This is a genomic window from Pseudomonas sp. GM18, assembly GCF_000282195.1.
GTDB lineage: Bacteria > Pseudomonadota > Gammaproteobacteria > Pseudomonadales > Pseudomonadaceae > Aquipseudomonas.
In genome coordinates this window covers 1-57,671 of the sequence record NZ_AKJT01000049.1, presented here as the reverse complement: position 1 = coordinate 57,671, position 57,671 = coordinate 1, and the positions used below count along the sequence as shown (strand labels likewise).

The following is a 57,671-nucleotide window of genomic DNA, read 5'->3' as shown; positions in this document are numbered from 1 at the left end:
GAAGGCCTGGACGCGAAACAAGACAGCGCCGTGGCGTTGCCGAGCGACGATTTCAGCGCCCGTTTGCGCCGCGAACCGTGCGGTGTGGTGGGGCTGATCGTGCCGTGGAATTTCCCGATGGTCACCACCGCCTGGAAACTCGCCCCGGCCCTGGCCGCTGGTTGCTGCGTGGTGCTCAAACCGTCGGAAGTGACGCCGCTGCCGGAGCTGGAACTGGCGACGATCATTGCCGAAGCGGGCCTGCCGAACGGTGTGTTCAACCTGGTCTGCGGCACTGGCCTGGCCGTCGGCGCGCCGCTATCGGCTGATCCGCGCATCGCCAAGATCTCCTTCACCGGCAGCAATGCGGTGGGCGTGCAGGTGATGCAGCGGGCGGCGGAAACCGTGAAAGGCGTGAGCCTGGAACTGGGCGGCAAATCCTCGCTGCTGGTGCTCAAAGATGCAGACGTAGAGCTGGCCGTGGAAGTGGCGTGCGGCGGTGGTTTTTTCAACGCAGGGCAGATGTGTTCCGCCACCAGCCGGGTGCTGGTCGCCGATGAGCTGGCGGATAAATTTGTCGCGCGATTGAAGGCCCGCGCCGAAGCCATTCGCGTGGCCGACCCGTTCGACCCGAACGTGGAAATGGGCGCACTGGTCAATCAGGCGCAATACCAGCGGGTGCTGGGTCACATCGATCGCGGTTTGAGCGCTGGCGCGAAGCTGATCTGCGGCGGCAATCGTCCGGCGGACCTGTCGCGCGGTTATTTTTTGCAGCCAACCATTTTCATCGACGCGCCCCTCGACAGTGCGTTGTGGTGCGAAGAGATTTTCGGCCCGGTGATCTGTGTGCGCAGTTTCACCTCCGAAGACGAGGCGATTGCCCTGGCCAACGACAGTCAGTTTGGTCTCGTCGCCAGTGTGGTCACGCGTAATGCAGAAGCTGCGGATCGGGTCGCCAACGCTTTGCAGGCGGGGCTTGTGTGGATCAACGCGCCGCAAGTGATCTTCCCGCAGACCGCTTGGGGTGGCTACAAACAGAGCAGCATCGGCCGCGAATTGGGGCCGTGGGGTTTGCAGGCGTTCCAGGAAATCAAGCACGTGGTCCGGGCCGTCTGATAGCACGAAAACAGTGAGCGCATGCCTCGAAAGGAGGCATGCGCCAACGTCATGGCTTCAATGAGTTTTTATCGATAGTCAGGTGTTTAGCACGACCTCAGGATGAACCCGCCGGTACAGCTCAAGTCCTTTGAAACCGGGGACTTCAAGCCGATCTGGCCGCGCGGATGCAACGGTTGCGACCAACCTCATACTTAAAAAAACAAAGGGAGTCCTTCATGGGCGAGCACGATCTGAACAGACGTCAATTCATCAAAACCGTGGGCGTGGCCTCGGTTGCCGCGGCAGCCATGAGCATGCCGTTCATCCGGGCCAATGCCAGCGACACGCGCTTTGCGGGCAAGACCCTGCGCCTGCTGACCTGGTCCGATGACACTGGCCTGGCAGCACTGCGCAATATCGCGGCCACCTTCGAAGACAAGTACGGCTGCAAGGTCATCGCTGATCGCACCGGCAGCACCTCGGAAATGGTCGCTAAACTCAAGGCCGGCGGTGATCGTCCGCAGTACGACATCATCACCCTGGCCGGCGTCGGCGCCGAAGGCCTGGCCGCCGCCGGGCTGCTGGAAAAACCCGACCTCAACCGCATCCCCAACCTGGTGGATGTACCGGAGAAATACCGCACCGGCGCCAACGGTCACGGCATTGGTTATCTGTTGTGGTGCAACAGCCTCGTCTACAGCACCCGCACCCTCAAAGAAGCACCGGACAGCTACGCCGCGATGTGGGACGCCGACCTGGCCCCGAACATTTTCCTGCCGCCGCCGAACTGGACCGAGGCCATGGACCTGATCATCATCGCCGCCAAACTGGCCGGTGGTGACGAACACAACATCGAACCGGGCTTCAAGAAACTCGCCGAACTCAAGAGCCGCGTAGTGACCCTGGGCGAAAACCCGAACCAGATCGCCGAGCTGTTCCGCACCGGTTCCCTGGACATGGGCGGCTTGTACGCACCGGCGTTTTTCCCGAAACAGATTCGCGACCCAGCCTACGGTCTGGGCGCCACCTTCGGCATGAAGGAAGGTTTCTACACCGACCTGATGCTCTCGGTGATGCCGAAAAATCGTCCAGGCGATACCGACCTGGCCTATGCCTTCATCAACCACTCTCTGGACCCGCTGGTGCAGGGCAAGATGGCCGAAGACATCTACAACGGCCCGGTCAACGCCAAGGCGATCATCTCCGCCGAAGCCCGCAAGAGCCCGTACATCCTCACGCCGGAGCAGATTGCCGAGAAGGCGATCATGCACGACAACGCCTTCCTGGCCACCGTGCATGACCAATGGATTCGTCGCTACACGGAAATCTTTTCTTCCTGATTTCTGCGGTTTGAAGATTCATTGTGGCGAGGGAGCTAGCTCCCGCTCGGCTGCGTAGCAGCCGCAAAACCAGACACCGCGTTCTATCCGAAAGGGCGCGGTGATTGATTGGGGTCGCTGCGCGACCCAGCGGGACGGTGCGGCGATCCGACAAGCTCCCTCGCCACAGGTTTTGCCGAATCTCAGTCTTGCTGCTTTCCATTGACGAGACCCTTGCTATGGAACACCAACCTTTGACCCATCCGGTAAGCGCCGCGCCAACGCGCGCCGATCGGGGTGTCTCACCGACGGCGCGCGCGTGGTTTTTTCTCTCGCCGTCGATGCTGTTTCTCGGCGTGCTGATTGCCGCGAGCCTCCTGGTGCTGCGCATGAGCGTCGGCACCAAAGGCGCGGAGTGGTCCGGCTTCAGCCTGGCCAGTTACGCGCAATTGCTGGAACCGTACTACCTCAAATCCTTGTTGCTGACCCTGCGCCTGGCGCTGATCAGCGCGGTGATCGCGGTGCTGCTGGCGATCCCGGTGGCCTACACCATGTCGCGCCTGACCTCACCGTTTGTGCGGCGGATCTTCCTTGCGGCGGTGCTGCTGCCGTTGCTGGTCAACCTGCTGCTGCAAAGCTATGGCTGGCTGGTGATTCTCGGCCCGGGCGGGATGCTCAATCAGGCGCTGATGGGCCTGGGCCTGATCAAGCGGCCGATCATGCTGCTGTACAACCAGAACGGCGTATTGATGGGCCTGGTGCAAACCGCGTTCCCGCTGGCGGTGCTGCCGATTGCCAGCGCCATGCGCGGTGTCGCCCGCTCTTACGAAGAAGCCGCTGCCACCCTGGGCGCCAGTCGCTTTCAGGTGTTTCGCCAAGTGGTGTTGCCGATGAGTTTTCCGGGGATCATCACCGGCGCAACGCTGGTGTTCGCCTACAACGCCAGCAGCTTCGTGGTGCCTTTGCTGCTCGGCGGTCGGCGCGTGCCGATGCTGGCGGTGATGGTCCATGACCAGATCGCCCCGCTGATGAACTGGCCTGCCGCCTCCGCTGCCGGTGTGGTGCTGATCGTCACCACCCTGGCGATCATGACCTTATCCGAATACATCACTGGCCGTCGTCGGCGCATGCTGGAGGCTTCGCAATGAGCTCTATGATCAAGAAGCGCCAGTCGCTGTTGCCGGGCGATACCGGCAAGTTCGCCGGCATTCTGTCGGGCTTCATTTTGCTGCTGGCGGTATTGCCGATTCTGACCATGATTGTCATGTCGTTCAGCGGCGCGTCGAACCTCGACTTTCCGCCCAGCAGCTACAGCCTGCAATGGTACAAGGCCGCCTGGCACACCTTCGTCTCGCCGGATGCCAGCGATGTGCTGAGCCTGGGCAAAGCCATGAGCACCAGCCTGATGGTGGCCTGCCTGACCATGATCTTCGCCACGATCATCGCGGTGCCGGCCGCTTACGCGCTGACCCGTTGTGAGTTCCGTGGCAAGGCCGTGGCGCTGCAATTGATGTCGCTGCCACTGGTGTTCCCGATGGTGGTGTTGGGCCTGGCCTTGCTGCTGGTGTTCGACAGCCTGCCATTCCAGATCACCACTTCGCGGCTGGTGATTGCCCATGTGATTCTGGCGCTGCCGTTCGTGGTGAAAAACTGCACCGCGGCGATGCTCTCCATCGGCAGCGAAGTCGAAGAGGCCGCGCAAATGCTCGGTGCTTCACCGCTGCGGGCGATTGTCGATGTGGTGGTGCCGATGATGAAGTCGGGGATTCTGGCGGGCATGCTGCTGGCGTTCATCGTCTCGTTCAACGAATTCACCGTGACCTATTTCCTCTACACCATCGACGTCATGACCGTGCCGATCTGGATGTACAGCCGCACCGTGTCTTCGCTCGACCCTACCGTTTTCTCGTTTGCCGTGCTGATCGTGCTGATCGACTTCGTGCTCATTTGGGCGCTGGAAAAGTTGGTTGGCGAAGGCGGCGTTTCGTTCTGATTTCTTGAGGTGATTCAAATGACTGGTCTGATTCTGGAAAACGTCGAGAAACATTACGGCTCGGCCTGCGCGGTAAAGGATGTGAACCTGCATTTGCCCGAGGGCAAACTGGTGTGTTTCCTCGGCCCGTCGGGCTGCGGTAAAACCACCTTGCTGCGGATGATCGCCGGGCTCGAAACCCTGACCGGCGGCGAGATTCGCCTGGACGGTGAAGACATCGGCCATACGCCTGCGCATCAGCGCAATTTCGGCATGGTGTTTCAATCCCTGGCGCTGTTTCCGCACATGACGGTGGGGGAGAACATTGCTTATCCGCTGAAGCTGCGTGGGGTCAGCAAGGCTGACCAGCAGGCGCGGGTGGTGGAGTTGCTTGAGCTGATTCAACTGCAGGAAATGATTGATCGCCCGGTGGCAAAACTCTCCGGTGGTCAGCGTCAGCGGGTGGCGATAGCCCGGGCGATTGCCAACCACCCGAAAATCCTCCTGCTCGATGAACCGCTGTCGGCACTGGATGCCAAGCTGCGCGAGTCGATGCAGGTAGAAATCCGTCAGCTGCAACAGCGTTTGAACATCACCACCATCATGGTTACCCACGACCAGCGCGAAGCCATGACCATGGCCGATATCGTTGTAGTGCTGGGTGAACATCGGGTGCAGCAGGTGGGCACGCCGATTGAGATTTATCGGCACCCGGCCAATGAATTCGTCGCGGACTTTATCGGTTCGGGGAATATTTTCCCGGCCACGGCGTTGGGCAATGGCAAGGTCAGCCTGCCCGGCGGTGATGCGCTGCAAGTGCCGATCTGCAGCAGCATTGTGGCGGGGGAGAAGGTGAAAATGCTGATTCGCCCCGAAGACCTGCAACTGTCGCAACCGCAGGCCACGGCGGGGAATCGCTTGCTCGGCAAGGTGACGTTTGTGCGGGATATCGGCGCGACCATCGAAACCACCGTTGAGTGTTCCGGGGTGTCGTTTACCGCATTGAGCACGCCGTGCCAGGGCGTTGGGTTGAGCATTGGCAATCCGGTGTCGGTGACCTTGCCGGCTGAGGCGTGCCGAGTACTGAGCGCCTGAGAAAACACCACCACCCCCGCACCGCTCCCTCCACAGGGGCGGTGTGAGTCTGATTACACAGTCAACCGCAACCGCGCCAAATCCCGCAGCGGCGGTGCCCCGAACAATCGGCTGTACTCCCGGCTGAACTGCGAAGGGCTTTCATACCCCACCCGATAACCCGCCGCCGACGCTTCCAGTCCTTCGGCCAGCATCAACCGCCGCGCTTCTTGCAGGCGCAGCTGTTTCTGATACTGCAGCGGACTCATCGCCGTCATCGCCTTGAAGCGGTGATGCAACGTCGACACGCTCAGGTTCACTTCCTTGGCCAGATCATCGATGCGCAGCGGTTGTTCATAATTGCCGTTGAGCCATTTGATCGCCTGGCTGATGCGATGGCTCTGGCTGTTGGCGATGGCAATCTCATACAGCCGATGCCCCTGCTGGCTGCGCAACAACCGATACAGAATTTCCCGACGAATCAGCGGCGCCAGCATGGCGATGTCTTTCGGTGTGTCCAGTAAACGCACCAGGCGCAGCACGGCGTCGAGCATGGCCGCGTCGATCTGCTCGACATACAGACCGCGACCGGTGGGCCGTGTGGGCACGCCGATGGGGCCGGCGTCGGCAATCAGCGCGGTGATTTCCGCCGGGTCGATGTCCAGCCGCACCGCGAGGATCGGTTCTTCGGGCGAGGCATTCACCACCCGTCCGCTCAAGGGCATCGAGACCGACACCACCAGGTAATTCAGCGGGTCGTAATTGAAGTATTCGTCCGCCAGACGAACTTCCTTGCGCCCCTGGGCCATGATGCACAGGGCCGGTTGGGCCAGTCCCGGGGCGAACTCATGGGATTGGCTGTGACGCGACATGAACAGCGAACCGACGGCGGTGGCATAGGAGCCATCGTCCAGCGTGTTGCGACGGATGAGCTCGGCCAGTTCCGCGCGCTGTTTTTCCATGTCGGCGGGAAGCGGAGCCTGAAGGTAATCGAGCGACGACATGCAGGGAATCCTCCGTGAAGTGTTGGTCATGGGCTGAGCTTAAATTTGTGCAAGGGACAACGGTAGACACATCCTGCCAAAAGCTTGCCTGATTCTGCACGGGGTGACTATGCGGCGCTGTTATGGCAGGGCAACGCCGGTGAAACTTGCTTGAAAGTCATGTGGCAGCGGTGTGACAGTGTTTTACACGCTGTTACAGGCGTTTGCTGCAGCCGCGCAGGATTGTGCAATAAGCCGGCAGAAATCGACTAACGGTGACTGGGTTACGCCGCCTAATCTTGGATCCTGTCGCAGCCCGTCCCACGGCTGCCACTCGACTCCCTGGGAGGGTTGAACATGTCTACGCAGATCCCCGTCAGTCATATGGCCTTCGTTCGCGCCCGCGCCGGGCGTTCGGCAGAACTCGGTGCGCGCCTGAGCGCGCTGATCGAGCCGTCGCGCAACGCACCGGGTTGCCTGAGCTTCGCCCTGCAGCACTCGCAATGTGATCCCGAGCTGTGGCTGGTGTCCGGTTTCTGGGCCAGCCAACAGGCGATGACCGCTTACTTCGGCAGCCCGGCCATGCAGATTTTTGCCGAGCTGGTGCAGGATATGGTGGTCAACAGCCTGGATTTCCATACCTTCAAGGATGTCTCAGAAGCCCAGGCCCTCGGCCAGTCCCAGGCAGCGGTACACAAACTGGCCGGTTGAGGGTTTAATGGCGCAACTCTCCATTAGCCAGGATCCGCGACATGGCACGTAAAGCCTTTGAACACTTCGAAGCCGTTTCAGCAGTAGTACCGGGCGAGGGCGGTTACCACGCCGCGATTGCCGTCAAAGCCCTCGGTGGTTCCGGTGCCCCGGTTTTTCACAAAGTGCTGGAAGGCCAGACTTTCAAGACCGCTCATGAAGCCGACGAGGCCGCAGCCAAAGAGCTGACCCGCCTCAAAGACGTCAAAGAAGACGCCGACCTGCTCTGGTAATCACTTGACCGCCCCCGGGCGGAACATCTTGAACAGTGCCTCTGGCCCCAGCTGAAAATAATCCGCTGGCCCGCCGCCGCGCAGAATCGGTTCTGCCGCGGCGGTGTCGTACACCCCATCCTTCAATAGCCATTTGGCGATGTGTACGGCGACCACTTCGCCGAGTATCAGCCAGCTCGGCACCACTTCCTTGTTGGCGCGCTGCAACTGAATGATCTGCGTGACCTTGCACTCGAAGGACACCGGGCTTTCGGCGACCCGTGGCACCTGGATGATTTTCGATGCAGCGGTGGTCAGCCCGGACAGTTCGAACTCGTCGACATCCGGCCCGACCATGGCGCAGCTCTGGTTCATTTGCTCGGCCAGCGGACGCGTCGCCAGGTTCCAGGCGAACTCGCCGGTCTGCTCGATGTTGTTCAGGCTGTCTTTGCGCCCGACACTGGAAAACCCGATGATCGGCGGAATGTAGTTGAAGGCGTTGAAGAAGCTGTAAGGCGCCAGGTTCAGGCGACCGTTGGCGTCCTGGGAGGAAATCCAGCCGATGGGACGCGGGCCGACGATGGCGTTGAACGGGTCGTGCGGCAGGCCGTGGCCGTTGGCGGGTTCGTAGAAATGGATGTCGTCGGGCATGGAGTGAATTCCTGGGGGCTCGGAAGGCAGTCATGGTGCAAGGGTCTGCGGCATATTTCCAGTCCACCCGCTCCCACAGGGTTTTGTGTCGATCCGGTATTTTTGCTTTCCCCAGAAATGACTAAGCCCGACCAAAGCCGGGCTGTGTGGTGGTTCAGGGATCAGTTGGTGCGTGCTGCGTCGGTGCGATCGACGCTGTCGGTAGCGACTTTGGCCGCGTCGGTGCGGCTGTCGTCAGCGGCGCTGCTTTGCGCGGTGAAGACGGCGGAACCGGTGCGGTCGTAACCGTCGGCGGCGAAGGTATTGGCGGCCAGCACGGAGAGGGTCAGGGCGAGCATCAGTTTGGTTTTCATGGTGGTAACTCCAGTTTGCACATCGCAGTGAATTGATCAGACGGGAGGCAGGATGAGCACCGGGCATTAACCACCGATTAATCGCGCTCTTTTGCCCGAGTGACAGAATTTTCATCCTGCACTTACCTATTTTTCACCGCTCCAACGCCAGTCTGCGCACCGGTCAATAACCCGAAGAAACGACCGTCACGAATACTGGAGCTCTCCTTGAATGAATAAACTTCCTCAGATCACCCTGGCGTTCTGGGTGATGAAAATCTGCGCGACGACCCTGGGTGAAACCGCGGGGGATTTGTTGTCGATGACCCTCAATGTCGGTTACGCCATCAGCTCGCTGATCCTGATCAGCGTCTTTGTGCTGACGCTGGTCACGCAGTTGATCTCCAAAACCTACAAGCCGGTGCTGTACTGGATCGTGATTCTGTCGACCAGCACGGCCGGCACCACCATGTCGGACTTCATGGACCGTACCCTTGAATTGGGCTACGCCACGGGTTCGATGATCCTGATTGCGATTCTGCTGGGGATTTTCGCGGCCTGGCGCTTGAGCGGCGATTCGCTGAACGTCACCAAGGTCCAGACCTTCCGTGGCGAGATGTTCTATTGGATGGCGATTCTGTTTTCCAACACCTTGGGTACGGCACTCGGCGATTACCTGGCCGACGACTCGGGCCTGGGTTTTGCCGGCGGCGCACTGCTGATCGGCTCGACCATTGCGCTGGTGGTGCTGTTGAAATACTTCACGAAGATTTCGTCGGTGCTGCTGTTCTGGGTGGCGTTCGTGCTGACGCGGCCATTCGGCGCAACCTTGGGCGACTTCCTGACCAAACCCCATGCAAAGGGTGGCCTGGATTTCGGCACCATCGGCTCGTCGCTGGTGTTGGCGGGGATTCTGGTGGTGATGATTGCAGGGGCGTCTTACGTGCAGGGCAAGTACGCGAAGCAGACGGCGGCCGAGTTGTCTTGAGACCGAGGCGTCCTTATCGCGGGCAAGCCCGCGATAAGGACGGTACAGCCGTCATCAATGTTGCTATTAGTCGGTCTCGATCCGCGAATGCTTGCGGGTGTCTTTCATGGTCACGTACACCAGCAACGACACCGCGATGCACGCCGTGACATACCAGTAGTAACCGGTTTCCATGCCGATGCTCTTGAACCACAGCGCGATGTATTCAGCGGTGCCGCCGAAGATCGACACGGTCAGTGCGTACGGCAGGCCAACGCCCAGGGCGCGGATTTCGGTGGGGAACAGTTCGGCTTTGACCACCGCGTTGATCGAGGTGTAGCCGCTGACGATGATCAGCGCCGCCATGATCAGGAAGAACGCGCCCCACCAGGTCTGGATGGTGTGCAGGGTGGTCAGGATCGGTACGGTGAACAGTGTCCCGAGAATGCCGAAGGCAATCAGGATCGGCCGACGACCGACTTTATCCGACAGCCCGCCGATGATCGGTTGCAGGCACATGAACAGGAACAGCGTGGCTGCGGAAATCGTGGTGGAGTCGGAAATGCTCATGCCGACGGTGTTCACCAGGTATTTCTGCATGTACGTGGTGTAGGTGTAGAACGCCAGCGTGCCGCCCATGGTCAGGCCGACCACGGTCAGCAGTTCCTTGGGATGGCGCAGCAAGGTGCGCATGGCGCTTTCCTTGGCTTTCTCTTTTTTGCTGAACGATTCGGTTTCTTCCATGCCACGACGCAGATACAGCGCGACCACGGCACACAGCGCGCCGATGGCGAACGGAATGCGCCAGCCCCAGGCGTACAGCTCATCGGTGGTCAGGAAGTTTTGCAGCACGATCAGTACACCCAGGGCGATGAGCTGGCCGGAGATCAGCGTCACGTACTGGAAACTGGAGTAGAAGCCGCGACGTTCCTTGGTCGCCATCTCACTGAGGTACGTGGCCGAGGTGCCGTACTCGCCACCCACCGACAAACCTTGCAGCAGGCGGGCGAACACCAGCAGGATCGGCGCGCCGATACCGATGGTTTCATAGCCCGGGCTCAGGGCAATCAGCAGCGAGCCGAAGCACATCAGGTAAACCGAGGCCATCAACGCACGTTTGCGACCGGCCTTGTCGGCGTAGAGGCCCATCAGCCAGCCACCGATCGGGCGCATCAGGAAACCCACGGCGAAGATCGCGGCGGTGTTGAGCAGTTGGGCGGTGGTGTCGCCTTTGGGGAAGAAGGCTTTGGCGAAGTACAGGGAGAAGGCGGCATAGACGTACCAGTCGTACCACTCGACCATGTTGCCGACAGAGCCGCTGAAGATCGATTTGATCCGGCCGGCAGTGGTTTTTTCTTTGACCGGCACGGCAGCCGACCCAAGAGGCAGGGCGTTGGAGTTATCCATTGAAGGATCCTTCGTTTAATTGTTTTTGTGGAGCGCGCTTAAACGCAGCCTGCAGGGGCTATAGCAGGAGCTGTGCCAAGGGGAGGAGGGGCGGTTTAGAGGGGGTGGCGGATTTTGTTGAGCGGATTGTTGCTCAAGGTGTGCGTAAGTATGAGCGGATTTCCGCCGATCACTTGCTTGATCGTTCCCACGCTCCGCGTGGGAATGCAGCCCGGGACGCTCTGCGTCCCAAAGCCGAACGCGGAGCGTCCGTAGAGGCATTCCTTTGCTGCGCGTGGGAACGATCATCCGATCATGACTCGCTGATGAACATCTCCCGATTCAACCCATGCCGCTGCATCTTTTCATTGAAGGTACGGCGCGGCAGTTGCAGTTCTTCAAGCACCGCTTTCACATCGCCTTTATGCCGGGTCAGTGCCGCGCGCAAGCAATGCGCTTCGAAGGCTTCCTGCTGCGCCGCCAGTGACTGGCCGGGATCGATCCCCACCGGCTCAGGTTCGCCGAGGCCCAGCACTTGCCGTTCGGCGACGTTCGCCAGTTCGCGCACATTGCCCGGCCAGTCATGGCTCAGCAGGTGGCTCAACTGCGGCCCGCTCAACGGTGGAAAGGTACGGCCAAGACGTTCGGCGGCACTCTGTGCGAAGAACTCGAACAGCAGCGGAATGTCCTCACGCCGATCACGCAACGGCGGCAGACGCAGCTCGGCGACGTTCAAGCGATAGGCCAAATCCTCGCGAAAACGCCCGGCCCGGGCTTCATCCAGCAAGTCGGGCTTGGTCGCGGCGATGATCCGCAAGTCCACGCGGATGCTCTGATTGGAGCCCAATCGCTCAAGCTTCTGCTCCTGCAACACCCGCAGCAGTTTCACCTGCTGAGCCAGGGGCATACTTTCGATTTCATCGAGAAACAGCGTGCCGCCATCGGCGTATTCGAGCTTGCCGATGCGCTTGCCTTGAGCACCCGTGAACGCGCCGCTCTCATGGCCGAACAGCTCGGCCTCGAACAACTGCTCGGGAATCGCCGCGCAGTTCAGCGCGACGAAGGGTTTATCGGCGCGAGGGCCGAAGTCGTGCAGGCAACGGGCGACCAGTTCCTTGCCGCTGCCGGTTTCGCCACGGATCAGCACATTGACCGGCAGCGTCGCCAGATCCAGCACCTGCCGACGCAGCGTCTGCAAACCACGGGACACCCCCAGCAAGGTGGCATCGAGTTTGGCGCGATTGTCCGCCTGTTCATGCAGGGCACGGTTTTCCAGCACCAACCGGCGCTTGTCCAGCGCGCGGCGCAGGCTGCTCAGCAAGGTTTCCGGGCTGAAGGGCTTTTCAAGGAAATCGTAAGCGCCATCGCGCATCGCTTCGACGGCCATCGGCACATCGCCGTGACCGGTCAGCAAGATCACCGGCAAATCGGCATCGCGGCGCTGCACTTCGGCCAGCAGCTCCAGCCCGGTCATGCCGGGCATGCGCACATCGCTGAGAATCACCCCGGGGAAGTGTTTCGGCAGTTGCGCCAGGCATTCATCGGCGCGGCTGAACAGTTTCACCTCGAACCCCGACAGGCTCAGCCACTGTTCGACGGCGCTGCGGATGCTGCTTTCGTCATCGACCACCATCACCGAATTGAGCATCAGGCAGCTACCTCCAGATCAATGGGCAGCGTCAGGGTGAATACCGCGCCTTTTTCGCCATTATCGGCGCTCAGGCGTCCGCCCGCTTCGTGGACGATGGCAAAGGACACGGCCAGCCCCAGGCCCAGGCCATCACCCACCGGTTTAGTGGTGAAGAACGGGTCGAACACCTGGCTCAAGTGTTCTTCGGCAATGCCGCCGCCATTGTCGATGACACTCAGGCGCCACAGCTGTTCATCGGCTTCGAGGCGAATCTCCAGACGCTTGCAGGGTTTTCCCTGCATGGCGTCCAGGGCGTTGCGCAGCAGGTTGATCAGCACCTGTTCCAGACGAATCGCATCGCCACGTACCCACGCCGGGCGGGTCAGGTGCAGCACCAGGCTGACCTGTTCGTCGCGCAGCCGGGTGTCGAGCAATTGCAGGGCCTGATCCACCACAGACGCCAGATCCAGCCGTTCACGCAAACCGCTGGGGCTTTTGCGCGCGAAGGTTTTCAAGTGGCCGGTGAGGGCGGCCATGCGCGTGAGCATGTCGTCCACCGGTTTGAGCGCCTTGTAAGCCTCGTCGACCCGGCCGTGATCGAGTAGCAGCCTCAGCGTAGCAAGCTGCATGCGCTGGGCGGTCAATGGTTGGTTGATTTCATGGGCCAGCGCCGCCGACATTTGCCCAAGGGCCGCGAGTTTGGCCGATTGCACCAGTCCGTCCTGGGCGGTGCGCAAGTCGCGGGTGCGTTCTTCCACCAGTTGCTCGAGTTCTTCACGACTGCGCTGACGCAATTTCGCCAGCCGCCAACGTTGATTAAGGAATAACAACAGAAACACCAGCGTCAACCAGGCGCCGGCAGCGGCGAGCCCGGCGTTGCGGCGGTCTTCGAAGGCAATCTGCGGGCGACGCAGCAGGTGCAGCGTCCAGCCTTCGGCGGCCAGCGGCAGCGATTCCCAGAGGTAATCCGCCGTTCCGTCGGGGCCATCGACCTGGGTCAGCGCACTGTTGTCGTCGAAGCGTCGTACCGGTTGATACTCAAGCGGGGTCAGCGGTTGTTTGTCGTATTGCCGGGTGACTTTGAGCTCGGCGCGGTCGCTGTCGCTCAGCGGTTTCAATTGGCGATAGCGCCAGCCCGGTTGGTTGGCGATGAAAATGATCCCGCGGGCATCGCTGACCAGCAACGTGTCGCTGCCCTGACGCCATTCGCGCTCCAGCTCCGGGAATTCCAGTTTCACCACCATGGCGCCGAGGAACTCGCCACTGTCGTCGGTCACCGCGCTGGACAGGAAGTAACCGGGAATGCCACTGGTCACGCCCACCGCATAAAAGCGCCCGGCGCCCTGGGTGCGGGTCTGGCTGAAGTAAGGGCGAAAACCGTAGTTGTGGCCGACGTAGCTGCTGGGCAGGCGCCAGTTGCTGGCGGCTACGGCCAGACCGGTGTGGTCGAGCAGTTCCAGGGTCGAGGACTGCGCGGCGCCGTTGATTTTTTCCAGTTTCAGATTGAGCACCGCCTGCTGTTCGGCGCTGACCGTACCGTTTAACGCTGAACGCAGTTCCGGGTCCAGCGCCAATACGGCGGGCAGGGCACGGTAGCGGTCGATCAGGGTGTGCAGCGAATTGGCGTACAGCGCCAGTTGCTGATTGGCGCGGACGGCGTCTTCCTCCAGCGCCTGGCGTTCGGCGTGGCGGATGGCCAGGGTCGCGGCGAGGGCGGCACCGGCGACGATCAGCAGGGTGTACAACATCAAGCGCAAGGGGCGTGGAATGGGCAGCATGCTGGACGAACGGAATAGGGGTGGGCAGGCACCATACCATGGGGGCGCCTGCCGCTCTCACTTCACCTATCGCCCGCTCAGACTGCGCTGAACTTCCTCGATCCCGAGTGCAGCATGGTTCGCGTGTAATTCAATTCGTTGACCACCTTGTTTGTTACGCTTCGCAGGCTTTCGACGGTATCGCCGGCGCTGGCGCCAAGGAAGCTGAAAGTATGCATGGCGTCAACGCCTGCCGCGGCAAAATCCCTCTCAAGATTGTCCATGTTCGTGTTCAGAGCCTCGATCAGGTTCGATAGGTGGCTGTCGGCCTTGGCTATTTTCTTGGCTGACAACTCGGTGCCGGCGCCCGCGACCTCATGCACGATTTCCACGGTGCCCAATAGCGCACTGACTCCAGCACTGGCGCTGCCAGCCACATCAGGCGCGACAGCCTTGAGTACCAGCCCTGCTCCGGTGCCGGTTACCTCCTTGGCGGCTTTGAGCATGTTTTTCTGTGAGGAAAAGTTCATGTGGGCGAATTTTTGTTGAATGTAGTCCGTGAAGTTGAGTGTTTTATACTCGGCTTTGGTGATGATTTTTTCAGGGGACAGCTTGCCTGACTTCAACTTGACCGAGGCGCTTGCGCCCGTGCGCTCGGCCACATAATCCACCGCCAGGCTTACCGCTTTCTTGACAGCGAAACCCAGTACAGCGCCTGCCACATTGCCCACCCCTGGGGCTACCGCACCCAGCGCCTGTGCTCCAACGCCGACCACTATTCCGGCGCCGTAACTCATGCCCTGTCCCAGCAAGTGCACGGCGGTGCGTCGGGCCGAAGACAGCGCGTGATCGCTGGCCGAACGGTGGTTGAGGATCTGTTGTTGAGCATCCAGCGCCCGCCGCTTCGATATCCCGAGAATTTTGATATGGCGTTCAATGGAGTCGGACAAACTTCCTCTGACGACAGACTTCGCCTGGTCGGCGGCGCTTTGGGCTTTGCGTTGATCCCGTTGTTGAGGTGTTTCAACAAACTGATCCATGAAGTCGCCTAGCCCCAGCCCGCCGTTGTCGACAAAGGTCACGGGATTGTTGCTCACAAACGCATATAGATTCGGCCCGTCCACATCCCCCGCCGGATCGGCGCTGATCCAGCGACCCAACCACGGAGCGTAATACCGTGCGCCATAGTAGTACAAGCCGCTGACATCCATTTCCTTGCCCGAATACCGCACTGTCCTGTAACTCACCTCAACCGCCGAACGGGTGGTCAGGTGGGCGGTCGCGCCAAACGGCAGGTAGCCTTCATCGCTGATCAACTGCGCCTGTCCATCCAGCTCCTTGACTGCCGAGCCTAAGTGATCGCTCAGGGTGTAGCGCAACTGGTCTGCGCCGATGTTCGCCGGATCCTGTTCCCAGTGCAGGCAACGCGCGCTGCCCGGCCCGATGTCGAGCGTGATGACATGCAGTTCTTCGCCGTTGTCCTTGGTGCGGATCTCCAGCCCCGGCAGGTAGCGCACGTCGTGAAAGTGGCTGACTTTTGTCGTGTGGGTTTCGTGGCGTTTGTAGACCCGTTCGGCCTGGCTGTAGCGGTAATGCTCTTCATCATTTGAGCCGCTGCCATTGCGATCGACGAGGGTCACTCTTTCCAGCTGGCCCAGGCTGTTCCACTGCATTCGCTGGCCGGGTTGTAGATACAGCTGGTTGCCGGCGGGGTCGAACCACGTGGTGAAGTCCGGCGGCGGATCACCGGGTTTCCAGCGCACGCCACGGTTGCTGGCGGGGTCGATGAACATCTCGTGGGTATGGCTGGCGCCTTCCCGTACATGGATGGTTTTGACCAGATTGTTGCCGCGGTCGTATTCGTAGGTTTCTGTGTAATTGCGCCGGTCGTTGGGGTCGGTTGGCTGCGGGTAGCCCGGGTTGCCCGAGGGCGGGGTGTCGGCATATCCGGTTGCGCTGAGTAGCCGGTACAGCGAGTCGTAGGTAAATGTGCGATTGCCGTCGACCTGTTGGTTGGCGAAAAAAACCGGTGTGAAGGCGTGGTCGAGGATGGCGGTGATGTTGCCCATCCGGTCGTATCGGTATTCGAAGTCCTGAAGAACCGAGGCCGGATCCTTTTGCGCGATTTGCCGGTGCAGGCGTCCGTCGGCAGGGTCGTAGAGCCAGCGGCTAGAGACCCCGTTGCCGGTCATTTGCTCGATGATCTGGCCGGCAGCGTTGTACCGGGCATCCTGCAGGACCGTTTGCCAGCCGGACTGATCCTTGAGCTGCAACTTGACTTGCTGAAGTTGTCCGGCAATGTTGTAAATCGACTGTTGCCTGTGGCCGCCGGCGTCGATTTGCTCCAGCAGCGTGCCCAAGGGGCTGAAGGTGTGGCTGCTGACGAACGCCTTGGCATCGTGAAAGGTGCGGGTTTCGCGCAGCGTCTGGGCCGTCAGACCGAAGCTGTGAAACTCGACCCTGCCCGATGGGTCGTTCAGCTCGATCATCTGCCCGCGCAGGTTGTGCCCGGCGGGGGCCGAGGCGTCGGCGTAGCGGAAGGTCTCGACGTTCGGCGTGGCGTTTTCTTCGACGGCCACCACGCGCAACTGGTTGTCGTAGGTGGTGCGCCAGTGGTTGTCACGCTGGTCCCAGCGTTGACGCTCTTCGCCGGCAAGACCCGGCAGTGTCACGTGGCAGCCGGCATCGACGCTGACGATCTTGATGGGCTCGCCAGAGAGGAGATGGACGTTGCTCATTGCAGGCCTGGATAAGCGCGGGTCCCATTGTTCGATGAGCTGACCGGCGGTGTTATGGACATGCCGGGAGATGAGTGATTCCACGGCATCACCGGCTTCCCTGCGCAGGTAGGCCACCTGTCGAATCGGCAGGCCTCTGTTGTCATTGGCGATGACATCAGGGGTGCGTAAATACACGGATCCGGTCATTGCGATGGCCCTGTAGCATTCATAACGTCACCCGCCAGCTCATTTGGAAGCGTGCCGGGTCGTGTGATTACGGTATCGATTCAGGCCTGCTGTCGCATTGGCAATGTTATTCAGTGCTCGCTCTCTGAAAGGTTGAGCCGTTTTTTTATGAACGGTTCTCGCTTTGTCGGTGCCTACTCGTCCCAACCAGAGGTCAACCAAATAATCCTTGCCCTGGTGGCCTTCGTCGTAAAACTCATTGATGCCCAGTTCGGCAAAGTTCGCATTGATCAACGCTGTGGCGTCGTTGACTGCCTGTCCCAGTTGCTCAAGCGTTGACTCGATCTCGTTCAATTCGGAACTGAACAAGCCTTCTTCTGCCCGGTTTGCGTCTTCAGCGACTTTGGCCAGGGCAAAGCTCTCTCCGATCCCCGGGATGTAAGCCCCGACAGTTTTGGAGACAAGGTCAATGGATCCTTCTATCAATTCATCACCTGAGTAGGCGCGTAACCCGTCGGGACTTTCAGACGTTGAGAGTCCTGCTCTTTCTTTAAGCGTGTCGGCGCTGAAGGCGGAAGGGTGCGGCACAATAGGCGTATTGAGTTCCAATGGACTCATCAGTTGTGCATACATCCCGGTGCTTTTATCGGCGACTCTGTTGCCTAACAGCATGCCGGACAAGCCGCCTGACAGATGGGGGAAGGAATCGCTGAAGTCGGGAAAGGCGCCACCGGCAGCACCTGCGGCATGGAATGAGGAATACCAGCCAACAGCAATACTGCCTGCCTGATAGATAACGTTTTTCAGGATGTTCAAACGAAAGGCGGCAGGACGAGACAAGTCGCCCAGCTGCTGATTCAGTGTGTTCATTTCTCGGTTGACGGAAGACAGGAATTTGAAACCACTGATTATTTCCCCCTTCAACTGGCTGGGCGTTTTCTTTTCGCCAATATCGTCGAAGTAATTCAGTGGATTATTCCCCACAAACGCATACAGATTCAGCCCGTCCACCGCCCCGGCCGGGTCCGCGCTCACCCAACACTGCAACCACGGCGCGTAATAACGGGCGCCGTAGTAATAAAGCCCGCATTCGTCCATTTCCTTGCCCGAATAGCGGACGGTCTTGTAGCCGACTTCCCGTAGGGAAACGGCGATCAGCCAAGCGGTGCCGCCGTACGGGTAATAGCCTTCGTGGCTGATCAGCCTGGCGTGTTGATCAAGTTCCATGAGGCAGGAACCCAGGTGATCGTCGAGGCTGTAGCGCAGTTGATCCTGGTCGATACCGTCGGGTTTTTTGCTGACCCAGTGCAGGCAGCGCACACTGCCATGGCCCCCCGGCAAGGTGATGACGTGCAGTTCTTCACCGTTGTCGCGGGTGCGGATTTCCAGCCCCGGCAAGTAGATCACTTGGTGAAAATGCGTGAGGGTCGCGGCGTGCCATTCATGGCGTTTGAAGACCCGCACGCCCTGGCTGTAGCGAAAGACTTCTTCATCGTTGGGGCCGGTGTCACGCTCAACCAGCGTTGCGGTGGTCAGTTGATCGCGGCTGTTCCAGAGCAGAGGGCGTCCCGGGGCCGAGGTCTGCTGATTGCCATGGCGATCAAACAAGGCGCGGAAATCAGGGTAAGGCTCGCCTTCTTTCCAGCGCACCCCGCGGTTGCTGGTCGGTTCGATGAACTTTTCGTGGGTGTAGCCGCCCACCGCACGCTCATGGATCAACTGGATCAGGTTGCCGCCCGTGTCGTACTCGTATCTCTGTGTGTAGTTGAGGTGGTTGTTCGGATCACTCGGCGACGGGCGGCCGGGCAGCTCAGAGCTCGGGGCAGCGTCATGGCCGGTGGCGCGAATCAGTTGGTACAGCGAGTTGTAGGTGAATTCGCGGTGGCCGTCGATGCGCTGGTTGTTGAAGTACAGCGGTTTGAACGCGAGATCGTCGATGCGCACGACGTTACCGACCCGGTCATAGGCGTATTGGAAATGCTGGAGCAGGTCCTGCCCGGGTACACCGGCAGTCAACGCAGTGAGACGACCATTGGCGTCATCGTAAGTCCAGGTGCTGACCACCTGGTTGCCGGCGCGTTGCTCGATGATCTGGCCGGCGGCGTTGTATTGGGCGTCTTCAAGCGCGGGCTGCCAAACCTCGGTGGGAGCGAGCCGTAGCTGAACCCGTTGCAACTGCCCGGCGCGGTCGTACTGCATCTGTTGCTGATGACCCCCGGCATCGGTCTGGGTCAGCAGCGCGCCGAGCGGGCTGTAGGTCCGGCCGCTGAGGAAGGTGCCAGTCTCGGTGATCGTTCGACTGTCGTGCAACGGTTGGCCGTGCAGGCTGAAACTGTTGATCTCAAATTCGCCAGAGGCATCGACCTGCCTGATCAGTTGGCCGCGCAGGTTGTGGTTCGGGTCCTCCTGGTCGGTGGCGTAGGTCGAGGTTTCGACGATGCCTTGAGCGTTCTCTTCAAGGGTGAGCACGCGCAACTGGTTGTCGTAGGTGGTGCGCCACTGGCTCCCCCGTCCGTCCCAGCGCTGGAGGGATTCACCGGCCACGCCCATGAGGTTGATCCGCCCACCGGCATCGACACTGTCGACCTTGAGTGGTTGCCCGGAAAGATCGTAAACCGTGCTCAGGTTGGGCCTGAGGGCATCAGCCAGTCGCGCGTCCCGTTGCGTCACCAGGTGACCGACCGCATCGTACTGTTGGCGGGTAATGAGGGATTGCACCGCTCCGCTTGCAACGTTGCGCAGGTATTCCACCTGCCTGATGGGCAAGCCACGGGGCCCAATAACGGCCAGGGAGGGCGTACGCCAGCTGATGCTGCCGTTCATCCCGCAACCCTCCCGGCAGGCTGCGCCTCTGGTTCATAGGTGTCGTTGTAGTCATAACTGCATGTGAACCAGGGGTGCAGGATGCTGAATGCCAGATCGCCCTTGGCATTGATCGTTTTGACCAGCCGCCCGATGGCGTCATAAAACATCCTGTCGTGAAACGCGTGGTCGCGCATCGAGCTGTCGTTGATGTACCAAGGGACGTTGATGAAGTAGGGCCGGTAGACCCGAATGGTCTCGCCTTTATGGTTGTACTCGACGCGTGCGCTGACTCGCCAGCGCCAATCCGCCAGCGCCTCGAGCAGTTGGCCGTTTTCAATGGCGAGGTTGCCCTCCGAGGTCGCCACGTAGGCCACTCCCGGTTCGCCCCTTTGTTTGGTTTGCAGCTCGCGCCCGAAGCCGTCGATATAGCTGATTAATAGCTGGATCAATTGCAGCGGGTCATCGTGATAACGGTCAGCTTGTAGCACGACGCTGTGCACCGGTTTGCGGGGGGCGGTCCGGGCGTATTCGAGCAGGGTCTTTTCGCTTTGGGTGAGCTTTTCGAGCGGGCTCGGCAAGCGCAGGGCCCTGGCGCGGATACGCCCGTCGGGCAGTATCAGCCCCCGGGCAATCCATTCCTTTCTTTCGACCGCAAACGCTTCGGACGCCGTAAGTATCGGCATCCAGCTGAACAGGTCGGTGCGCACTGCACTGGCGGCAAACGCCAGTACCTCCTTCGAATTTTCGACGGCGTATTCGGTGCTCAGATCGTCCTGCTCAGGGTATTCGGCAAGCGGCTTGAACCCGACCGGTTCGCCCTCTTCAGTACCGAAAAAGCTGTGCACCAAGGGTTGACCACCCGGCTCGTACAGCACTTCCTGAATATTTTCGTTGGGGTCTTTGATGCTCGTGGGCGAAAGGTGATGGTAGTCGTAAGTCACTTCTGTCCTGCATCCATCCGGCAGTGTGATGGCGGTGGTCAGCAGGTGATAGTCGTCCCGGGTTATTTCGGTCACGCCATGGCTGGCGGTCTGCTGCACGGCGGTGACCTGGTAAAAGTCGCTCGCAGCGGCGTAGGTGTAAAAGCCGCTCAACGCCGACCACAGGTTCTCCCGCGCGTCCTCATCCGGGTCTTGCGGAAAAAACAGGCTCATGGGCTGGTAGCCGATTGTTTTCAGCTCATCACGAATATTGAAGGGCGCCGGGAGTCCGTCGTAGGCCGCGAGGGCCTTTTTGTCGAATTGGGCCTGTTCCAGTGGCCCGGCCAGCGGCGGATACAGGATCTTGCCATCGCTGTCCTCCAGATAGTGTTGCTGCGAGAGCGATGTCAGTTCACGGAGTGCCGTCCACTCGGCGCTCGCCTGATGCCGATCGAAAGTCTCGTAGCTAATCTGATCGGGGCTCAGTCCCTGCGGCAACGTACCCTTGGGCAAAATCAACGCATTGCTGCGCTGGCGTGACGGCAATCCCAGCAGCCAATAATGCGCATCGGTCAGGTCAATGAAGTCGGCGCGGGTCTCTGTCAGGTAAAACACTTGTTGCTGATCATCATGGCTATCGATCCACGCGCGCCGTTGATCTATCTCATCGAATGGCGGTTCGTCGGTTTCAGTGCGGCGCCGTGCGCAGTCAACGGTGAAACTGTGGACGAGCCGGCCGTACTCATCCCATTCCAGATTGACCACATGCTGGCAGCGCGGGTCTTCCATGAAGCGTTCGTATTGATAGCTGCGGGTCTCCTGCTCCAACACCATCAGTCTGGTCGGCTCGCTGTTGATTTGTCGAACCCGGTAGCGATGATCGCTTTGGGAAAACAGCCGTGCCGGTGCGGGATCGTCGGCCTGGGACACTTCACTGCGCAACAATCGACCGCTGAGGGCGTAGGCGATTTCTTGCTCCTCAGCGGCGCGATGCTGGCTGATGTGCTCGGTGCCTCGGGTCGCGTCGAACTGCGAGATCAAGGTCTGGCCCAACGGCGTGGCTTCGTCGTCGAGCTGGCAGATGTCTTTGAGTGCAACATCGATGCCTCGACCGGTGTGGAACCAGTTTTTCACCCGCATCGGTGCGGTGTGGCCGCCGTCGGTGTTCGCCGCCGTCAACTCGCTGTCAGTTTGATAAACCCGCCCGAAGCCGCGGAACTCCCGTTCCATGCCGTCGTAGTAGCCTTCGAAATACTCAAAGAATTGCTGCAGGTAGTTGCCGGTGATTTCATCGTCCTGACGCAACCAGCTCAGTAACTGTTGAGGGAAAGGCAGGTAGCAGACCGGGCGCTCCCGCGCCATCAACGCCCGGCGTTTTTCATCCAGCCAGCATTGCGCGCTGCTGACATGACCCAAGGTGGCGCTGTAACCCATGTTGTTGTTGCAGCCATTGAGCAGGTACGGCCGCTCGCTGACGAAGTGATACACCCAGTGCTGTGGCGCCATGTGCGGCACCGTCAACAGCAGGCTGGCGCAGCCAAGGCCTTGCAGGTCGGCGAAGGTCACCTGGCAAAGGTTGTCGTAGCGCACGCCCTCGGGCCATGGAACCCTCACCGGATCTGGCGCCAGGCCGTTGCCGCCGTAGTTGTAGTAGATCTCGAAGTAATCCGAATACAGATAAATCAAAGCAGGTGCGCCGGAGCCGTCCAGATCGGCAATACGCACCTGTTCGGCGTTGAAGTTCGCATACTCGAAGGGCAGGGCGCTGAACTCGATGCCCTGACTGAATGTGCCATGGCCCAGATTGGGCCAGCATTCGATTTTGTCGTGGTGGATTCGGCACAGCCCGGAGAGGTCGCTGGCGTGCATGTTGCCGAAAAACACCAGTTCGGAGCGGGCATTGCTGAACAGCGGCAGCGGCCTGAGCGGTTCATGGGGCACATCTTTCGCCGGCGCGAAGCCTTTTTCCCGCAGGTTGGCGTAAACCCGCACGCTTTTCGGGCCGATCAGGGCCATGGAGTCCAGGCCGTCGCCGCTCAAGTCGCCCAATTGGGCCAGTTGCTGGAAGTATTCCACGGGAAACTGGCTGAACGGCTTGAACAGTGACCAGGTGTGATCCGGATTTAGGGTGTAGTAACCGCTGCCGCCCGGCTGCGCGACGATCCAGTCCAGACGCCCGTCGCCGGTGAGGTCGGTGAGAATCTGCACCGCCGGTTTGCTGCCGTCGGCGGTGGGAATCAGCGGCAGCAGGGTCCATGGGCCATAAACGATTTCGTTTGTACCCGGCTCGCCGCGCAAAGGCTCCCGGTAATACCAGGCGTTGTCGTACTGGCAGAGAAAACCAGGCACGCCTTCACCGTAAAGGTCGACGCAGTGATAGGGCTGACCGTCGTTGAGCCCGGGCATATGATCGAGACGCAAAAAGGGCTCGGGCCGGGTATTGAGTTCGAAGGCTGAGTAAAAGTACTCCAGAGGCGGGAACTGTTTGACCCGTCCCTTGGCGTCGTAGCTCATGTAGTGGGCGGCTTGCAGCTGGTTGTAGCGCAGCGGTGTGGCGCCGTGTTCCAGCAACAAGCGATTGACCAGGACTTTCTCGGCGCCAATGTTGTTGTACATCAGAAATTGCCGGCACAAACGCCGAGTGCCTACTTCGAAGCCGTAGCGATGCATGTGCAAGGGATCGCTGCGTAGCGGCCAGGCGTTTTCGTCTGGCGCCTCAAACGGCGGCGCCACGGCCGGGTCGGTGCTGCGCTCGCCGTAATCGACCACCATCCGGAAGTACCAGCGCAGGTCCTGCGGTGCCTCATGCGCAAGGCAAAACAGCTCGGCACTGGCGGTTTCGTTGCCGTAACAGATCTGTCGCAGATAGCGCTGAGCCCGATAGTCATGGCGCTCATCGGGGACTTTGTCATCGGGCTTGTATTCAAAGACGATGTGCTCGCCCACGGCGTTCATAATTTCCACCAACAGCCACATGGCGACGCGGTGTTCGTTTTCAGGGTCGAATATCCGTGAGGTCTCCCTGTTCCCGTAGCAGGAGCACGAGCCGTCAGCGCCATAGACCATCCAGAATCCAGGTTTGCCGTCGGCCGGTGACCAAAGCTCATAACGGCTGAACGTCCCTTCCAGGCGAGGGATGTAACGCACCACCGAGTATTCTTCGGTACTCGAGCCGTGGCGATGGGGGCGCTGGCTGGCCTTGATCTTGCCCTCAGGGGTCAGTTCCGGCCGTAGCTCGGTGCCGTCGGCCAGCATCACGTCATCGGTATCGTATTTGGGCACGCCTTTACTGGTCCGGCGGCTGATGGCGCGGTGATTCAGAGTCCAGCTGAGGCCAATCGGTCCGTTGCCCGCGTTGCCGTCGTACTGAAGGGCCAAGTCAGGATTGAGCGTTCGCCCGGCCTGAAAAGGCAGCGGCAGTGTGTAGGATTTTTGCCCGGTGGCGCCGATTTCCCCCCAACTGCGGCCATTGGTGGCAATGGACGCTGTTTTGGCGATGGAGGGCGGGGTAATGAGCGCATCTGCATCATTGGCCATGGCAAAGACCTGAGAACAGAGGGCAAGTGAGATGCCCAGTGGGAACCCAAGTTAGCAGAGCGCCTGCCAGGCGTAACCTGTCAAATCTGATAGGGGGGCAAGACAAAATCCGGGATAAAAAAACGGCCGAGCGGTTTTTGCAACCGGTCGGCCGTCACTTGAAAGGTGGAGCGCTTACTGCACTTCTACCGCCAGGCTTTCACTGATCTTCTGCTGCCAGATCGCAGGCCCGGTGATGTGTACCGACTCACCTTTGCTGTCGACTGCAACGGTGACCGGCATGTCTTTGACGTCGAACTCGTAGATCGCTTCCATGCCCAGTTCGGCGAACGCCACCACGCGGGATTTCTTGATCGCTTGCGCCACCAGGTAAGCCGCGCCGCCGACTGCCATCAGGTAAACAGCCTTGTGGTCCTTGATCGCTTCGATCGCGGTAGGGCCGCGCTCGGATTTGCCGATCATGCCCAACAGGCCGGTTTGCTCGAGGATCTGACGGGTGAACTTGTCCATCCGCGTGGCGGTAGTCGGGCCGGCAGGACCAACCACTTCTTCGCGCACCGGATCGACCGGGCCGACGTAGTAGATGAAGCGACCCTTGAGGTCCACCGGCAGGGTTTCACCCTTGTTCAGCATCTCGACCATGCGCTTGTGCGCGGCGTCGCGGCCGGTGAGCATCTTGCCGTTGAGCAGGACGGTTTCGCCCGGCTTCCAGCTTTGCACTTCTTCAGGCGTCAGGGTGTCGAGGTTGACGCGACGAGCCGACGGGCCGGCTTCCCAGACGATTTCCGGGTAGGCGTCCAACGGTGGCGCTTCCAGCGAGGCCGGGCCGGAACCGTCGAGCACGAAATGCGCGTGACGGGTGGCGGCGCAGTTCGGGATCATGCACACCGGCAACGAAGCGGCGTGGGTCGGGTAATCCATGATCTTCACGTCGAGCACGGTGGTCAGGCCACCCAGGCCCTGGGCGCCGATGCCCAGTTGGTTGACCTTCTCGAACAGCTCCAGGCGCATCTCTTCGATGCGGTTCTGCGGGCCGCGTGCCTTGAGCTCGTGAATGTCGATGGACTCCATCAACACTTCCTTGGCCATCACAGCGGCTTTCTCGGCGGTGCCGCCGATGCCAATGCCGAGCATGCCCGGTGGGCACCAGCCGGCGCCCATGGTCGGAACGGTTTTCAAAACCCAGTCGACGATCGAGTCGGACGGGTTGAGCATGGCCATTTTCGATTTATTCTCGGAACCGCCGCCCTTGGCCGCCACGTCCACTTCCACGGTGTTACCCGGAACGATGGAGTAGTGAATAACGGCCGGGGTGTTGTCCTTGGTGTTTTTACGAGCACCCGCCGGGTCGGCGAGGATCGAGGCACGCAGGACGTTTTCCGGCAGGTTGTAAGCCCGGCGCACGCCTTCGTTGATCATGTCGTCCAGGCCCATGGTGGCGCCATCCCAACGTACGTCCATGCCTACGCGCACGAACACGGTGACGATGCCGGTGTCCTGGCAGATCGGGCGGTGGCCGGTGGCGCACATGCGCGAGTTGATCAGGATTTGCGCGATGGAATCGCGGGCTGCCGGCGATTCTTCACGCAGGTAGGCCTCGTGCATCGCCTGGATGAAATCCACGGGGTGGTAGTAAGAAATGAATTGCAGGGCGTCGGCAACGCTCTGAATCAGGTCGTCTTGCTTGATCACGGTCATGAGTCGCGCTCCTCTAAAAGACGGGAACATTCAATAAGGTGCCTGCGGCTTGGGTGCATCGGTCGGTCGCAGACACCTTTCAAGGCACGCCGGGCATGCTGGCGCGACGCTAAAAAGGCGCGGCAGTATACCGCGCATCAAAGGCGGGTACATCCGTTGACAGTCAAACGTTGGTCGCATACCGCCCACACATGGATAGAAGGGCTTTGTGGCGAGGGGGCTTGCTGTGGCGAGGGGGCTTGCCCCCGTTGGAGCGCGAAGCGTTCCCCCTGCTTCCCCTCAAACACCGCATTGGCAGATTTTGCGACTGCTTCGCAGCCGAACGGGGCGGTGCGGCGTTCCGACAAGCCCCCTCGCCACAGGTTATCCCGAGCCCAAGTCATGGGTTTGACGCCAGAATTTCGCCCCAAAAATTGAATGGTCATTTATCAGACTCGCCACTAAAGTGGCATCCGGCCTGTAGAGTAGGACACTCCGACAGCCTCCTTTCGCACGGTGAATCAACGATTGACCCATAACGCCATCCAGCGGCTTTTGCTCAAACGCTTTGCCCTCGCGGCCGGCACCTATGCCCTGGCCTTGCTGCTGGTGTGGCTGGCGTTTTTCACCGGCCATTACGATGACTCCCTCGTCGGCATGGTGGTCGGCAGCGGGTTGTTGGTGTTCAGCCAAGGGGTGCTATTGGCGGTGTTTTACAGCGGCACCAATCTGCGCTGCTCCGATCCCAGCCTGACCGAAGTGCAAATAATGCTGGGGCTGGGTTGGCAGACCTGGCTGATCGCCCATCTGGATGAGGCGCGCGGCGCGTTTCTGGTTTTTTACCTGCTGATCCTGTTGTTCGGGCTGTTTCATCTGTCGCGCACGGCTTTCCTGCGGTGTGCGCTGTTTGTGTTTTTCAGTTTCAGCGCCATCACGTTGTGGGAGGGCTACCACTTTCAACAGCCCAACCCGACGCTGGCGCTGTTGCAGGTGTGCGTGCTGTTGGTGGTACTCGGCTGGCTGGTGATTTACGCTCGTTACGTCCAACTGTCGCGCCAGCGTATGCGTCAGCGGCGGTTCGCCTTGCAGGCGCATCAGGACACCCTGCGCGGGATGATGCGTCAGCTCGAAGGCCTGGTGGCGACCGACGAGCTCACCGGGCTGTTCAACCGCCGGCATTTCCTGCGCCTGGCCTCCCGCGAGTTGAGCGCCATGGAAATCGGTGTGGTGCATGGGTTGGCGCTGATCGACCTCGACCACTTCAAACGCATCAACGATGTTCACGGCCATGCCGCTGGCGATCAGGTGCTGCAAGCGTTCGCCGGGGTGGCTACTGCGTGCCTGCGCGATGGCGATATTCTGGCCCGTTATGGCGGCGAAGAGTTCGTGGTGCTGTTGCCCGATTGCGACGCCGAGCGCCTGACGGCTTGCTGCGAGCGCTTGCGCATTGCCTTCATGGATGTCGAATTGGTTGGCCTGGATGTGTGCCACCTCAGTCTGTCGGCGGGCATGACCTTGCTGGAACTGGGCGACGATCTGGATCACGCCTTGCACAGCGCCGATCAGGCGCTGTACCGCGCCAAGCGTGATGGCCGCAACCGTTGCGCGGCGGCCTGGGAGAATGTCGATGCCTGAGTTACGGGTCGGCGAACGCCAATGGGCGGTGGCGGCGGGCAGCAACCTGCTCGATGCCTTGAATGAAAACGGCGTGCCGGTGCCCTATAGCTGCCGGGCCGGCAGTTGCCATGCGTGCCTGGTCAAATGTGTCGAGGGTTTGCCCAGCGACAGCCGTCCCGATGCCTTGAGCCATGAGCAGCGCCAGCAGGGTTGGCGGTTGGCCTGTCAGTGCCAGGTGGTCGACGATCTGCAAGTCGAAACCTTTGACCCGCTGCGCGATGGCCTTGCCGCGCAGGTGGTTGCCAGCGATTGGCTGAGTTCCAGCGTCTTGCGTTTGCGCCTGACGCCCGAGCGACCGTTACGCTATCAGGCGGGGCAGCATCTGGTGTTGTGGGCGGGGCAGGTGGCGCGGCCCTACTCCCTGGCCAGCTTGCCGGAAGAAGACCGCTTTCTGGAATTTCACCTCGATTGCCGCCAACCGGGGGCGTTCAGCGATGCGGCGCGGCGGCTGAAAATCGGCGATCCGATCCGCCTCGGCGAATTGCGTGGCGGGGCGCTGCATTACGATCCGGACTGGCACACCCGACCGCTGTGGTTGCTGGCGGCCGGCACCGGTCTGGGGCCGTTGTTCGGCATCTTGCGCGAAGCGTTGCGGCAGCATCATCAGGGCGCCATCCGCGTTATTCACCTGGCCCATGATGCCAGTGAGCATTATCTGGCCAAACCCCTGCAAGCCATGGCCGAGGGCCGTGAAAACCTTAACGTCGAGTTGTGGACGGCGGCCGAGTTGCCCGCGGCTTTGGCGCAACTGCGCCTTGTTTCCCGGCAAACCCTGGCCTTAGTCTGCGGAGCACCCGACAGCGTCGACGCCTTTGCCCGGCGCCTGTACCTGGCCGGTTTGCCGCGCAATCAACTGCTGGCGGATGTCTTTGTACCCCATGGTTGAGCGCTGATCGTTTAACGACGCGAGACTCGCCATGCCCGATGCCATCCAGTTTGAACGCGAGCGCGGTTTGCTGACCCTGCGCCTCAACCGCCCCGAGAAGAAAAACGCCCTGACCCGCGCCATGTATAGCCAACTGGCGGAGGGGTTGCGGCTTGCCGACAGCGATCCCGAAATCAACGCTGTGCTGATTGCCGGCAGCGCCGAGTGCTTCACGGCTGGCAACGACATTGGTGATTTTCTCCAGCAACCCCCCAGCAACCTCGACAGCCCGGTGTTCCACTTCATGCTCCAGTTGCTGGAGTGCCGCAAACCGGTGATCGCCGCCGTGGCGGGTGCGGCGGTGGGGATTGGCACGACCATGCTGCTGCATTGCGATCTGGTTTACGTCAGCACAGACGCGCGGTTGCGCATGCCGTTCGTCAATCTAGGGTTATGCCCGGAGTTCGGTTCCAGCCTGATCCTGCCGCGCTTGCTCGGGCAGGCCAAAGCGGCGGAGTTGCTGTTGCTCGGTGAGGGTTTCAGCGGTGAACAGGCTGCCACGTGGGGGATAGCGACTGAGGCCTTGGGCAGTGGCGAAGCAGCGTTGGCCAAGGCACGAGAGATGGCGTTGCGTTTTGACGAGCTGCCGCCGGAAGCGGTGCGCATCAGCAAGCAATTGATGAAAGCGCCGGGCCGGGAACAGTTGCGTCAGGCCATAGAAGAGGAGGGCGCGTTGTTCACCCAGCGGCTGCGTTCGCCGGAGGCGTTGGCGGCGTTGTCGGGGTTTATCAACCGGCATTAAGTCGAGCCGATCGTTCCCACGCTCCGCGTGGGAATGCCTCAACGGACGCTCCGCGTTCGGCTTTTGGGACGCAGAGCGTCCCGGGCTGCATTCCCACGCAGAGCGTGGGAACGATCACCACAGACGAAAAAAGCCCCGCCATTCACATGGCGGGGCTTTTGTTTTTCAGCAACCGGTCACTCAGACCATCGGATCGCCAACGTGCAGGATTTTCATCCCGTTGGTGCCACCGGTGGTGTGGTAGCTGTCGCCCTTGGTCAGGATGACCCAGTCGCCTTTCTGCACGACGCCGCGCTTGAGCAGTTCATCGATCGCAGCCTGGCTGACTTGCTCGGCCGGCAAGGACGCCGGGTCGAACGGTACGGTATAGACGCCACGGAACATCGCCGCGCGGGCCTGGGCTTCGCGGTGCGGCGTGAACGCGTAGATCGGCACCGAGGAACGGATGCGCGACATGATCAACGGCGTGTAGCCACTTTCGGTCAGGGCGATGATCGCCTTCACGCCCGGGAAGTGGTTGGCGGTGTACATCGTGGCCAGGGCGATGCTCTCGTCGCAACGTTCGAACGTCTTGCCGATGCGGTGGCTGGAGGTCTTGCTGGTCGGGTGCTTTTCAGCACCGACGCAGATGCGCGCCATCGCTTGCACCGCTTCCAGCGGGTACAGGCCGGCAGCACTTTCGGCCGAGAGCATCACGGCATCGGTGTAGTCGAGCACGGCGTTGGCTACGTCGGACACTTCAGCGCGGGTCGGCATCGGGTTCTGGATCATCGACTCCATCATCTGGGTCGCGACGATCACGGCCTTGTTGTGGCGGCGTGCGTGCAGAATGATTTTCTTCTGAATGCCCACAAGCTCAGCGTCGCCGATTTCCACACCCAGGTCACCACGGGCCACCATCACCGCGTCGGAGGCGTTGATCAGGCCGTCGAGAGTTTCGTCGTCGGCCACGGCTTCGGCGCGTTCGATCTTCGCCACCAGCCAGGCAGTGCCGCCGGCTTCGTCGCGCAGTTGACGGGCGTATTGCATGTCGGCGGCGTCACGCGGGAAGGACACGGCGAGGTAGTCGACTTCCATTTCGGCAGCGAGCTTGATGTCGGCCTTGTCTTTCTCGGTCAGGGCCGGCGCCGTCAGGCCACCACCGCGACGGTTGATGCCTTTATGGTCCGACAGCGGGCCGCCGATGGTCACGGTGCAGTTCAGTTCGGTGGCGGTGGCGGTATCGACGCGCATTACCACGCGGCCGTCGTCGAGCAGCAGCTCGTCGCCCACACCGCAGTCCTTGACCAGGTCCGGGTAGTCGATGCCGACCACTTGCTGGTTGCCTTCGGTCAGAGGATGGCTGGTGGAGAAGGTGAATTGATCACCGATTTTCAGCTCGATCTTCTTGTTGGCGAATTTGGCGATACGAATTTTCGGGCCTTGCAGGTCACCCAGCAGGGCGACGAAGCGGCCGTGCTTGGCAGCGAGGTCACGCACCAGCTTCGCGCGAGCCTTGTGCTCGTCGGGGGTGCCGTGGGAGAAGTTCAGACGGGCGACGTCCAGGCCAGCCAGAATCAACTGTTCAAGAACTTCCGGCGAGTTACTGGCCGGGCCAAGGGTAGCGACGATTTTGGTACGACGGACGGACATGCAAAGACTCCTGAGTTCAAGCGCTAGCAGAGGCTACTATGGTCTTTGGGTGTAGTCATTGTTCGTTTGCACTACTTTTTTTGAAGAACTTGGTTTTTGTGAAGAACTTGGTTTTTGCTTTTTTTATTGAACGCGACAATCGGCGCAAACGGTTCTGAAGATTTCCGACAACGGGTCGATACAGAGCGCAAGACAGGAGATCCCCCTATGCGATTCGTGCTCATTGCCGTCCTTGCCCTCAGTGCTGCGGGCTGCACCCGTTGGTCGATGGACCATCATCTTAATAATGCCTATAGCGCCTACGAGCGCGGTAACTGCGAGCAGGTGATGCTCGAACTGTCCAAGGTTGATCGCGAAAGCCGTTCCCGTCGTTACGTGCAGCCGGAAGTGACGATGATGCGCGGCCAGTGCCTGGAGCGGCAGAAGCTGTTTATCGATGCGGCCCAGACTTACCAGTTCATCATCGCGGCCTACCCGCAAAGCGAATATGCCTACCGCGCCCGTGCCCGGCTGGAAACTCTGGAGAGCCTGGGGCATTACCCGACCCGCAGCGCGACGGTGGTACGCCCGACCCGGTTCTGATTGAGGTTGTCCTACAAAGGCTGGCTGACCGGCGGCGGTGAGCTATAGTCGAATAGATCGGTTTAGAGCCTTGCCTCTCATCGACGTAACACCTGAGATCGGCAGCAGTAAGCGACAGCGGATGGAAGGACTGTTGCACCGTGATCGGGGAGAGCGTGCCCAAGCCTCTATCAATAGAAGCAGGCCCGTTCCGAAGCATTAGTGCGGCCCTGCTTAAGGGCCTTGCATGGCGAATAACGCATGTTCACTGACCGCCGGATCGAGCGGCATCAACTGCCGTATTTTCTGAGAGTATTCAACAGCGTCACCGACAAACCCATCGGCTTTCTGGGCAACGTATCCGCCGACGGGCTGATGCTGATCAGCCAGTGGCCGATGATGGTGGGCGCCGATTTTGCCCTGCGCCTGAAAATTCCCATGGACGGCAATTGTCAGCAGGTGATCGACCTCAACGCCTGTTGCCTGTGGTGCCACGAAGACGCCACGCCGCACCATTACGACGCCGGGTTCAGCCTGCAACGGGCACCGCCGGAGTATGGGCAACTGATGGAGGCGTTGACGCAGTACTTCAGTTTTCAGCCGTTGCCAGCCTCTGCCTGACAATTCCGCAACCTAGATGTAGCAGCTGTCGAGCCCCAGCGAGGCTGCGTTCGGCTGCGTAGCAGTCGTAAACCCGGGGCGCAAGGTGAATCTGATTCTGCGCGAGCTCTGATTTTACGACTGCTACGCAGCCGAACGCAGCCTCGCTGGGGCTCGACAGCTGCTACAGGGATTTGCCGCTACGTCGTCTTGATCGCCTTCTCGTTATCCAGCGACCGCTCCACCAGCATCAACCCCAACTCACTCATCCGGTAAATCGCCATCGCCAGATGCCGGGGCTTGTCGTCCAGGCTGTCGGCCAGGTCGAGCAGCAACGTGCTGACCGTCGAAAAGGTTTCGTAGGTTTCGATGGTCAGGGCTTCGGGGTTGGCATCGGGGACAACGGTGAACATTTTCATGGCACGGTCCCGGGATGACCGACGGCATTCGACGTCGGGTTTGAGGTAATGGTCCAGCGCCTTGTCGGCGGCGGCGTGGAGCTTTCTTGAATCGAGGGTGGCGTAGGGGGAAACCGGGTCGGTTTCGGGGGGATTTGGAGTTGCTTTGAACATATTTTCGTACTCGATTGGGGCTGCCACGACCTCGCGACTAAACGAAGGGGTGGCGGCTGTAAGCAGGTTAGTCGACCGGTGAGTACGAGAACCGGCGCGCCCGAGAGCGCCCTGCGAACAGCCACCATCGAGTGCGGGGATAGGGATTACCCGACTGGATGACGCTTATACACATCGTACAAAACCGGGCGACTAAACCCGATCGCTGATTGGCAGCGACGCGGATCAAGTTACGGGGCAAGGCCAAGGCGCACAAGCCGGCGGATTCTGGCGGATGTGTAGTCCGTTGCGCAAGGCACTGTAGTCACTTGGTGAGGGCCTGAAGGATCGGCGGGAATGTGTTAATTGACCGCCGTGCCGTTCGTCGGGACTGTCAGATTTTACAGGTAGGCAGAACCCCGGTTCGGACGTAGAAAGGAAGCCTTGGGATTTTCCACGGCGGGCGGCGACGGAGCGGGATCATGTCAAAAGACGAAAGCAATGTGAATGAGGCTGAGCACCGCGGCGTTGAAGAGCCCAACGGCATTGAAGAGCACAGCGGAGGGGAGCTTTCAGCATCAGCCGACATTGAAAACCCGGACAGCCCAAGGGCCATTTCTCCTCTAACTATAACTGATGTAAGTTCCGGGGATATCGTGAATCCCGATCAGACGTTCCGGTACGCTTTAAACGCGGCAGGTAGGCACCAAGTTTCCATGTACGTTTATGTGCATGGCGCTCTGGAATGGTTGCAACAGGACGAGTGGCGGGAGGGGAATACTTGGCACACTTCAAAGTTCAGTAATATTAACAAGGCAGGCTCTATACAGTTATTCCATCTGTGGAAGTATTATCAGCAGAATTCGGGTTGGCAAAAATTCGTATGTTGGATGAGTGCTCTTCCCCGAATTGATAGTGCGTTAACGTATACAAATAACATCACAGGGTCGGGTGGTGATACCACTTCGCTCAGGCTTGTAACACCTGGCGTTACACACGTATTCACTCCAGTCTTTACGAGTTCAGGGAATAGATGGTCGACCACGCTCGATTCGTGGGTAGCGCCAGGACGCTATCAAATGCACGTCGAGCAAAGTGTCACCAACTATACAACCCGGTATTCTGAGAGGGTAGAGGTTCTTTACCTCACCTACCCAAAAGTTTCTACTCCCGTAAATGACGGAGTGGTAAAGCTTGACTCGCAAGTGCCAGTTAGCGGCGCTTGGGGAGCGGAAGGTGAAGTCATTCAAGTCATGAATGAAGGTGGGGGAACAAACTTTGGACAAATGCCAGCTCGCTCCGACGGTACTTGGGGAATAACGTTTGATGCCCGGGCTCACTACCCTTCTGGTGGTTGGAAATACCTTATGGTGCGGCACGAGAAATCAGGCAATGCTGCCTGGGCGCAAGTGAGAGTATTTTTCCTAGCCCCTCCGTTTATCGCTGTTGCCCCGTTAGTAGTAGATATGAACGCCCGCATCACGGGAACCGGGCATACAGATATTGCTGGAAATACCGTAGAAGTATTCCGCGACGCTATAACAGGAAAGATAGGGGGCGGTCCGGTCAATCAATCCACGGGGGCGTGGTTCGCGGATGTAGTGTTGCCGGCTGGTCGAGTCGGTATTACGGCGAGCCAACTTTATTCGGGGGTCCAGTCGGTAAGAGCAGCAACCGTTTATTTCAATGTTCGCCCGCCCAAGTTTGGCGGCTTAACGGTTAGTTATGAAGAGGGTAAAACGATATTGTCTGGCGCCAGGTATGACAATACCAGGGTTCAAATTCACATTAGTGGTGACGGAGTTAATGCTCAGTTTACAGTGCCTGTCGGAAGCGGTAGCTGGCGCGTGGAAGTCCCTGTGACTTATTTGCCCGGCCGATACACTTATGCCAGCAAGCAAAGCATCTCGGATGGAGGAAGTGGCTGGATAGATTCTGCATGGAGTGACACGCAGAGCGTCGAGATAAAACCCCGCAAACTGACCCTCAACACACCGTCGTTAAGTGGGCAGAAGCCGACATTTACAGGGGCAGGAGGTTTCAACTGGGGTACAGCAGCGCCCAATAGGACGACAATCGAAATTCAACTCAATGGTCAGAAACATGGGAGTGTGCCGGATGTCTATCTCCCAATCGGTGGCAACTCCTGGACAACTACGGCAACAGCAGATCTGCCACCGGGCACCTTTACAGTTATTGTGCGGCAGTTGGTTAATGGGGTCTGGTCAGAACCGACCCAGCTCGCATCGCCGCTGGCCATCAAGCCCAACAAAACCGCATTCACCGAACCCGACGGCCCGTCGGGGCAGCGACCCCGAATTTCTCTAACAGCCTGGCCACTGGCGACGGTCAGACTGTTCGACAATCAGAACAACCTGATCAAGGAACACGCAGCGGATGGCAGTGGAATCTGGCGTCACCCTGCCGACAAAAACTGGAACCCAGGTCCCCATACGGTCAAAGCAACGCAAACTTTCGGCGGACTGCCGTCGGAGGTAGCAACTCATACCTTCACTGTAAAAACCCCAGTGGCACTCATCACTCTACCGCCCGGCAATGAAGTCAGTCCGCAACCGGTGATTACCGGCGTAAATGGTTTGCCAGGTTCGTGGGTAGTTATCTACTCCGCGGTGGGGGCTCGGCCAGAGCTAGGTCGCGGTGAGGTGCAGCCTGACGGGTCGTGGTCTGCACCGCTGGCAAAGCAGCCGCTGGGGGCATTGCCGATTTTTGCCGTGCAGGTATTCAACACGCATGAGTCGGACCCTGGTGCACGACTTGATCTCACCGTGGTCGTCCCCGTGCCGAAGTTCGACCCGATCCCTCCCAAACCTGGGCGCACGTTCAACCTGACCGGCACCGGTTTTTTTGGGGCCACGGTCGAGATACGGCGCAAAGGCGTGCCGACGCCTTTGGCCAAAGACATCGAAGTCAGGCCGGGTGGCACCTGGACGGTGCAACTTAAGCTGGATGTCGGCCCAATCATCATTGTGGCCATTCACCGCTATGAAAACCAATTCACGTCCGAAGAAAGCGAGGACTGCGTTCTGACCGTGGTACCGAATGTGCCGGTGATCGACAGCCCCCTAAACGGTCAACCGTTAGGCGCCATGCTGACGATTTCCGGGTTCGGAGTCGCAGGAGACGATGTCTACGTCCACAGGATAGTCGGTCCGTATAACTTTCCGCCTATCCGCGTGGCGGAGGACGGCACTTGGTCGGCACACCTCCAGCACAATATTGCGACCAGTAGCGGCTTTAAAGTGCTGGCGAAAGCCACCGGGAACCTGGACTCCGAATGGTCTGAGCCGCTGACGATGGCTTTGCTCGGCATTGCGCCGCAAATCACCGAACCCAGGGCCGCCGACTACGTCGGCGTCAGGCCTTGGTTCAGTGGCCTTGCTGTGGCGGGGGCGATCATTACCATCACCTCACGGTTCAACACGGATGACGTGCTGGCCTCGGCGGAGGCCGACGAAAGCGGGCGATGGACGGTGCAGGGCAACAAGGATCTACCGGTCGGCCCGGCACGGGTGGCCGTGCGTCAGACCGTGGAAGGCAAGGATTCGGAGTGGGCCATAAGTCCACGCTTTATGGTGGAGCGAATGCCTGCCAACTTTGAGGCGCCGACAGTGACCTTCCCGCGCAGGGGGCAAGTGGTCGGGCGATGGCCGATGTTCGAAGGGCGCGGCGTGCCGGGGTCTGAAATCAGCCTTTACAAGAAAGGTGACAGTAACGCGGTAGTGGGCCGTGCCTGGGTCGATCGACAGGGGGCATGGGCCGTACGGTCGCAGATCGAGTTGGCGGTAGCGGACAACTTCGAGTGTTCGGTGCATCAAACCCGCGATGGTGTGATTTCGAAGTCGTTATCGCCCGATCACCTGTTCAATGTGAGGGTTCCTGGCGGGGGCGAAGCACTGATCATCGATACGCCCAGCGACGATGTATCGCAGGTCCTCGAACAGCAGCCAGTGTTCTCCGGGAGCGGTATCCCCGGTGCAGAGGTGGAGGTGTATTCCGGCTCCACAGTCCTCGCCAAGACGAGGGTAAATGCACAAGGCCATTGGAGTGTTCGCAGCGAAGTTGTGCTGCAGGCAGGTACGCACACCATCGAGGCTAGGCAATTCATGGACGACATTCACTTTGCCCCAACGGGCCGAGTGACATTCACGGTCGCCGAGAAACTCGAGCTGCCGGTCATCGTCAGTCCGGTTCAAGGCGCGCATATATCACCTTATGGGGTGATAGAAGGCACGGCATTGCCGGGCACGACGGTCAGGCTGCACAAGGGAGGTGACGGACACACCATATGGGGACATGGCGATGCCAATGATCAGGGGGAGTGGCTTATTGTCCTTGCCGGGCTACCGGTGGGAAATTTCCAGCTGACGGGGGAAGGTAGAAAGGATCAGTTGCTAGCCCGTTGGATGCCCGTTCTCGATTTGAAAGTAATCAATGCCGGCTAACACCCCGACGCATCACTACTGGCCCTCCCTGTGAGGGCCATTTTTTTGTCTGTTGCTGCGGTGTTCATGCTTCGCCAATTCCGACCGACGGTCATGATACCTGTCAGATCTGACAGTAGACCTTCTCGCACGGTCAGCGCTAAATCAGCTTGACGATCACCAGGGCAAACTCGCTGACCAGGCTCAGCATTGGTTTTGTCTGAAGAGGAATAGCGCAATGACTGCATTTGACAAATCCCAGATTGATAACCTCCCGATTCATCAGTTGGTCAAGACTGTGCTGGGTGAGCAACGCATTGCTGTGGTCACTCCTCTGGATGAACATATAGCGAAACATCCAAGCGTGTTTGAATTGATCAAACTGGGGCCTGAGAAGTTGCAGGCACTCGGCTTGAGTCGGGAAGAAGCCCAAACTTTACTGGCACGTGGCAGGGCGTTGGCGCTGTACATCACGCGGTTGTACCGCCAGCAAGAGCTGCGCGCCGCGCCGAAACCGGGCGATGAAAAGGCGCAGGTGCCATTGCCCACGTACCAGCGGCTGTTTACACCCAATGCCGACGCCGCCGCCCCGGCAGGCAGCCCCGAACACAGGGCCTCCACCACCGCGTATATGGTGGCCCTGTACGAATGGATACGCGACTACATCAAGCAGCAAGGGAATGAGGATGCCATCCCGCTGGAAGAGCGTCGTCCCGATGTGAATCAACTGCAGATCGATGAGGCGGCCATCAACCAGGTGAAGTCCCGGGGTGACATCCACAGCCGGGTGCTTGAAACGCAGATTCTGTCCCATGTGAGCGATGAGTTTTCGACGGTCAAGGGCTATCTGCGCTCGATCCGTTTTCCCCACACCATGCCCTACGACCATGACCGGGTGAGTATTCGCCACGTCGTGCGCCAGGTCGTGAAAAACGGCTCGCTGGGGGAGATCATTCGCCGGCTCGACCGCACATACCCGTATTTCAAGAATCCGGGGGGCCGGGGGCCGCGTGACGACGTAGCTCATCAACAGAGCATCGGGAGCGGGCCCGGGACTTTAGCGTTGCTGCTCGAGCCCCCTTACTTTTCATCGGGCGCCGAAACGGCCGGTGCGCCGTTGTGGAGAGTCGACCCACGCACGCGGCGGGTCGATCCCGATCCGAAAAAGTCTGACGGGGACTTCTATCGCGCAAACTACGGCAGCCTTGTGAATTTCAAACAGGATCTTCAAAGGCTGTGGATTTTCAAGCAGGCAACGGGCCGTGATCAGGACGAGGTCGACTGCTTGTTGGGGCGTGGTCGATTTACACCCAAGCTGTCGGCCAATGCTCCGATGCTGGGCAACCCTGATGTGCCCTTGACGGGAGTCGCGGCGGGGGCCTGCTACATCCACGGAGGGGACGGCCCTGCGATCGGGATCGAGGAAGGGAGTATCGACACTTATGTGCTGTTGACGAATATAGGGGAAGCCCCTTTCCCGCGGCTGGAACACCGCGCTGACCGCATCAACCGCAAGAGCCGCCTGGATCGCATACTGGGTTTACCCAGCCATAAGGTCGACCGATTGCTGATCGCGGCAATGAATGCCGAGCGCCGTGGCGGCGGGGACGCGGCGATCTGGATCCGTCCCGGTACGCTGAGCTGCCTGGGGCTGTTTGTCGAACTGAGCACGGCTTATGGCTGCACGGCCGAAGAGTTCGCAGGGTTCATCGATGTGCTGTCGGCTTACGGCCAGGATGGAGTGCCGGCGTTCTTCGACCTTGTCTACAACCATACGCAACCCTTTGACGCTCCCTTGCGCATTGATGGCCATGCGTTCGCGATCATTCCCGTCACGCCCGCCGACCAGCAAACGGTGCATCAGATTTGCACCGGACTGGCCATCAACTTCGAGACCTACCGCTATCTGGCGACGGTGATCGTCGAGGCCTACGGCCAGGAGACACACTTGGTGTGCGACCTGGATACGCTCTCGAGTTTCTGGCGGCTGGTGCGGTTGGCCCGAATGTTCGGGCTGACACCGATAGAATCGACAGCACTGCTGCAAACCCTGGGGCTGGTGGCGCAACTGGCGGGCAGGCCGGTGGTCTCCGCTTACGGTTCGACGGACGGGGCGGATGCGTTGAGCGCCATTCACGCGCTGATGACCTGCGCGCAATGGGCCAGTGACTTCGATTTGCCGGTGTTGTGGCTGGTGCAAAACGTCAATCCGGTCTATGTCCCGACCGTGTGGACCGAAACCCAGGAGCAGTTCCTGCTGCAATTGCACAGCCAGGCACCGTCGGTTCTGGTGGAGGCTGCCAAGGTGCTGGAGGCCGGCGCACCCTTGCGCAACAGCAACGAGCAGCTCATCGACTGGATGACATTGCTGGCCCCACTGGTCGACGAAGCAGGGCTGGTTATCGGGCGGTATGACGAAACCGAAGACCAGTATCTGGCACGCACCGTTGCAGTGATCGATGATATATCAGAGAGCGTCTATCCGGACATTGGCGGGGAGGCCCCTGCGGAACGTGAGCCCCTGCAGATACTGCTGCGCACGATCCTGCTGCGCTGTCGGGACGAGCAACAAGTGCTGGTGGAAGAGGGCCTGTCGGTTTATCTGAGGCTGGACTCCTTGCTGACTGCTCAAGTGTTGGCCTGGGCTCAGGGGCATCCGTATGAGTTCTTGAAAGAGGCGCTGGCCATGCGTCCTTCGAGAGCGCGACGAATCCCACGGGGGCTGGAAGAACCGGTTCTGTTCCTGAAAACCTTCGCGGAAGTCGAACGCCGTGCCCGGATTGCCGACAGGCTCAAATTGAGTCCGGCGATGCTTGAGACCCTTCTGGAAGGGGAACAATACGAATGGTTCAGTCTCAAGGATCGCTACGAGATATCGATCCATTCCGTTTATTACCTGGCGCTGTTCAGTCGACTGGTCGACCGGGCCCGGCAGCCCGAAGAGAAAATGCTCGACTACTTGCGTCAGGTGAACCTGTTGCCCGACGACTTGAGTGATGATGCGCGACGTCTGATCCGTGATGCGGCAGCCGACAAACTGGCCACTTTTTTCGGCTGCGGGATCCGGCATGTGCTCACGTGCGTCGAGCATGTCACGCTCGGGATTGAAGGCAGCGACGGGTCCGTCTTGCCCTTTTTGCGCACGTTGGAACACCTTGATGTGCTGGTGCGCACACTGGAGCTGGCATCAAAAGGGATGGACGCCGAGGCTGCGGTCAGTCTTGCCGGGTTGAATCCGCTGGATGGGGATGAGGAGTATGCGCAGGCCGCACAGAATGCGCTGGAAAGTCTGGCCCGATTCAACGACGCCAATACCCCGGCGGACTCGGCTGAAGTCGGGCAGAGTTTCACCACCCATTGCGTGGTGGACAACCCGAAGCTGATCGCGGGTGTGGACCAGGAGGTTGCGGAATTCCTGATCACGCTGCTCGATTTTTTCGGTATTCCCCTTGTGGGGGTAATTCTTTATATCAAAACCGACCTTGGGGTCGTGCTCACGCCAGAAGTCCGGACAGACAGCCAGGGGCGGGCCTGGGTGCAATTGCAGGCCGGGGCAAGGTCGGGCACTGCGCATGTGAGCTACAACCTGCCGCTTCATGAAGCGAGGTACGCCCCCTCCGTCGTGATCGGTCCCGATGAGGCGACCTTGCGGGTCAATACTGAGTTGAGTTCCTTGCTGCCCAGAGATCCCGTGCTGGCGGGGAAGCTGCAGGAGGTAGAAGTCGACGCTGTTCTGATCGACGATTACGGCAACCGGGGTGTCAATCGCCCGGTGCAGTGGGCCACCACGAACGGGGAAATCCGGCCGAGTCATACCGTCACCGACAAGGACGGCGTGAGCCGCGTATGGATTTCCAGCCGCTTTCCGGGCGATGCCAAAGTGTCTGTCGGCAATGTGGAAGGCACCCACCGTTATACCTTCAATGGTGCGATCAAGTTCACCGACAAGCCACGGATTCTTGGCAACTCCTCTGTCAACCCTGTGGCAATGGTTGGTCAGGTGCTGTCGCTGTCCTGCAAGGTCGTCGGGCTCGATGACGAGCCTGTTGCAGACGAGAAAGTGCTGTGGTGGACGAGTGCTGATGCGACGAAAGTCGAGGGGATCAGCAATGTAGAAGGGGTTTCTGAATTCTCCATAAGTGCCCCTGCAGCCGGTGCTTTGACGATTTTTGCCCAGTTGGGCACCGACCCGGTTGTCGAGGTCATGGTGTGGGTGGCCAGCGCCGCCGTGATCCAGAACTATTCGGAGATCATTCGCTTCCCGGTGGCTGGCGCGCAACGGCCGACGTTGTTGTGGCTGGATGTGAAAGAGGCGGAAGAATCTCTGGCCACGCCGGTGGGCAACTATCCGGTTAAGTGGGCAGTCAATTCGGTGCCACCTGTAGAAGAAATCATCAATACAGATGCACAAGGCCGATCGGTATACCCGTTCACGTCGATGAGGACGGGTCAGTTCACTGTGACCGCGACACTGGACCTTGACCCGACGCAGACGCAAGCCTTCGATTTGAACGTCATTCCCGCTTTCGAATGGCTCGTCAATCTGATCACCATCGATGCCAGGGGTGGGGAGACCCGTCAGCCGTTCGATCCGGCTATCGACACACTCACGCTGCTAAGAGATGGCCATTATCGCCTTGAAGTCCAGCCGAAAGACGCGACGCAGCTCGAGGGCACTCAGGGCGCCATGGGATGGAGTTGCACCTATTCCACCCAGGCGCTGGGCATGGTTTTCACCCCGTCTTTGGCTACGCGTTTTCACTTCGACGACGCTCCGTACTCCGTGGATATCCGGACGGGCAATGTGCGTAATGGCGACTTCCAGTTGAGTGTGTATGCCGACCGCCTGGAGAGGGCGCTGGTGCTCCAGGGCACTCTGCGCAAACGCCCCGTCACACGGCGTACTTCACCGAAATCTTGAGTGGAAACGGTTGCCCGCGGCCATCCGTGGTCGGGGCATCATCCAGCGACAGGGAGAAAAACAATGGCTACGCCCCAAATCGATGAGCTGAAGGACGGTTATATAGAGGCAATGGCCGAGGCGGTATTGGGCCAGCAACTGTGGTCAGTGCCAGTCACCCTTCGCACCCCCGAAGACGTGAGCGAGCACCTGTTGACCGACATCCAGGATAAAGCGCAATCGGAAGCCACGGAGGTTTCCTCGATCGTGCGTACGTTGCAGCGATATATCCATTCGGTCTTCGGCGGCATGGAAAAGGGTTTCGAAAACAGCCATTTCGAACCGGAGGATTTGCAGTACTGGCATTGGATCCTGAGTCATTACAGCACGTGGTCGGCCAACGAGCTGCTCAAGGATCATGCGTCGAACTACATTGAACCGCCGTTGCGTCTGAACAAGACCGAGCTGTTCCGTACACTGGAGGGCAGTCTTAAGCAGATGCGTCTGACTGACGCATCGGTGAAACAAGGATTGATGGAGTACACCAAGGCTTTCCAGCGCATCTGCGATCTGGATGTGCGCGGCGGTTACATCGACGGGGCGGATACCCAAAAGGCGCGTTACTACCTGATCGCTCAGGACCGAACGTCGACGTCTGATTATTACTTGCGAAGCGTCAAGGTCGAGCTGGACAACAACAGCAAAAAGATCAACCCCGTGAACTGGGACGAATGGCGCAAGTGCGACATCGTCACCGCAGGCACGGTGGTGGATATTCGCTGTGCGATCTGGCTGGGGTTGCCGGTGCTGGTCTGGTGTGAATGGATCGACCGTCAGGTCGATGGCGATGGCGTGGTGCAGTCACCCTGGACGCTGGTGATCCAACTGGCGTTCAGCTCCCTGAACGATCAATGGTCGGCACCACTGACGTTGCATCGTCAAGAGTTTGAGTACGACGTCTCCAATGGTTGGTTGACCGTTGTATCTCTGGGCGATGGTGATCCGCGTGATGATCGTCTGGCCGTCTGTTACACCAACCGCAACAGCCTGGATGGGCTGAATTCCGGCCATGAAATAGAAATTTATGAAACCCGTGATGCATTGTTTCGCAAAGTACCCGATGACACCGCCACCCTGCTGCAGACGACATTCGGTCGCTTCAAAAACGCGGCCAGCCTGCAACAAAAAGTGGTACCGCAAGATTACTCGAAGGTCACCGTTACGCCCGTCGTGGCGAATCTGTATCTGGATGCCGTCTATACCCGCGAACAAGGCGAGGATCGCAATTTTTATGAGGTGCTCAGAGTCCGGGGGCGCTGCGATGACGTGCAGGAAAGCGGACGCGTATTGCAGCGCCTGTCTATCAGCTGGAGGGCGGTGGCGACCGCAACGTCTGTCGATGTCAGAATTGTCGACGCCGGCGAGAAGCAGCTCAGAATCACGCTGACCACGCGGGACCAGCCGACCCGGGCGCACGTTGTGCAACTGCCCGGGACCCCCAACAAGGAAACGATCCATTCCTTTGCAGCTGCAGACTTCAAGGAAACATCGGAAGGTGACGGGATCTGGGTGGCAACAGCCATCGCCACGCTTTCCGCAGCCGCATTGCTTTATCTGCTCGGAAGAACCCAGGACGAGATTCGTGCCGGCGCCGGTTTTTCCATCGACGTCCTGGGTAATGCGGTGCTGAATGAGCAAAACCAGGTAGTGCCGAGGATTCTCTATAAGCTCGCGGACTTTGAGCTCGACATGGTCGAGCGGACCGTGCCCGATCCACCGGCATTGCGCGAGACTGCCGAGCTGAATGGGCACTATGCAACGCCGTGGCGGACTTACAGACGACTGACCGCATCGAAGGGGGCCATGAATTTTCCCGTTGACGAGTCGATCGACTTTATTTTCGGTTGGGTGCCGGGAGGCAGAAGGCCCCTGGTAACCACTACATTTTCGGTATCGCTTCACGAAAGGGCGCGCCTGTACAACACCCCCACCCTCGACAATACCAGCGTCAAAGGCGCGCAGTTTCTTAGCTTCAACAATTCCGCCCAGGCACTCAAGCATGTTCGGCTGAACTCCGAAATCGGCCCCGTACTGACCAATAGCGCAGCGGTGTCGCCCGATGCGTTACTGCATTGGGACACCCAGCATGTCGAGGAGAAGCCCCTGCCGGATGGATCGATCGAGCCGAACGGGCCATTCGATGGTTGCAATGGTCGCTACTTCTGGGAGTTGTTTTTCCATTTGCCGCATCTGGTCGGCACCCGCTTGTCGGAAGAAGGCCGTTACCACGAAGCGCAACAATGGTTCGAGTACATCTTCAATCCGTTGTTGCGGGAGATTCCCGAGAGCCCGGGAGTGATACCCAAACCGGCGTACTGGAATTGCCGTCCGCTGAAAATCGACGATGTCGAATGCTCGTATGAAAGCGCGGCACCGACGGATCCGGACGCGATCGGTTATTGCGCGCCCATCCACTTCATGATCGCCATCTTCTTGCACTACGTGGAAAACCTGATTGCCGAAGGCGACGACCTTTACAGGCAACTGGATTACGACAGCATGGTTCGCGCCGGGCTCCTTTACAACAAGGCCCGGGCACTGATCGGCGAAGAGCCGGTCACTCGAACGGCCAGCACCTGGAAGCCGGTGACGCTGGGCACCCTGGTGCCGCAGATCGAGGACCGCGGACCGCTCAAGGTATTTGAAGCACAACTTGAATTCAGTCTGGCGGATGTGCCCCTCTCGATGAAGGGGACACCGCGCCTGGGTCTGCTGGGCTCCGGCGCATTTAAGGCCGGGCTCAATGAGCGACCCAAAGCCCTGTGGAATCAGCTCAACTCGCGCCTGAACAACTTGCGTAGCAATCTGTCGATCGACGGTCAGCCGTTGCAGATATCACTGTTCAAACCGCCGATGGATCCGCGGAATCTGTTGATTGCGCAGGCCAACGGTACTTTGGGTGCAGCGCGCAACCCGGGTGGGCAAGTGCAGGTGGTGCCTTACAGATGGCAGACCGCGTACAACCTGGCGCTGCAAATCGTGGAGTTTCTGATCCAGCAAGAGGAACAGCTCAGGTCGTGGCTGCAACAGCGTGACCAGGGCGAGCTGGAGGAGTTGCAACAGGACCACTTGATCCGGCTGGCCGACTATACCCGCTCGATCCACGAGGCAATGATTGCCCAACATGAATCCACGGCAGCGTCGTTGCGCCAGAGCGAAAGCATGGTCAAGGCCCGAGTGCGGCATTATGAAGGGTTGGTCAGGGAGGGTGTGTCCGAGGCTGAGTACAGTGTTCTGGAGAAAAACAGGGACGCACGCTATCTCGCCGCGGGAGCCGGGGCACTTCGGACAGTAGGGGCAGCGCTGGATATATTGCCCAACATCGGCGGGACAGCATTCGGTGGCATGCGTCCGGCGGCTATCCCCTACGCTGGCGCCGAGTTGCTTCAATTGCTGACAGAGGTCTGGAGGAGCGAAGCCGAGGAGTTCAGCATCAACGAGGGGTATCGTCGGCGTCAGCAAGACTGGAAGTTTGCCCTTGATCAGTCCACCGCGGAGGCGCGGGTGTTGAGCGAGCAATTGCAGGCCCAAGACCAAGCCACCAAAGCCGCCCGGGCCAGTCTGCAACAGACTGAAATGGCCAATACCCAAGCCAGGGAAGTTTATGCGTTCTACAAGCGTCGCAGCACAGGCCGGGAATTGAGCAACTGGGTCGTGGGCCAGTTGAAGCCGTTGCTCTACCAGCTGTATGACCTGGCCGTCAGTCATTGCGTCATCGCCGAAAGATGTTTGCAGTATGAAATGGGCGACTTCAAGGCCCGGTTTATCCGCTCTGAAGTGTGGCGTGACGCCCACCATGGGTTCACGTCCGGTGCTTCGTTGAAAGTGGATCTGTTGCAGATGGCGGCGGCGCGGATCAAGCGCGACGAGCGCCGATTGCAGATGGTGAAGACGATCTCCCTCAAGGAGCTTGATGAGGACAACTGGAAAGACTTCAAAGGCGAAGGGAAAGCGAACAAGAAAGGGATACTGGACTTCACGCTGAACGAAAAGCTCTTCAATCAAGACTATCCGGGCCACTACCGCCGGCAGGTCCTGGAATTGAGATTCACCTTTCCCGGGCTATTGGGGCCGTACCAGAACGTTTGTGCGACGCTGACGCAAAACAGCAGTTCCACGGTACTGGAGCCGGAAATCGCCACCGTCCAATACTTGCATGATGGTGCTGGTACACCGGTTCCAGGTTCGCTGGTGCAGAACCTGCGCCCTTACCAGCAAATCGGCTTGTCCCGGGGCCTTGACGACAACGGAATTGCTGATTGGGCGGACGATGGCCGCTACCGCCCTTTTGAAGGCACGGGGGCTCATGCCAGCTATCAGTTGAAGTTTCCCCGACCTGATCAGCCCGGCCAGGTCAGCCTTCTGCAATCATTGACGGACATCATTCTGACGGTGATCTATCAGGCCCGGGATGGCGGGCCGGGGTTCGCCTCCGAAGTCGAGGGATTGCTCTCCGGAACACCTCCGGCCGACACATCACGCGTGCCAGGGCGTGTAAGGAAGGTGCAGCCATGAGCGATCATAACTTCATTGACAACGGATCCTTTAAAGAGGAGTTGACCGGCTGGGTCATCAATGACGAAAGGAAGGTTACCCACCAGGAAGGGCAATGGCAGGGCGAGATGGTCGGTTTCATGAATGCCGTCAATATGGGGGAAGGCTCTCAGGAGATTACCCTGGCAGCGATCCCGCGGCCTGAACCCGGCAAGGCGGATTACATGCTGATCTTCTGGTACGAGGCGGTTCGACTCCCCCCGGACGCTGTAGGCAAGCTGCGGATCACTCCCGGTCTTGGAGGCGAAAAAGAGCTGATACTTGTTCCCTCACGCAAGGCTGAGACTGAACAGGAAATGCCCCATGATGGCCCCCTGCTTGATCTCAATCTCAGTCTGTACGAAGAGCCGCTGAGTCTTGATCCGGCGGAAACGACCGTCACATTCGCCGTCATCAGCCCGGACAACGGCGGGGTGGGGAGGCCCGGCGCCGTGCGGTTCACGTTCGCGCAGCTACTGCTGTATCTCGAAGCCTTGCAACTGGACAGTCTGACGGTCGATGGCGAGTCTCAGGATCCCGGTGAGCCACTGCGCCTGTGCTTTGGAGGCGACCATGAGATTGCCTTGCGGGTGAGCGTCGACAACGCGTGGCATGGCACATCGGCAGGATTGCTGGTGGAGAATGCAGTGGTTAATCCTGATGGACTTCTCAATGCTTCTCCCCCGTGGGGGATTGAACATCGGATTGATGAGCCATGGACGATCTTCTGCCAGCGAAAAATGGAAGACACGGAGATTGAGCGCACGTTGGCCGTGCGCAGCCAATACACCGCCGACAAGTATCTTTTGCACACAATTTGCGGTCATTTTCGGCTGGATGTCGTTGCGGTGCGGGAGGCCGCTTATTATCCAGTGATCGACCTCAATCAAAGTGTAGAGCTGGTGGTGCAAGTGCTATCTCACTTCACCCGCATGCCCTTGGCCAATCGTGAGGTCACCTTCACGTTGGAAAGCCCGGGAACCGAATTGTTAAGACAGAATTCGGATGAGAATGGCGAGGTCCGTTTGACGTGGACACCGGACACAGAAGGCGACTGGAAAATCGAAGCCAAGGTCGGCAGTTACTATAAACCGGAAGAAGCCCTTCACACGTTCGACGTGCGTGTTCTGAAAGCAGACCCTTGGTTGAGCGCGAAATTTTCGCTGGATGGTCCGCCTCGTGAATGGATTTGGGGGGAAAAAACGGGTTACCCCTGCCGCGGCGCCAGCCACGAGATGCAGGTGGTGTTGCCGGGTGACCACGCCTTGAGTGGAACCGAGCTGGCAGTGCATTGGAATTCTGAGGACACCCCCGGGGGGGCGGGTGTGACACTTGTTCCTGAATTTGGGGCGGGGAAAACCGTTGAGGGGAACGAGGTGGTGTGGAGCATGGCGTGTGAAAACCGAAGAGACAGCGATTTCGAGTTCACGGTCAGATGTTCGAAGCTATTGGATCCCTCTCCTCCGCAAAAGCTGCACCTGAGCCACAACTCGTTGGTCATCAACGACCCAAGGCAGTCTTCGAAGTTTCCCGCGGTGGGCGGTCCCGACCTGATGCTGTCCGTCGATGTTCACTCGAAGGTGCCCGGTGTAGGGGCCGTTTCGGGAGTAAAGGTTTTCTGGAGAATCGACGCAGGACCGGAAACCGAGTTGCCGACGGGGGTTAACGGTCGGGTTCAATTCCCGTTCAAGCCTGTTGCTGAAGGCGATTTCGTGGTCACGGTGAGAGTCGACAGTGACTACGATGCAAGCGATCCTGCCCATGAGTTCAACCTTGTCGTGTTGGGTGAAAATCCCTGGGCGAAGTTGGCCGCCGTGACGCTGGATGGCCGATCGGAAGGGAGCGTCGGGCATATCTGTTTTCGTAATGCGCCGGAAGTGGAACTCAAGATCATGCCGGTTGAAGACCATTTAATAGGCGAGCTTCTCACCGTGGAACTGGTCAATGAGTCTGGACCGGACCTGAAATTTGATGTCCGTCCTGATCCGGTTGTTTCCCGTCCAATGACCCGTGAGGGCCTGAGTTATCAGGTCAGCTCCACCTCGTCGATCAGTTCACGCTTCCAATTGATTGTGCGCCATGACGACTTGGACCCGAATGCGCAGCAGGGGATATTGCTGTCGCAAGTTCTCCAGGAGGAGGGGACATTGACACTCGACGAGGTTGAGGTGCCCGCTGAGAATACTGTTTACGCCTGCAGGGGGGCCAAGCACGCCAGCAGTTTCACACCCGGAGCCGATAGCCCTATTACCGGACTCATGATGGCGGCGAAGTTGAAGGAAGGCGATGATTTTGCCATGAGATTGACGCCCGAGGCTGTTCGCAAGATCGAAAGCGCTGGACTGGCGTGGGAACTCGACGCCACATCCACGACAAACAACGGCGAGCAGGGCGTTGTGTTCAATCTACCTGAAGCCGGTTTCGATTTTCCCGTACAGCCTGTATCGCTGGGCCACAACCGAGTGGTGATAACCGAGGTACGGGAGCCTTCGTTTGATCCTGTTGTAGGCGAAACGGTTGATATGCAGATCAAGACCCAGTCGTTTTATACCCAGCGGGAAGTACCTGGACTGCTGCTGACATTCCGGCATGGAGAGGTTTCCACGCCGGTGCCAACGCTGGAATCCGGCTGGGCAGTCTTTCACTTTACCGCTACACGAGCGGGGCCGGTAGAAGTGATCGCCACGGTGCCAAGTCCCTACGATGGCCCTGCGGGTGCTGTGTCTCATACCTTTTCATTCATGGTGCTGCCTGTCAGGGAACTGGATGCAGCCCATGTGCCCTCGACAACGCTGCCGGAAGAGGAATAAGTCATGTCTCAACAAAAGCAAACAGGACCCAAAGCCGTCGTGATTGGCAAGGTGCGTGAGGCTACATTTGATCCGCAAATCGGCGAATCCGTCTGGCTGGAAGTCGAAGTACTCGCCTCTGACACTCGCTCGGCCGCGTCCGATATAGCGGTGTTTTTCACGGCCGAACCAGGTCCTGAGACGGTACGGGTGAAGACGGATGGAAACGGGAAGGCACGTTTTGCGTATACGGCCACACAGGCGGGAAATGTGGAGGTGATTGCCACGCTGGAAGGCATCGACTCGAAAACGGCGTCCCATACCTTTCGGTTCAAGGCATTGAAGGCGGGTGTCTGGGACGCTGCCAGGATTCAGCTCAATGCCGATGAAAGCATTACGCCTTGGGGCGAGAAAACCTTGTTTCCCCGGACCCCGCAGGCTCATACCATCAAGCTGTCGGTCGAGGCGGGGAGTCCTTTGCTGGGGCGTAACATTTGTCTGGGATTGACGGGCGACTCCTCGCCCAGCGAACTGGGAATCACGAGCGTGCAGCCGGCGTTGGGGGTTAACCGCACCTTGACCGCTGACGGGTTGAGTTGGGTAATCACCGGTACGATCGGTGGGGCATATAACTTGCGTCTGGAGGCATCGCGAATACTCAAGCAATCGCCAGACAATCCGATGTCGCTGGGGCCGGCGCTGGAGCCTTCTGACGAGCTGCCTGTCTATCGCGTGCGAGGGCAAGAGTGCGAAACCGTTGGTATCGAAACTGTCGTGAAGATTCCGTTGGGGAGCCGGGTAGAGTTCAGTATCTCGGTTCCGCCGAAATGTCTTAACGAAACCGTGTTATTCCAGCTGCTGGGCGAACGCGGGATGGATTTCTCCCCAGGACTGAACGTTCCGCATACGTTCAGTGAATTGACTAAGGTATGGACAGTAATGGCTTCGATATGGGGCCTGGAGGAGTACATTTATCAGCTGACGTACTCGGCATCCCCGAACTTTCAGCATCTTCTGAAATTCGTAATTGAAGATTAGAAGACTCCCGCTTTCTTCCAGCTCAGATACCGCGTCACCAGTGCGGCCCCCAGTTCACCGGGGCGGGCGTTCATTACCGCAACACCATGAGCGCTCAACTGCTCATGGTGTTGCGCGCTTGCGTTCAGGTAATCCACCGTCCCGCAGTAGGTCAGTGCTTCGTCCAGTGTTTGCACCGGGCGGTGGCGCAGCTCGTCCAGTACGTTCTCCCGAAGGCTTGCTACCAGTACTCGATGGTGCAGGTTCAGGCGTTTGATGGCGCTCAGCAACTCTTCATCATCCTCATCCCGCAAATTGGTCACCAGCACCACCAACGCCCGGCGTTTTTGTCTGACCAGTAATCGATTGACCGCTGCCGGATAGTCGGCGGTACGTTGAGTAGTATTGAGATCGTAAACGCCGTTGAGTAACACGTTGAGCTGCCCGGTGCCTTTGATAGGCGCAACGTAGCGCGGCTGATCGCTGGCAAACGTACACAACCCCACCGCATCCCCCTGACGCAACGCCACATAACTGAGCAGCAGACACGCATTCAGCGCATGGTCAAAATGTGACAGCTCGCCATCCTGACTGCGCATCCGCCGTCCGCAATCAAGCATGAAAATAATCTGCTGGTCCCGCTCATCCTGATACTCCCGGGCAATCGGCGTGCGATGCCGGGCGGTGGCTTTCCAGTCGATCTGGCGCAGGCTGTCGCCTTCGCGGAATTCGCGCAGTTGATGGAATTCCAGACCCTGGCCACGACGTTGGCGCTGGCGCACACCGAGTTGGCTGAGCCAGTTGTCGACCGCCAGCAGTTGGCCGCCGTAGAGGCGGGCGAAGTCGGGGTAGACGCGGGTGTGGTCGACCGCGTTGAGCAGGCGTTTGTCGGACCACAGGCCCATGGGGCTTGGCAGGTTGACTTCGCAGTGTTCGAAGGTGAAGTGACCGCGTTTGAGGGGGCGCAGGCGATAGCTGATCTGGCTGTGCTGGCCGGGTTGCAGTTCGACGGACAAGGGGAGGTGTTCGAAGTCCAGGCCGTGGGGTACGTGGTCGAAGATGTGTAGGGTCAGTGGTTGTGCGAAGTCATGCTCGACTTGCAGCCGCACTTCGCCCCACCGACCGAGCGCCAGGCTGCCGGGCATTTGCCGTTGCACGTGGGGCGAGGGCAGGCGTTTGAGGCGCAGGGCGTCGAGTATCGCCAGGGCCAGCAGTGCCAGCAGCAATCCCCAGTTGATGGATAACAGGCTTGATGGAACGGCGATGTCCAGTGCCTGCAGGGTGCCCAGCGCGATGTCGATGGCCAGCAGGATCGTGAGCCAGGTCAAGAGCAGGCGCGAGGGTTTCACAGGCGCGGCGCCGGCACTTGATCGAGCAATTGCTTGAGCACCTGATCGACTTCCAGCCCTTCGATGTCCAGCTCCGGGGCTATGCGCACACGGTGGCGCAACACCGACAGGGCGCAGCCTTTGATGTCGTCGGGAATCACGAACTCGCCGCCGCGAAGCAAGGCCCGAGCGCGGGCGCAACGCACCAGCGCAATGGAGGCGCGTGGCCCGGCGCCGAGGGTCAGGCCCGGCCAGGTGCGGGTGGTGCGGGCCAGGCGTACGGCGTAGTCGAGCACCTGATCGTCCAGCGGCAGGTCGCTGGCGATGCGTTGCAAGGCAAGCACGTCCTTGGCTTGCAGCACGGTGCGCAGCGGTTGTACGTCGAGCATGTCGGCCCGGGTCGAGCGGCTGACCTGGCGGACCATGTCCAATTCCTGGTCGACCTCGGGGTAGTCCATGCGCACCTTGAGCATGAAACGGTCGAGTTCGGCTTCCGGCAGTGGATACGTGCCTTCCTGTTCGATCGGGTTTTGCGTGGCCAGCACCATGAACGGTTGGACGATGGGCAGGGCGCGGCCTTCGAGGGTGACCTGGCGTTCCTGCATGGCTTCGAGCAACGCCGCCTGGGTTTTTGCCGGGGCGCGGTTGATCTCGTCGGCCAATAACAGGTTGGTGAACAACGGGCCTTTGCGCAGTTTGAACTGCTCGGTCTGCAAGTCATACACCGCGTGCCCGGTGACGTCGCTGGGCATCAGGTCCGGGGTGAACTGGATGCGTGCGTATTCGCCACCGAAGCAACGGGCGAGGGCGCGCACCAGCAACGTCTTGCCCAACCCCGGCACGCCTTCGAGCAGCACATGGCCGCCGGCGATCAGGGCGGTGAGCACATCGTCGATCACGCTGTTCTGGCCGATCACCGCTTTTTGCAATTCCGCTCTTACCGCCTGGGCCAACTGGCTGGCGCGCTGGCGCTGCTGGGCGGCATGGGTCTGGGTGCCGGGCTCGATCTGTTCACTCATGATAAGGCGTTCCTCAAGGTTTGCAGGTGGGCGACCTGACGGCTGAATTCAGCGCTGGACAGGCGCTGTTTCGGTCGCGGGCTCATGGCCAGGCTGATGGCGCGTGTGGGTTGGCCGGTCAGGCGTGCAAGCACCAGCCATTGTTCGGCGACGCCGAGTTGTTCAAAACCGGGGTGACGGTGACGGACACGGCGCAGGATGTCTTGTTGCAAGGCTTGCAGCAGGCTGTGCTGACCGTTGCGGCGCAGCATGAAATCGGCACTGGCACGCAAGTGCTCCTGAAGTTGACGGCGTGCTCTCGGGGTCGGTTCCAGCAACGGACCATTGCGCACGCCGACGTGCCAGAGCCCGAAAATGATCAGCGCGATCAAGGCCACCAAGGCTTGCGGAAAATAGCGCCACAGCAATGTCAGCAAGCTGTCGTGCTCGGTATTGAACAGCAAGGTCACGGAGGTGTCGGCCGTCAGGTACCACAGCAACCAGGCGTTGTCGTAATGGTCGATAGCCGGGGTTTTCCACAGGTCGGCATCGGTGACCACGGTGATCGAACCCAGCCCGTGATTCAACTGCATCATGTGCGTGGCTTTGCCACTATTGGCCCAGGCCTGGGCGAGGTTTTTCGGGTCGTCGAGGTGGAACGCGGTATCGAAGCCGACATAGGCCGGCGCCTCTTCGTTTTCCAGGTAGAGCTTGGTCAGTTTCGGGTAGGGGTCGTCCCTGAGATCGGGTGGCGAGTCCTTGAGGTCTTTGCTCAGGAGCTGATGCACCTGCACCCGGTCGAGCAGCAGGTCATTGCTCTGGCCGGTCTTTTCATCCCACAGGGCTTCGGCGACGAATAACAGGCGTCCGCCAGCCCGGGTCCAGTTCAGCACCTGATCCACCTGTCGCGGCGACATGTTCGACCGATCGCCGAGCAGCAACAAACTGTGCTGATGAGGTTCAAGGGTCGGCAGGATGTCGAGGCTGTTGGCGTGACTGACGTTCAGGCCCTGTTTGCGCAGAAAATGCTCAGCCGCCAGGTAGGGATTGGCCTGTGCTTCGGGGGACGGGCCGTGATCGATTTGTGCCGGATAGGGCGTGGCCTTGAGATACAGGTAAACACTCAACGCGCCCAGGAGCACGGCGATGAATACGCCGACCGCCAGCCACAACCTGCGATTCAACGGGCCGCTCCGGGTCCGAACAACGAACGCCAGCCGTCACACAGTTCCTGTTGCAAATGCGCCGGTGGCAGGCGATGCCCGTAGGCCATGTTCTGCCAGTGCCCGGTGAGGTTTTTGCTGAAGGCGAGTAACGCCGGTTGTTGCAGTTGTTCGACGCGCTGAAGAACCTCGCCTTCGGTGTCGGCGGGTTTGAGCGCCATGTTGAAGTCGTGCAGCAAGTGGCTGAGCAGGGCGCGATAGAGCAAGCCGAGGGCTTCACGGGGGTTGGTTTGCCAGAGGCTTTCGGCGCTTGCCGCGATATCGGCGGGCAGGGTTTCGCGGTTGAGGTCCAGGCCGAATGCCTGCTGCGGCAATGGTCGCGTCACTTTATGGTGCAACGCCGGCCGGCGGCTGACGAACGCCTGCAACCAGTCGCGGTAACGCCAGATCAACAGGCCAATGGCGCCGATCACCGCGCCCCACAGCAACACTTCGATCAGGTTGGCCAATGCGCCGAAACGTTGGCTGTCGAGCAAACTGAACAGCGCCTTCAGCCAGGCCGGCGTTTGACCATTGTCCGTAGCGGGTTTGTCTTCGCCAAACCGATAACGCGTGACTGTTTCCTTGTTTTTGAACGGTGGCTGTTCGAGGATGGCCTTGATGCTGTCTCGGGATGCCTGGCTGGTCAGCGGTTGCTCCAGCAAACGCGGACTGTCCGGTGACATGTCCGGTTCGGCGGCCCACACACTTTGCGTCGTCGGCACCAGCAGGATCGCGATCAGCAGCAGAGTGACAACCGGGGTCAAGCGTTGACGCAAGCGGCGAAACACCAGTTCGATGTCCCACGCCTCCAGCCGCGTGCGCCGGTTCAGATAAAGGCTGAAACCGCAGGCGACATAAATCGGTTCCCAGACCACCAGCACCAGGGCGTAAAAAGCATTGGTCAGGTGTTCCAGCCAGCGCCACTCCTGCACTGCGGCGGTAATCAAGGTCTGCCAGCCCCAGTCAAGTTCGACCTGCAGCGGCAAGAGCATGTAGAACAGCACCATCAAACCGACCCACAACGCGCTTTCCAGGTGCACGCCGATGATCGTCAGCCACTGCGCGGCACCGGCATTGCGCTGCAACAGCACACGCAAACGTTGTTGTCGTGCTTCGCCCTCCAGGCCTTCGAGTTGCACCACCGGCATCAGAAAACTGCGGCTCAGGCTCAGGCGGCGCCAGGTCAGGCTGGCCAGCAGTTGCGGTTGGAGCAGGCGCGGCCATTGGCGCAGGGCCTGTTTCAGCGTGGGTGTTTCGCCGAACATGGCTTTGGACAGGATGTACAGCGGCAGCCGATCGAACGCCGGTTTGAGCCACCAGAACAGGAACAGGGCGAGGGAGGGCGAATCCCACAGCATCAGGCTGAGCAGGGCAAAGATCGGCAAGGTCACGATCGCCCAACTGGTCATCAACAGGTATCGATGGCGCTGACTCAGCAGCACCCCCAGGTCCATGGCTTCCCAGTTTGTGCGCGGGCGAATCACCGCACTGGCGTCACTCAGGCGCATGGCGGGTCCGTCCGGCAAACAGCAGGTAAGTCGCGACCAACACCCAGAGCACTGCGCCAACCAGGTATTTGGTCAGCGGCGCGATTCCGGTCCGCGACGACCAGTAGGCTTCTATAAACGCTGCAATCAGCAAAAACAGCATGACCCCGCAAATCAGCAACACACTCTTGCTCGCCGCCACCCGCAGGGCTTCGGCACGGGGCAAACGGCCCGGCGCGATCAACGCCCAGCCCAGTTGCAGGCCGGCGGCACCGGCCAGGGCAATGGCGCTCAGTTCGAAGGCGCCATGGCCGATCACGAACGACCAGAAGGTTTGCCCATAGCCGATGTAGGTCAGGTGCCCGGCCACCGCACCGATGATCAAGCCGTTGAAGAACAGGAAAAACGCGCTGCCCAGGCCAAACAGCAAACCGCTGGCGAAGGTCTGAAACGCGATGCCGATGTTGTGCATGATGTAGTAGCCGAACATCTCCCAGTCTTCACTGGCCGCCCGTTCTGCCAAGCGACCCAGATGACCGGCGACGGGGTCGTACATGCTTTGCATCTCACTGACCTGCTCGGCCGGGATCAGGTTGTAGACCAGGTCCGGGAACAGATACACCAGCAGCCCGATGCCGATCAGGCTGCCAAAAAATATCAGGCTGGCGGCAAGCACGAAACGCCATTGTTCGCGCACCAGTCGCGGGAAATCGGCAAGGATGAAGCTCAGTACGTTGGCCCTCAGCCCACTGCGATGCCGATAAAGCTGTTGATGCCCGCGCAGCACTTGTTGCTGTAACGAGTCGACCAAAAAGCTGCTGTAACCACGCTCCTGAGCCAGGGCCAGGTGTTGGCAGAGCCGTCGATAATCGCTGGGGAAGCTGGCGACTCGCGAGGTTTCCTTGCCTCGTTCCAGCCGTTCGAGCATGAGTGCAAACTGCTCCCATTCGGTCTTGTGGCGGCTTTCGAATAGGCTTTGCTTCATGTCGGGCCCAACAGGCCGCGGGCGATGCCGTTGAGTTCGGCCACGGCCTGCGGCGCTGAAACGTGCAGCGGTTGCGCGAGTATCGAGGCGAGTTCGTTGGCCCGCGCCTCGGAGAGTTCACCCTGGCGCTCGGCAAACCCGAGGATGGCGCGTTGCTCGGTCAGCGTCAGCGCGAAAGCAACGCGGCGCGGCGCGGCATCGGGCAACTGCGGTCGGGTGAGTGGTTGTTCGCGGTAGATCACCAGCGTACCGGCGGCCAGGTCGCCAAGGCGTTTGAAGGTGGGATGTTGCAGGCAACTGATCGCCCCGAGGAAATAGCCGAACGGCAGCATGTCGACGAATCGCAGCAGGTTGCGCAGCAAGGACGCGGACCAGCCGATGGGGGTGCCATCGTCGTGCACCACGCGCAGTCCCATCCATTGCTTGCCCGGCGAGCGCCCCTGATTGAGCACCTCGAACAGCACCATGTACCACCAGCTCACCAAGAACAGCAAAATCGAGCCAAGCCCTGCACCGAGCTTTCCGAGAAACGCCAACAGCATAAACAGCAGGCCCAGGATCAACCCGCGCAGGCCCAGGTCGACGGCGAACGCCAGCGCACGGACCATCAACCCGGCCGGGCGCAGTGGCAAGTCGATGCCTTCGGGCGTTTCGACGTGATACCGCGTGTCCAGTGGCGGGGCCAGCGTTGCTTTCCCTGGCAGTGCTGTGGTCTCGAGCATGGGCAACCTTGGTGTGGCCGGTTTGCGATTCGATGTCCGTCCGATGCTAGCAGCCTCTCGGGGGAAAACGACATAACTATGTATTGCACATCGTTTGGCGTCAGGTGGTTGAATGACAGATCGCTGGCCGCGATGGCGGTCAAACGCCTAGACTTCGCCAGTCTTCAGTTCAGGAACAACCCGTGACCTCGATCTTCTGGTACGACTACGAAACCACTGGCATCAACCCCCGTTGCGACCGCCCGTTGCAAGTGGCGGGGATTCGCACCGACTTCGAGCTCAATGAAATAGACGAGCCGGTCAATCTGTACTGCCAGCCCAGTGACGACATCCTGCCGCATCCGGCGGCTTGCGCGATCACCGGTATCACGCCTGGCCTTCTGGCCGAGCAAGGTTTGAGCGAAGCCGATTTCATGACACGGGTGCATGCCCAGCTCGCTATGCCCGGCACTTGTGGGGCGGGCTACAACACGCTGCGTTTCGACGACGAGATGACCCGTTACAGCCTGTATCGAAACTTTTTCGACCCCTACGCACGGGAGTGGCAGGGGGGCAACAGCCG

37 protein-coding genes (1 of these 37 running past the window's edge) are annotated in these 57,671 nt (G+C 59.7%); 19 read left to right on the top strand and 18 right to left on the bottom strand.

The window, feature by feature from the left end:
• The 5 genes from PMI21_RS13050 to PMI21_RS13070 all read left to right on the top strand — a co-directional run.
• A protein-coding gene (locus PMI21_RS13050) for an aldehyde dehydrogenase family protein (RefSeq protein ID WP_033064032.1) crosses the window boundary here: on the top strand, positions 1-1,095 show its 3' portion. The gene continues 354 nt to the left of window position 1, outside the view; only the last 1,095 of its 1,449 coding nucleotides appear in the window; the start codon falls outside the window, past its left edge; it ends in the stop codon at positions 1,093-1,095.
• A 218-nt stretch (positions 1,096-1,313) separates the two neighbouring features.
• Positions 1,314-2,417 (top strand): ABC transporter substrate-binding protein, encoded by a 1,104-nt coding sequence (locus tag PMI21_RS13055; protein ID WP_007938850.1) that lies wholly within the window; start codon positions 1,314-1,316, stop codon positions 2,415-2,417.
• Positions 2,418-2,635: 218 nt separating this feature from the next.
• Positions 2,636-3,544, top strand: coding sequence for an ABC transporter permease (locus PMI21_RS13060; RefSeq protein WP_007938849.1), 909 nt, complete (start codon positions 2,636-2,638; stop codon positions 3,542-3,544).
• Entirely contained in the window at positions 3,541-4,389 is an 849-nt protein-coding gene (locus PMI21_RS13065) for an ABC transporter permease (protein WP_007938848.1), read from the top strand. The genes PMI21_RS13060 and PMI21_RS13065 overlap by 4 nt, the downstream gene beginning before the upstream one ends.
• Positions 4,390-4,407: 18 nt before the next feature.
• Positions 4,408-5,463 (top strand): ABC transporter ATP-binding protein, encoded by a 1,056-nt coding sequence (locus PMI21_RS13070; RefSeq protein WP_007938847.1) that lies wholly within the window; start codon positions 4,408-4,410, stop codon positions 5,461-5,463.
• 53 nt (positions 5,464-5,516) lie between these two features.
• On the opposite strand, the gene PMI21_RS13075 is transcribed toward PMI21_RS13070, so the two are convergent.
• A complete protein-coding gene (locus PMI21_RS13075; RefSeq protein WP_007938846.1) occupies positions 5,517-6,446 on the bottom strand; it encodes an AraC family transcriptional regulator in 930 nt (309 codons plus the stop codon).
• A gap of 336 nt (positions 6,447-6,782) precedes the next feature.
• Between PMI21_RS13075 and PMI21_RS13080 the strand changes: the two genes are divergently transcribed.
• Together PMI21_RS13080 and PMI21_RS13085 are read left to right on the top strand one after the other, a co-directional pair.
• Positions 6,783-7,136: a putative quinol monooxygenase gene (locus PMI21_RS13080; RefSeq protein WP_007938845.1), complete on the top strand. Its 354-nt coding sequence runs from the start codon at positions 6,783-6,785 to the stop codon at positions 7,134-7,136.
• 41 nt (positions 7,137-7,177) lie between these two features.
• Positions 7,178-7,408: a hypothetical protein gene (locus PMI21_RS13085; RefSeq protein WP_007938844.1), complete on the top strand. Its 231-nt coding sequence runs from the start codon at positions 7,178-7,180 to the stop codon at positions 7,406-7,408.
• Here PMI21_RS13085 and PMI21_RS13090 read toward each other — a convergent pair whose 3' ends face one another.
• Together PMI21_RS13090 and PMI21_RS13095 are read right to left on the bottom strand one after the other, a co-directional pair.
• Positions 7,409-8,038 carry a flavin reductase family protein gene (locus tag PMI21_RS13090; protein ID WP_007938842.1) on the bottom strand — a complete coding sequence of 210 codons (630 nt, stop codon included), beginning with the start codon at positions 8,036-8,038 and terminating at the stop codon, positions 7,409-7,411.
• A gap of 161 nt (positions 8,039-8,199) precedes the next feature.
• Positions 8,200-8,391, bottom strand: coding sequence for a hypothetical protein (locus PMI21_RS13095; protein WP_007938840.1), 192 nt, complete (start codon positions 8,389-8,391; stop codon positions 8,200-8,202).
• 211 nt (positions 8,392-8,602) lie between these two features.
• Here PMI21_RS13095 and PMI21_RS13100 point away from each other — a divergent pair, with 211 nt between their 5' ends.
• Positions 8,603-9,358: a COG4705 family protein gene (locus tag PMI21_RS13100; protein WP_007938838.1), complete on the top strand. Its 756-nt coding sequence runs from the start codon at positions 8,603-8,605 to the stop codon at positions 9,356-9,358.
• A gap of 66 nt (positions 9,359-9,424) precedes the next feature.
• Here the strand turns inward: PMI21_RS13100 and PMI21_RS13105 are convergent, their stop codons facing one another.
• From PMI21_RS13105 to PMI21_RS13135, 7 genes are all read right to left on the bottom strand, one after another.
• On the bottom strand, positions 9,425-10,744 hold the full coding sequence (locus PMI21_RS13105) for an MFS transporter (RefSeq protein ID WP_007938836.1): 1,320 nt from the start codon (positions 10,742-10,744) through the stop codon (positions 9,425-9,427).
• Between the two features lie 292 nt (positions 10,745-11,036).
• Positions 11,037-12,371, bottom strand: a complete 1,335-nt coding sequence (locus PMI21_RS13110; protein WP_007938835.1) for a sigma-54-dependent transcriptional regulator — start codon at positions 12,369-12,371, stop codon at positions 11,037-11,039.
• Positions 12,371-14,131 carry a sensor histidine kinase gene (locus PMI21_RS13115; RefSeq protein WP_007938834.1) on the bottom strand — a complete coding sequence of 587 codons (1,761 nt, stop codon included), beginning with the start codon at positions 14,129-14,131 and terminating at the stop codon, positions 12,371-12,373. Before PMI21_RS13115 ends, PMI21_RS13110 begins: the two co-directional genes overlap by 1 nt.
• 77 nt (positions 14,132-14,208) lie before the next feature.
• On the bottom strand, positions 14,209-17,037 hold the full coding sequence (locus PMI21_RS13120) for an RHS repeat-associated core domain-containing protein (RefSeq protein WP_007938833.1): 2,829 nt from the start codon (positions 17,035-17,037) through the stop codon (positions 14,209-14,211).
• Between the two features lie 39 nt (positions 17,038-17,076).
• Entirely contained in the window at positions 17,077-19,839 is a 2,763-nt protein-coding gene (locus PMI21_RS13125; RefSeq protein WP_007938831.1) for an RHS repeat domain-containing protein, read from the bottom strand.
• The gene (locus PMI21_RS13130) at positions 19,836-24,278 is read right to left on the bottom strand and encodes a SpvB/TcaC N-terminal domain-containing protein (protein ID WP_007938828.1); all 4,443 of its coding nucleotides are present in this window, start codon (positions 24,276-24,278) and stop codon (positions 19,836-19,838) included. The genes PMI21_RS13125 and PMI21_RS13130 overlap by 4 nt, the downstream gene beginning before the upstream one ends.
• Before the next feature lie 174 nt (positions 24,279-24,452).
• Positions 24,453-25,976: a fumarate hydratase gene (locus PMI21_RS13135; protein WP_007938826.1), complete on the bottom strand. Its 1,524-nt coding sequence runs from the start codon at positions 25,974-25,976 to the stop codon at positions 24,453-24,455.
• Between the two features lie 507 nt (positions 25,977-26,483).
• On the opposite strand from PMI21_RS13135, the gene PMI21_RS13140 reads away from it, so the two are divergent.
• Genes PMI21_RS13140 through PMI21_RS13150 form a run of 3 tightly spaced genes read left to right on the top strand, consistent with a single transcriptional unit; the run spans position 26,484 to position 29,299 of the window.
• Complete coding sequence (locus PMI21_RS13140; RefSeq protein WP_033064023.1) at positions 26,484-27,590, top strand: GGDEF domain-containing protein; 1,107 nt, start codon at positions 26,484-26,486, stop codon at positions 27,588-27,590.
• Positions 27,583-28,518, top strand: coding sequence for an iron-sulfur-binding ferredoxin reductase (locus PMI21_RS13145; protein ID WP_007938822.1), 936 nt, complete (start codon positions 27,583-27,585; stop codon positions 28,516-28,518). Before PMI21_RS13140 ends, PMI21_RS13145 begins: the two co-directional genes overlap by 8 nt.
• Positions 28,519-28,549: 31 nt before the next feature.
• Positions 28,550-29,299 carry an enoyl-CoA hydratase-related protein gene (locus tag PMI21_RS13150; protein WP_007938820.1) on the top strand — a complete coding sequence of 250 codons (750 nt, stop codon included), beginning with the start codon at positions 28,550-28,552 and terminating at the stop codon, positions 29,297-29,299.
• A gap of 180 nt (positions 29,300-29,479) precedes the next feature.
• Here PMI21_RS13150 and pyk read toward each other — a convergent pair whose 3' ends face one another.
• A complete protein-coding gene (gene pyk / locus PMI21_RS13155; protein ID WP_007938818.1) occupies positions 29,480-30,931 on the bottom strand; it encodes a pyruvate kinase in 1,452 nt (483 codons plus the stop codon).
• 207 nt (positions 30,932-31,138) lie between these two features.
• Between pyk and PMI21_RS13160 the strand changes: the two genes are divergently transcribed.
• Entirely contained in the window at positions 31,139-31,513 is a 375-nt protein-coding gene (locus tag PMI21_RS13160) for a tetratricopeptide repeat protein (RefSeq protein ID WP_007938809.1), read from the top strand.
• A gap of 240 nt (positions 31,514-31,753) precedes the next feature.
• Positions 31,754-32,113, top strand: a complete 360-nt coding sequence (locus PMI21_RS13165; protein ID WP_007938807.1) for a PilZ domain-containing protein — start codon at positions 31,754-31,756, stop codon at positions 32,111-32,113.
• A 179-nt stretch (positions 32,114-32,292) separates the two neighbouring features.
• Here PMI21_RS13165 and PMI21_RS13170 read toward each other — a convergent pair whose 3' ends face one another.
• On the bottom strand, positions 32,293-32,664 hold the full coding sequence (locus PMI21_RS13170; RefSeq protein ID WP_007938805.1) for a DUF6124 family protein: 372 nt from the start codon (positions 32,662-32,664) through the stop codon (positions 32,293-32,295).
• 461 nt (positions 32,665-33,125) lie between these two features.
• On the opposite strand from PMI21_RS13170, the gene PMI21_RS13175 reads away from it, so the two are divergent.
• The 5 genes from PMI21_RS13175 (at position 33,126) to PMI21_RS29720 (ending at position 50,405) form a co-directional block, all read left to right on the top strand.
• Positions 33,126-37,106: a hypothetical protein gene (locus PMI21_RS13175; protein WP_157214314.1), complete on the top strand. Its 3,981-nt coding sequence runs from the start codon at positions 33,126-33,128 to the stop codon at positions 37,104-37,106.
• A gap of 217 nt (positions 37,107-37,323) precedes the next feature.
• Positions 37,324-42,006, top strand: a complete 4,683-nt coding sequence (locus PMI21_RS13180; protein ID WP_007938803.1) for a Tc toxin subunit A — start codon at positions 37,324-37,326, stop codon at positions 42,004-42,006.
• 63 nt (positions 42,007-42,069) lie between these two features.
• Positions 42,070-46,560, top strand: coding sequence for a neuraminidase-like domain-containing protein (locus tag PMI21_RS13185; RefSeq protein ID WP_007938802.1), 4,491 nt, complete (start codon positions 42,070-42,072; stop codon positions 46,558-46,560).
• On the top strand, positions 46,557-49,388 hold the full coding sequence (locus PMI21_RS28455) for a hypothetical protein (protein WP_007938801.1): 2,832 nt from the start codon (positions 46,557-46,559) through the stop codon (positions 49,386-49,388). Before PMI21_RS13185 ends, PMI21_RS28455 begins: the two co-directional genes overlap by 4 nt.
• Before the next feature lie 3 nt (positions 49,389-49,391).
• On the top strand, positions 49,392-50,405 hold the full coding sequence (locus PMI21_RS29720) for a hypothetical protein (protein WP_007938799.1): 1,014 nt from the start codon (positions 49,392-49,394) through the stop codon (positions 50,403-50,405).
• Here the strand turns inward: PMI21_RS29720 and PMI21_RS13190 are convergent.
• Genes PMI21_RS13190 through PMI21_RS13215 form a run of 6 tightly spaced genes read right to left on the bottom strand, consistent with a single transcriptional unit; the run spans position 50,402 to position 57,109 of the window.
• A complete protein-coding gene (locus PMI21_RS13190) occupies positions 50,402-51,733 on the bottom strand; it encodes a DUF58 domain-containing protein (RefSeq protein ID WP_007938797.1) in 1,332 nt (443 codons plus the stop codon). The two genes, PMI21_RS29720 and PMI21_RS13190, sit on opposite strands and share 4 nt — an antisense overlap.
• On the bottom strand, positions 51,730-52,731 hold the full coding sequence (locus tag PMI21_RS13195) for an AAA family ATPase (protein WP_007938796.1): 1,002 nt from the start codon (positions 52,729-52,731) through the stop codon (positions 51,730-51,732). Before PMI21_RS13195 ends, PMI21_RS13190 begins: the two co-directional genes overlap by 4 nt.
• Positions 52,728-53,894, bottom strand: a complete 1,167-nt coding sequence (locus tag PMI21_RS13200) for a DUF4350 domain-containing protein (protein WP_007938795.1) — start codon at positions 53,892-53,894, stop codon at positions 52,728-52,730. Before PMI21_RS13200 ends, PMI21_RS13195 begins: the two co-directional genes overlap by 4 nt.
• The gene (locus tag PMI21_RS13205) at positions 53,891-55,423 is read right to left on the bottom strand and encodes a DUF4129 domain-containing protein (RefSeq protein ID WP_007938794.1); all 1,533 of its coding nucleotides are present in this window, start codon (positions 55,421-55,423) and stop codon (positions 53,891-53,893) included. Before PMI21_RS13205 ends, PMI21_RS13200 begins: the two co-directional genes overlap by 4 nt.
• The gene (locus PMI21_RS13210) at positions 55,410-56,387 is read right to left on the bottom strand and encodes a stage II sporulation protein M (RefSeq protein ID WP_007938793.1); all 978 of its coding nucleotides are present in this window, start codon (positions 56,385-56,387) and stop codon (positions 55,410-55,412) included. Before PMI21_RS13210 ends, PMI21_RS13205 begins: the two co-directional genes overlap by 14 nt.
• Positions 56,384-57,109 (bottom strand): RDD family protein, encoded by a 726-nt coding sequence (locus PMI21_RS13215; RefSeq protein ID WP_007938792.1) that lies wholly within the window; start codon positions 57,107-57,109, stop codon positions 56,384-56,386. Before PMI21_RS13215 ends, PMI21_RS13210 begins: the two co-directional genes overlap by 4 nt.
• A 182-nt stretch (positions 57,110-57,291) precedes the next feature.
• Here PMI21_RS13215 and PMI21_RS13220 point away from each other — a divergent pair.
• Positions 57,292-57,671: exonuclease domain-containing protein (locus PMI21_RS13220; protein WP_007938790.1), on the top strand; the 380-nt coding region annotated here is incomplete at its 3' end.

Excerpts from the sequence above, each read along its gene's own strand:
- PMI21_RS13055 (WP_007938850.1), top strand. The coding sequence starts at position 1,314 with ATGGGCGAGCACGATCTGAACAGACGTCAATTCATCAAAACCGTGGGC.
- PMI21_RS13060 (WP_007938849.1), top strand. The coding sequence starts at position 2,636 with ATGGAACACCAACCTTTGACCCATCCGGTAAGCGCCGCGCCAACGCGC.
- PMI21_RS13065 (WP_007938848.1), top strand. The coding sequence starts at position 3,541 with ATGAGCTCTATGATCAAGAAGCGCCAGTCGCTGTTGCCGGGCGATACC.
- PMI21_RS13070 (WP_007938847.1), top strand. The coding sequence starts at position 4,408 with ATGACTGGTCTGATTCTGGAAAACGTCGAGAAACATTACGGCTCGGCC.
- PMI21_RS13075 (WP_007938846.1), bottom strand. The coding sequence starts at position 6,446 with ATGTCGTCGCTCGATTACCTTCAGGCTCCGCTTCCCGCCGACATGGAA.
- PMI21_RS13080 (WP_007938845.1), top strand. The coding sequence starts at position 6,783 with ATGTCTACGCAGATCCCCGTCAGTCATATGGCCTTCGTTCGCGCCCGC.
- PMI21_RS13085 (WP_007938844.1), top strand. The coding sequence starts at position 7,178 with ATGGCACGTAAAGCCTTTGAACACTTCGAAGCCGTTTCAGCAGTAGTA.
- PMI21_RS13090 (WP_007938842.1), bottom strand. The coding sequence starts at position 8,038 with ATGCCCGACGACATCCATTTCTACGAACCCGCCAACGGCCACGGCCTG.
- PMI21_RS13095 (WP_007938840.1), bottom strand. The coding sequence starts at position 8,391 with ATGAAAACCAAACTGATGCTCGCCCTGACCCTCTCCGTGCTGGCCGCC.
- PMI21_RS13100 (WP_007938838.1), top strand. The coding sequence starts at position 8,603 with ATGAATAAACTTCCTCAGATCACCCTGGCGTTCTGGGTGATGAAAATC.
- PMI21_RS13105 (WP_007938836.1), bottom strand. The coding sequence starts at position 10,744 with ATGGATAACTCCAACGCCCTGCCTCTTGGGTCGGCTGCCGTGCCGGTC.
- PMI21_RS13110 (WP_007938835.1), bottom strand. The coding sequence starts at position 12,371 with ATGCTCAATTCGGTGATGGTGGTCGATGACGAAAGCAGCATCCGCAGC.
- PMI21_RS13115 (WP_007938834.1), bottom strand. The coding sequence starts at position 14,131 with ATGCTGCCCATTCCACGCCCCTTGCGCTTGATGTTGTACACCCTGCTG.
- PMI21_RS13120 (WP_007938833.1), bottom strand. The coding sequence starts at position 17,037 with ATGACCGGATCCGTGTATTTACGCACCCCTGATGTCATCGCCAATGAC.
- PMI21_RS13125 (WP_007938831.1), bottom strand. The coding sequence starts at position 19,839 with ATGAACGGCAGCATCAGCTGGCGTACGCCCTCCCTGGCCGTTATTGGG.
- PMI21_RS13130 (WP_007938828.1), bottom strand. The coding sequence starts at position 24,278 with ATGGCCAATGATGCAGATGCGCTCATTACCCCGCCCTCCATCGCCAAA.
- PMI21_RS13135 (WP_007938826.1), bottom strand. The coding sequence starts at position 25,976 with ATGACCGTGATCAAGCAAGACGACCTGATTCAGAGCGTTGCCGACGCC.
- PMI21_RS13145 (WP_007938822.1), top strand. The coding sequence starts at position 27,583 with ATGCCTGAGTTACGGGTCGGCGAACGCCAATGGGCGGTGGCGGCGGGC.
- PMI21_RS13150 (WP_007938820.1), top strand. The coding sequence starts at position 28,550 with ATGCCCGATGCCATCCAGTTTGAACGCGAGCGCGGTTTGCTGACCCTG.
- pyk (WP_007938818.1), bottom strand. The coding sequence starts at position 30,931 with ATGTCCGTCCGTCGTACCAAAATCGTCGCTACCCTTGGCCCGGCCAGT.
- PMI21_RS13160 (WP_007938809.1), top strand. The coding sequence starts at position 31,139 with ATGCGATTCGTGCTCATTGCCGTCCTTGCCCTCAGTGCTGCGGGCTGC.
- PMI21_RS13165 (WP_007938807.1), top strand. The coding sequence starts at position 31,754 with ATGTTCACTGACCGCCGGATCGAGCGGCATCAACTGCCGTATTTTCTG.
- PMI21_RS13170 (WP_007938805.1), bottom strand. The coding sequence starts at position 32,664 with ATGTTCAAAGCAACTCCAAATCCCCCCGAAACCGACCCGGTTTCCCCC.
- PMI21_RS13175 (WP_157214314.1), top strand. The coding sequence starts at position 33,126 with ATGTCAAAAGACGAAAGCAATGTGAATGAGGCTGAGCACCGCGGCGTT.
- PMI21_RS13180 (WP_007938803.1), top strand. The coding sequence starts at position 37,324 with ATGACTGCATTTGACAAATCCCAGATTGATAACCTCCCGATTCATCAG.
- PMI21_RS13185 (WP_007938802.1), top strand. The coding sequence starts at position 42,070 with ATGGCTACGCCCCAAATCGATGAGCTGAAGGACGGTTATATAGAGGCA.
- PMI21_RS28455 (WP_007938801.1), top strand. The coding sequence starts at position 46,557 with ATGAGCGATCATAACTTCATTGACAACGGATCCTTTAAAGAGGAGTTG.
- PMI21_RS29720 (WP_007938799.1), top strand. The coding sequence starts at position 49,392 with ATGTCTCAACAAAAGCAAACAGGACCCAAAGCCGTCGTGATTGGCAAG.
- PMI21_RS13195 (WP_007938796.1), bottom strand. The coding sequence starts at position 52,731 with ATGAGTGAACAGATCGAGCCCGGCACCCAGACCCATGCCGCCCAGCAG.
- PMI21_RS13205 (WP_007938794.1), bottom strand. The coding sequence starts at position 55,423 with ATGCGCCTGAGTGACGCCAGTGCGGTGATTCGCCCGCGCACAAACTGG.
- PMI21_RS13210 (WP_007938793.1), bottom strand. The coding sequence starts at position 56,387 with ATGAAGCAAAGCCTATTCGAAAGCCGCCACAAGACCGAATGGGAGCAG.
- PMI21_RS13215 (WP_007938792.1), bottom strand. The coding sequence starts at position 57,109 with ATGCTCGAGACCACAGCACTGCCAGGGAAAGCAACGCTGGCCCCGCCA.